This is a genomic window from Pseudomonas piscis, assembly GCF_009380155.1.
Classification (GTDB): domain Bacteria; phylum Pseudomonadota; class Gammaproteobacteria; order Pseudomonadales; family Pseudomonadaceae; genus Aquipseudomonas; species Aquipseudomonas piscis.
This window is the reverse complement of the sequence record NZ_WHUV01000004.1, coordinates 403,112-460,782: the sequence shown is the minus strand read 5'-3', so window position 1 is coordinate 460,782 and position 57,671 is coordinate 403,112. Positions and strand designations below refer to the sequence as shown.

Annotated in this window: 46 protein-coding genes and 1 riboswitch (2 of these 47 running past the window's edge); of the genes, 13 read left to right on the top strand and 33 right to left on the bottom strand. The window is 64.2% G+C overall.

The window, feature by feature from the left end:
* Positions 1–734, top strand: the final stretch of a protein-coding gene (locus GDH07_RS23955) for an AhpA/YtjB family protein (RefSeq protein WP_343038328.1). The gene continues 799 nt to the left of window position 1, outside the view; the window shows 734 of its 1,533 coding nt (coding positions 800–1,533); the start codon falls outside the window, past its left edge; its stop codon occupies positions 732–734.
* A 280-nt stretch (positions 735–1,014) separates the two neighbouring features.
* Here GDH07_RS23955 and GDH07_RS23950 read toward each other — a convergent pair whose 3' ends face one another.
* The 9 genes from GDH07_RS23950 to GDH07_RS23910 all read right to left on the bottom strand — a co-directional run bounded on the left by GDH07_RS23950 (position 1,015) and on the right by GDH07_RS23910 (position 10,276).
* A complete protein-coding gene (locus GDH07_RS23950; protein ID WP_022641351.1) occupies positions 1,015–1,725 on the bottom strand; it encodes a PqiC family protein in 711 nt (236 codons plus the stop codon).
* A gap of 167 nt (positions 1,726–1,892) precedes the next feature.
* Positions 1,893–4,151 carry a DNA topoisomerase IV subunit A gene (gene parC, locus GDH07_RS23945; protein WP_022641350.1) on the bottom strand — a complete coding sequence of 753 codons (2,259 nt, stop codon included), beginning with the start codon at positions 4,149–4,151 and terminating at the stop codon, positions 1,893–1,895.
* 7 nt (positions 4,152–4,158) lie between these two features.
* On the bottom strand, positions 4,159–4,680 hold the full coding sequence (locus GDH07_RS23940; RefSeq protein WP_022641349.1) for a retropepsin-like aspartic protease family protein: 522 nt from the start codon (positions 4,678–4,680) through the stop codon (positions 4,159–4,161).
* Complete coding sequence (locus tag GDH07_RS23935; protein ID WP_152899101.1) at positions 4,677–5,660, bottom strand: esterase-like activity of phytase family protein; 984 nt, start codon at positions 5,658–5,660, stop codon at positions 4,677–4,679. The genes GDH07_RS23940 and GDH07_RS23935 overlap by 4 nt, the downstream gene beginning before the upstream one ends.
* Positions 5,660–7,564, bottom strand: coding sequence for a DNA topoisomerase IV subunit B (parE, locus tag GDH07_RS23930; RefSeq protein WP_022641347.1), 1,905 nt, complete (start codon positions 7,562–7,564; stop codon positions 5,660–5,662). Before parE ends, GDH07_RS23935 begins: the two co-directional genes overlap by 1 nt.
* Positions 7,565–7,606: 42 nt before the next feature.
* Complete coding sequence (locus GDH07_RS23925) at positions 7,607–8,215, bottom strand: YqiA/YcfP family alpha/beta fold hydrolase (RefSeq protein WP_152899100.1); 609 nt, start codon at positions 8,213–8,215, stop codon at positions 7,607–7,609.
* Positions 8,216–8,280: 65 nt separating this feature from the next.
* Positions 8,281–9,096 carry a 3',5'-cyclic-AMP phosphodiesterase gene (cpdA, locus tag GDH07_RS23920; RefSeq protein ID WP_152899099.1) on the bottom strand — a complete coding sequence of 272 codons (816 nt, stop codon included), beginning with the start codon at positions 9,094–9,096 and terminating at the stop codon, positions 8,281–8,283.
* Positions 9,097–9,215: 119 nt separating this feature from the next.
* Positions 9,216–9,668 (bottom strand): DUF1249 domain-containing protein, encoded by a 453-nt coding sequence (locus tag GDH07_RS23915; RefSeq protein ID WP_022641344.1) that lies wholly within the window; start codon positions 9,666–9,668, stop codon positions 9,216–9,218.
* On the bottom strand, positions 9,659–10,276 hold the full coding sequence (locus tag GDH07_RS23910) for an NUDIX domain-containing protein (RefSeq protein ID WP_022641343.1): 618 nt from the start codon (positions 10,274–10,276) through the stop codon (positions 9,659–9,661). The genes GDH07_RS23915 and GDH07_RS23910 overlap by 10 nt, the downstream gene beginning before the upstream one ends.
* Before the next feature lie 224 nt (positions 10,277–10,500).
* Here GDH07_RS23910 and GDH07_RS23905 point away from each other — a divergent pair, with 224 nt between their 5' ends.
* Positions 10,501–11,247 carry a DUF3298 domain-containing protein gene (locus GDH07_RS23905; protein WP_152899098.1) on the top strand — a complete coding sequence of 249 codons (747 nt, stop codon included), beginning with the start codon at positions 10,501–10,503 and terminating at the stop codon, positions 11,245–11,247.
* Here GDH07_RS23905 and cytX read toward each other — a convergent pair.
* Positions 11,216–12,502: a putative hydroxymethylpyrimidine transporter CytX gene (gene cytX / locus GDH07_RS23900; RefSeq protein WP_152899097.1), complete on the bottom strand. Its 1,287-nt coding sequence runs from the start codon at positions 12,500–12,502 to the stop codon at positions 11,216–11,218. The two genes, GDH07_RS23905 and cytX, sit on opposite strands and share 32 nt — an antisense overlap.
* A gap of 118 nt (positions 12,503–12,620) precedes the next feature.
* Positions 12,621–14,510, bottom strand: a complete 1,890-nt coding sequence (gene thiC, locus GDH07_RS23895) for a phosphomethylpyrimidine synthase ThiC (protein WP_022641340.1) — start codon at positions 14,508–14,510, stop codon at positions 12,621–12,623.
* Between the two features lie 165 nt (positions 14,511–14,675).
* A riboswitch (TPP riboswitch) is annotated at positions 14,676–14,780 on the bottom strand.
* A gap of 196 nt (positions 14,781–14,976) precedes the next feature.
* On the opposite strand from thiC, the gene GDH07_RS23890 reads away from it, so the two are divergent.
* A complete protein-coding gene (locus tag GDH07_RS23890; RefSeq protein WP_152899096.1) occupies positions 14,977–16,419 on the top strand; it encodes a TolC family outer membrane protein in 1,443 nt (480 codons plus the stop codon).
* A 64-nt stretch (positions 16,420–16,483) separates the two neighbouring features.
* On the opposite strand, the gene waaA is transcribed toward GDH07_RS23890, so the two are convergent.
* Positions 16,484–17,767, bottom strand: a complete 1,284-nt coding sequence (waaA, locus tag GDH07_RS23885) for a lipid IV(A) 3-deoxy-D-manno-octulosonic acid transferase (protein ID WP_152899095.1) — start codon at positions 17,765–17,767, stop codon at positions 16,484–16,486.
* A 22-nt stretch (positions 17,768–17,789) separates the two neighbouring features.
* Positions 17,790–18,680 (bottom strand): LysR family transcriptional regulator, encoded by an 891-nt coding sequence (locus GDH07_RS23880; protein ID WP_022641337.1) that lies wholly within the window; start codon positions 18,678–18,680, stop codon positions 17,790–17,792.
* Between the two features lie 104 nt (positions 18,681–18,784).
* Between GDH07_RS23880 and GDH07_RS23875 the strand changes: the two genes are divergently transcribed.
* The 4 genes from GDH07_RS23875 to GDH07_RS23860 all read left to right on the top strand — a co-directional run bounded on the left by GDH07_RS23875 (position 18,785) and on the right by GDH07_RS23860 (position 22,227).
* The gene (locus tag GDH07_RS23875) at positions 18,785–19,117 is read left to right on the top strand and encodes a DMT family transporter (protein ID WP_022641336.1); all 333 of its coding nucleotides are present in this window, start codon (positions 18,785–18,787) and stop codon (positions 19,115–19,117) included.
* Between the two features lie 112 nt (positions 19,118–19,229).
* Complete coding sequence (locus GDH07_RS23870) at positions 19,230–20,405, top strand: NAD(P)/FAD-dependent oxidoreductase (RefSeq protein WP_152899094.1); 1,176 nt, start codon at positions 19,230–19,232, stop codon at positions 20,403–20,405.
* Entirely contained in the window at positions 20,402–21,214 is an 813-nt protein-coding gene (locus GDH07_RS23865; RefSeq protein WP_053132369.1) for an aldo/keto reductase, read from the top strand. Before GDH07_RS23870 ends, GDH07_RS23865 begins: the two co-directional genes overlap by 4 nt.
* A 41-nt stretch (positions 21,215–21,255) precedes the next feature.
* Positions 21,256–22,227, top strand: coding sequence for a hypothetical protein (locus GDH07_RS23860; protein WP_053132372.1), 972 nt, complete (start codon positions 21,256–21,258; stop codon positions 22,225–22,227).
* Between the two features lie 44 nt (positions 22,228–22,271).
* Here the strand turns inward: GDH07_RS23860 and hldE are convergent, their stop codons facing one another.
* The 4 genes from hldE to msbA form a co-directional block, all read right to left on the bottom strand.
* Complete coding sequence (hldE, locus tag GDH07_RS23855) at positions 22,272–23,705, bottom strand: bifunctional D-glycero-beta-D-manno-heptose-7-phosphate kinase/D-glycero-beta-D-manno-heptose 1-phosphate adenylyltransferase HldE (RefSeq protein ID WP_031320616.1); 1,434 nt, start codon at positions 23,703–23,705, stop codon at positions 22,272–22,274.
* Positions 23,706–23,807: 102 nt separating this feature from the next.
* The gene (cysC, locus tag GDH07_RS23845) at positions 23,808–24,419 is read right to left on the bottom strand and encodes an adenylyl-sulfate kinase (RefSeq protein ID WP_152899093.1); all 612 of its coding nucleotides are present in this window, start codon (positions 24,417–24,419) and stop codon (positions 23,808–23,810) included.
* Positions 24,412–25,116, bottom strand: a complete 705-nt coding sequence (locus GDH07_RS23840) for a sulfotransferase family 2 domain-containing protein (protein ID WP_152899092.1) — start codon at positions 25,114–25,116, stop codon at positions 24,412–24,414. Before GDH07_RS23840 ends, cysC begins: the two co-directional genes overlap by 8 nt.
* Before the next feature lie 187 nt (positions 25,117–25,303).
* A complete protein-coding gene (gene msbA, locus GDH07_RS23835; RefSeq protein WP_152899091.1) occupies positions 25,304–27,109 on the bottom strand; it encodes a lipid A export permease/ATP-binding protein MsbA in 1,806 nt (601 codons plus the stop codon).
* 156 nt (positions 27,110–27,265) lie between these two features.
* Between msbA and GDH07_RS23830 the strand changes: the two genes are divergently transcribed.
* Complete coding sequence (locus GDH07_RS23830; RefSeq protein WP_152899090.1) at positions 27,266–29,098, top strand: bifunctional O-antigen ligase/aminoglycoside phosphotransferase family protein; 1,833 nt, start codon at positions 27,266–27,268, stop codon at positions 29,096–29,098.
* A 64-nt stretch (positions 29,099–29,162) separates the two neighbouring features.
* Here the strand turns inward: GDH07_RS23830 and GDH07_RS23825 are convergent, their stop codons facing one another.
* The 15 genes from GDH07_RS23825 to glnE form a co-directional block, all read right to left on the bottom strand.
* Positions 29,163–30,047: a glycosyltransferase gene (locus tag GDH07_RS23825; protein WP_152899089.1), complete on the bottom strand. Its 885-nt coding sequence runs from the start codon at positions 30,045–30,047 to the stop codon at positions 29,163–29,165.
* Positions 30,047–31,198, bottom strand: coding sequence for a glycosyltransferase (locus GDH07_RS23820; protein ID WP_152899088.1), 1,152 nt, complete (start codon positions 31,196–31,198; stop codon positions 30,047–30,049). The genes GDH07_RS23825 and GDH07_RS23820 overlap by 1 nt, the downstream gene beginning before the upstream one ends.
* A 2-nt stretch (positions 31,199–31,200) precedes the next feature.
* Positions 31,201–32,079, bottom strand: a complete 879-nt coding sequence (locus GDH07_RS23815) for a DUF6625 family protein (protein WP_343038327.1) — start codon at positions 32,077–32,079, stop codon at positions 31,201–31,203.
* 52 nt (positions 32,080–32,131) lie between these two features.
* Positions 32,132–33,544 carry a PIG-L deacetylase family protein gene (locus tag GDH07_RS23810; protein ID WP_152899087.1) on the bottom strand — a complete coding sequence of 471 codons (1,413 nt, stop codon included), beginning with the start codon at positions 33,542–33,544 and terminating at the stop codon, positions 32,132–32,134.
* A gap of 8 nt (positions 33,545–33,552) precedes the next feature.
* Positions 33,553–34,449 carry an antimicrobial resistance protein Mig-14 gene (locus tag GDH07_RS23805; protein ID WP_152899086.1) on the bottom strand — a complete coding sequence of 299 codons (897 nt, stop codon included), beginning with the start codon at positions 34,447–34,449 and terminating at the stop codon, positions 33,553–33,555.
* Complete coding sequence (locus tag GDH07_RS23800) at positions 34,449–35,579, bottom strand: glycosyltransferase (protein ID WP_152899085.1); 1,131 nt, start codon at positions 35,577–35,579, stop codon at positions 34,449–34,451. The genes GDH07_RS23805 and GDH07_RS23800 overlap by 1 nt, the downstream gene beginning before the upstream one ends.
* Positions 35,563–37,320: a carbamoyltransferase family protein gene (locus GDH07_RS23795; protein ID WP_343038326.1), complete on the bottom strand. Its 1,758-nt coding sequence runs from the start codon at positions 37,318–37,320 to the stop codon at positions 35,563–35,565. The genes GDH07_RS23800 and GDH07_RS23795 overlap by 17 nt, the downstream gene beginning before the upstream one ends.
* A gap of 236 nt (positions 37,321–37,556) precedes the next feature.
* Positions 37,557–39,011, bottom strand: a complete 1,455-nt coding sequence (locus tag GDH07_RS23790) for a lipopolysaccharide kinase InaA family protein (RefSeq protein WP_152899084.1) — start codon at positions 39,009–39,011, stop codon at positions 37,557–37,559.
* The gene (locus GDH07_RS23785) at positions 39,011–39,763 is read right to left on the bottom strand and encodes a lipopolysaccharide kinase InaA family protein (protein ID WP_152899083.1); all 753 of its coding nucleotides are present in this window, start codon (positions 39,761–39,763) and stop codon (positions 39,011–39,013) included. The genes GDH07_RS23790 and GDH07_RS23785 overlap by 1 nt, the downstream gene beginning before the upstream one ends.
* Positions 39,760–40,494 carry a lipopolysaccharide kinase InaA family protein gene (locus GDH07_RS23780; protein ID WP_022641022.1) on the bottom strand — a complete coding sequence of 245 codons (735 nt, stop codon included), beginning with the start codon at positions 40,492–40,494 and terminating at the stop codon, positions 39,760–39,762. The genes GDH07_RS23785 and GDH07_RS23780 overlap by 4 nt, the downstream gene beginning before the upstream one ends.
* The gene (gene rfaP / locus GDH07_RS23775) at positions 40,494–41,300 is read right to left on the bottom strand and encodes a lipopolysaccharide core heptose(I) kinase RfaP (RefSeq protein ID WP_152899082.1); all 807 of its coding nucleotides are present in this window, start codon (positions 41,298–41,300) and stop codon (positions 40,494–40,496) included. Before rfaP ends, GDH07_RS23780 begins: the two co-directional genes overlap by 1 nt.
* The gene (locus GDH07_RS23770; RefSeq protein WP_152899081.1) at positions 41,297–42,421 is read right to left on the bottom strand and encodes a glycosyltransferase family 4 protein; all 1,125 of its coding nucleotides are present in this window, start codon (positions 42,419–42,421) and stop codon (positions 41,297–41,299) included. Before GDH07_RS23770 ends, rfaP begins: the two co-directional genes overlap by 4 nt.
* Complete coding sequence (waaC, locus tag GDH07_RS23765) at positions 42,421–43,482, bottom strand: lipopolysaccharide heptosyltransferase I (protein ID WP_103325736.1); 1,062 nt, start codon at positions 43,480–43,482, stop codon at positions 42,421–42,423. Before waaC ends, GDH07_RS23770 begins: the two co-directional genes overlap by 1 nt.
* A gap of 1 nt (position 43,483) precedes the next feature.
* Positions 43,484–44,518 (bottom strand): lipopolysaccharide heptosyltransferase II, encoded by a 1,035-nt coding sequence (gene waaF, locus GDH07_RS23760; protein ID WP_022641018.1) that lies wholly within the window; start codon positions 44,516–44,518, stop codon positions 43,484–43,486.
* Between the two features lie 133 nt (positions 44,519–44,651).
* Positions 44,652–47,591: a bifunctional [glutamate--ammonia ligase]-adenylyl-L-tyrosine phosphorylase/[glutamate--ammonia-ligase] adenylyltransferase gene (gene glnE, locus GDH07_RS23755; RefSeq protein WP_022641017.1), complete on the bottom strand. Its 2,940-nt coding sequence runs from the start codon at positions 47,589–47,591 to the stop codon at positions 44,652–44,654.
* Between the two features lie 380 nt (positions 47,592–47,971).
* On the opposite strand from glnE, the gene aceE reads away from it, so the two are divergent.
* The 4 genes from aceE to msrA all read left to right on the top strand — a co-directional run bounded on the left by aceE (position 47,972) and on the right by msrA (position 56,312).
* Positions 47,972–50,617: a pyruvate dehydrogenase (acetyl-transferring), homodimeric type gene (gene aceE / locus GDH07_RS23750; RefSeq protein WP_053132405.1), complete on the top strand. Its 2,646-nt coding sequence runs from the start codon at positions 47,972–47,974 to the stop codon at positions 50,615–50,617.
* 11 nt (positions 50,618–50,628) lie between these two features.
* Positions 50,629–52,587, top strand: coding sequence for a dihydrolipoyllysine-residue acetyltransferase (aceF, locus tag GDH07_RS23745; RefSeq protein WP_343038325.1), 1,959 nt, complete (start codon positions 50,629–50,631; stop codon positions 52,585–52,587).
* Positions 52,588–52,901: 314 nt separating this feature from the next.
* On the top strand, positions 52,902–55,595 hold the full coding sequence (locus GDH07_RS23740; RefSeq protein WP_152899079.1) for a sensor domain-containing phosphodiesterase: 2,694 nt from the start codon (positions 52,902–52,904) through the stop codon (positions 55,593–55,595).
* A 69-nt stretch (positions 55,596–55,664) separates the two neighbouring features.
* The gene (gene msrA, locus GDH07_RS23735) at positions 55,665–56,312 is read left to right on the top strand and encodes a peptide-methionine (S)-S-oxide reductase MsrA (protein WP_022640794.1); all 648 of its coding nucleotides are present in this window, start codon (positions 55,665–55,667) and stop codon (positions 56,310–56,312) included.
* Positions 56,313–56,383: 71 nt separating this feature from the next.
* Here the strand turns inward: msrA and GDH07_RS23730 are convergent, their stop codons facing one another.
* On the bottom strand, positions 56,384–57,220 hold the full coding sequence (locus tag GDH07_RS23730; protein ID WP_022640793.1) for a 23S rRNA (adenine(2030)-N(6))-methyltransferase RlmJ: 837 nt from the start codon (positions 57,218–57,220) through the stop codon (positions 56,384–56,386).
* Between the two features lie 256 nt (positions 57,221–57,476).
* Here GDH07_RS23730 and GDH07_RS23725 point away from each other — a divergent pair, with 256 nt between their 5' ends.
* A protein-coding gene (locus tag GDH07_RS23725; RefSeq protein WP_053132415.1) for an O-acetylhomoserine aminocarboxypropyltransferase/cysteine synthase family protein crosses the window boundary here: on the top strand, positions 57,477–57,671 show its start. It continues 1,077 nt past the right edge of the window; only the first 195 of its 1,272 coding nucleotides appear in the window; the start codon lies at positions 57,477–57,479; its stop codon lies beyond the right edge, outside the window.

Sequence of the window (57,671 nt, the reverse complement as noted above, 5' to 3'; positions counted from 1 at the left end):
CCCCGGTGGCCGGCTTGAAACCTGCGCCACGGCACCTGGTCAGTGCCGAGGAAGACGAACTGGACGAAGAAGACCCGTTCGCCGACCTGCGCGATCATTCCTCGCCCTCGGCGCCACTGGCCAAGCCCCAGGCGCAGCCCGAGGTCCCCGCCGAACCCCAGCACAGCGCCGTGCTGGCGGTGCAACTGGGCGCCCAGGAACAGCTGCGGCGCCTGCCCCGGGCGCGCCTGACGGAATTGCTCGAACGCTATCGTGATTGCCTCGACCAGGCGGCCTCGTTGTACCAGAGCGAGCTGCACACCCTGAACGATGGCAGCACGCTGATGCTGTTCCACAGCGAAGACAGCGGCGATGACTACCTGACCAACGCCATCTGCTGCGGCGAGCTCTTGCGCGCCCTGGGGCACGCCCTGCAGATCGAGGTGGCGGACAGCGGCATCACCCTGCAACTGCAACTGGGCCTGACCCTGGGCGAAGGACTGTTCGGCCTGAGTCAGATCGACCTGCTGCTGACCGAAACCGCCCAGGACGCCCTGGCGCTGTCCCAGCACAGCCGCAACCTGCTGCTGGTGGAACGCAAGGTCAACGACGATGTACTACTGCGCCAACGGGCCCGTATCCGCCCGATCGCCAGCCCGGAAGGTGCCTGCTGCGTCGAACGCCTGATGGAACCCTACCCGTCGATGCTGGAACGCCAGCTGGCGCGCATGCACGAGACCCGGGCCAAGCTGTAACGCCTGCCCTGTTCAACGAAGCCCGCCCGGCGCGTGATGCCGATCAGTTAAGCGAGGCGATCCCCTGCAGGAGCAGCCGGTCGATGCTCGATTGCTCGCAATGCTCGTTAACGGTCGCACGTGTCGACCGGATACACGCAGCACCCTGCAGTCATCGCGGGCAAGCCTCGCGCCTACAGCGTCCTTAGCTGATCGGCTTACCCTGCACAGGCTTTTTGTGCCTGCACCCCAGAAACCACAAGGCCCGCCAATGGCGGGCCTTGTCTTGCTGCGGATCACATCAGAAGCGGAACACTTCCATATCCGTACGGATCGGCGTGGCCATCGGCATCTTCGGCCGCTTTTCCGGCTCAGCCGGCTTGGGTGCCGGCGCCGCTGGCGCCTTGCGCGGCACCTCGGCCACCGCAGGCTGGTTGGCCAGGGGCTTTAGGGCACCGGACAGCTGTTCGGCCAGGCGCTGCAACAGCACGCCTTGCGCCTGCACCTGGGACGCGGTGGTCCCCGCATGCTGTTCCTGCAGGTGAACGATGCGGTTGTCGCGTACCTGGCCGCGCCGGTCGATCAGGCGCCACTGGGCATCCAGTACCGCCGGCTGGGTCTTGCCGGAATCCAGGCGGGTGATCGACAGCAGGACCTGCACATCCGGAGTGAAGCCGTTGGTGGCCGGGGCCAGCACCACTCGCTGGCTGTCCAGGTGACCGGCTACCTGGCGCAGCAGCAACTGGTCGATATCCGAAGAGAGGCTGCCGGCCCAACGGCCGTCGGTCGCGGCCTGCAGGCTGCCATCATCCTGGCGCTGCAGCAGGGTTTCACGTTGCAGGTAATCGGCAATCAGGACCGGACCCAGCAATACCGACATGCCGGTGCTGGCCGGCTGGGCTGGACTTCCGCTGTCCAGCTGATACAGCGACACCGGCTGGTGAACGCTGCAACCCGCCAGGCCGAGAACGCCCGCGAGCAGGAAAATAAAAGGAAGGCGCAGAACAGTCATCATCCCATCCAGGTGGCGGCCAACAGGCCAGCCACAGTGAAAATACTCAAAAAAACAGAATAACGCCGGACCAGGCCGGCGTTTGAAAGCGCATATCATCCGTGAATATGCGCCATGACTCCAGTGTTCCAACAACGATCGACCAGTTAAATGGCTGATCGTGCCTCTCAACTGAGAGGCTCTACCAACAACGCATCCACTCGCTGGAAACCCCGCGGCAGCTTGTTGCCGCGGCGCCCGCGCTCGCCCTTGTAATGCTCCAGGTCGTCGGCCTTGAGCGACAGGGTGCGCTTGCCCGCCTGCAGCACCAGGGTCGCGCCTTCCGGCAGCACTGCGATATCGGTCACATACTCCTCGCGACTGGCGACCCGCTCACCGGGAATACCGATGATCTTGTTGCCCTTGCCCTTGCCCAGCTGCGGCAGGTCGCTGATCTTGAACACCAGCAGGCGACCCTCGGTGGTCACCGAAGCCAGCCAGTTCTGCTCGCGATCGGCCACCGGCCTTGGCGCCAGGACCTTGGCATTGTTCGGCAGGCTCAACAGCGCCTTGCCCGCCTTGTTCTTGGCCTGCAAGTCCTCGCCCTTGACCACGAAGCCGTAGCCGGCATCGGAGGCGATCACATACAGCGCCTCGTCGTCCGGCAGCAGCACGCACTCGAAAGTTGCGCCCGGCGGCGGCGTCAAGCGGCCGGTCAGTGGCTCGCCCTGGCCACGGGCCGATGGCAGCGTGTGGGCCGCCACCGAATAACTGCGGCCGGTGGAGTCGATGAACACCGCGAACTGGTTGGAGCGCCCGGCAGCGGCGGTTTTGTAGCCATCGCCAGCCTTGTAGGACAGGCCAGTAGCGTCGATATCATGCCCCTTGGCGCAGCGGACCCAGCCTTTTTCCGACAGAACGATAGTCACCGGCTCGGTCGGCATCAGCTCGTTTTCCGACAGGGCCTTGGCTTCGGCACGCTCGACGATCGGCGAACGGCGGTCGTCGCCATAGGTCTCGGCATCCTGCAGCAGCTCGGTGCGCACCAGCTTCTTGAGCTTGGCCTCGCTGTTGAGCAGCGCCAGCAGCTTGGCCTGTTCCTTGAGCAACTCGTCCTGCTCGGCCCGCAGCTTCATCTCTTCCAGTCGCGCCAGTTGCCGCAGGCGGGTGTCGAGGATGTAGTCGGCCTGGATCTCGCTGAGGGCGAAACGCTCGATCAGCCTGGCCCGTGGCTGGTCCTCGGTACGGATGATGTGGATCACTTCATCCAGGTTGAGGTAGGCAATCAGCAAGCCGTCCAACAGGTGCAGGCGGCGCTCGACCTTGTCCAGGCGGAACTGCAAGCGGCGGCGCACGGTGGCGACCCGGAATTCCAGCCATTCCACCAGCAGCGCGCGCAGGTTCTTCAGTTGCGGCTTGCCGTCCAGGCCGATGATGTTGACGTTGACCCGATAGGTGGATTCCAGATCGGTGGTAGCGAACAAGTGCTGCATCAGCTCGCCCGGATCGACCCGGTTGGAGCGCGGGATGATCACGATGCGGCACGGGTTCTCATGGTCCGACTCGTCCCGCAGGTCAGCCACCATCGGCAGCTTCTTGGCTTGCATCTGGGCAGCGATCTGCTCCAGCACTTTGGCTCCGGAGACCTGGTGCGGCAACGCGGAAACCACGATGTCGCCATCTTCGACCCGGTACACGGCGCGCATGCGCACCGAGCCACGGCCAGTCTCGTAGATCTTCAGCAGGTCGGCACGCGGGGTGATGATCTCCGCCTCGGTGGGATAGTCCGGCCCCTGGATGTGCTCGCACAGCTGTTCCACCGTGGCCTTGGGCTCGTCCAGCAGGCGTACGCAGGCCGAAGCCACTTCCCGCAGGTTGTGCGGCGGTACGTCGGTGGCCATGCCCACGGCGATGCCGGTGGTGCCGTTGAGCAGGATGTTCGGCAGGCGCGCCGGCAGTACCAGCGGCTCCTGCAGCGTGCCGTCGAAGTTCGGCCCCCAGTCCGCGGTGCCCTGGCCCAGCTCGCTGAGCAGCACCTCGGAGTAGCGCGACAGGCGCGCCTCGGTGTAGCGCATGGCCGCGAAGGACTTGGGATCGTCCGGCGCACCCCAGTTGCCCTGGCCGTCCACCAGTGTGTAGCGGTAGCTGAACGGCTGGGCCATCAGCACCATGGCTTCGTAGCAGGCGGAGTCGCCGTGCGGGTGGAACTTGCCGAGCACGTCACCCACGGTACGGGCGGACTTCTTGTGCTTGGAATCGGCATCCAGCCCCAGCTCACTCATGGCGTAGACGATACGCCGCTGTACCGGTTTCAGGCCGTCGCCGATATGCGGCAGCGCACGGTCCATGATCACGTACATGGAGTAGTTGAGGTAGGCATTTTCGGTGAAGTCAGCCAGTGACCGGCGTTCTACGCCATCCAGGCTGAGATCAAGGGAGTCGCTCATGCGGGCCTCATTGGTTCGTGGTCTGGCGCAGCAGCATGGTGCCGCCGCGCTGAGTAAATTCAAGTTTCTTCAAAGCGCTCATGCCCAGCAGGACCTGGTCCCCGTCGAGCCCTGGAGCCACCAGGGCCCGGACATCGTGCAGGGTGATATCGCCCAGCTGCAGGCGCTCGATACGGGTCCGGTAGCCCTCGCTGCGACCGTTGGCAGTGCTCAGGGTCACCGGCAGTCCTCGCTCCAGGCCCAGGCGCTCGGCCAGCCCGGAGGGGATCGAGACTTCGGTGGCGCCGGTATCGAGCATGAACTGTACCGGCTGGCCGTCGATATGGCCGCTGGCGACGAAATGCCCCTGGCCGTTGCCGACCAGCTTCACTTCGATGTAACCCTCATGTTGTTGCGAACTGACGACAGTGTTGGGGTTCTCCTGGCGCGCTTCCCAATCGGCGAAGAACCGCGTGGCCAGGAACAGTCCCGCCGCCCAGGCCAGGATCAGCAACACTCGGCCGGCACTGCGCCCCGGTTGCTGGCTCACGGCTTGGCACTCCAGCCGCCTTGCGGCGCGGCAAAGCGCCAGACGATCGGCCGGCTTTCACCATCGGCGCGGGCACCATTGTTGTTGTCCAGGCCGATCCAGGCGCCTTCGGCATCCACCACCAGGGCTTCGGCCAGGCCGTAGGGCTGTGGATAACGCCGTGACTCCACCAGGGCTTCGGCAGCGAAGGACCAGCACTGCTCGACCTTGGCGCTCTGCGCATCGCGGCGGCAGATCTGGTAGGCGTTGCGTTCCAGGGTGAACAGCTTGCCGTCGAACAGCGAAAGATCGGCGAAGTCACGGGTCACGGCCTTGGCATGGGGCACCTGCTCGGGCTGCATCTGCAGGCCGGCTTCGCTGAGCAGCACGCAACCGCCATCGCAATCCCAGGTGCTCTGCCCGCGCTTGATCAGCAACAGGCCACGCCGCTCACGCTCCGCCGCCAGCCAGATACGATCTCCGGCCGGGTTCACCGCCAGCCCCTCGAACAATGCGTTGAAGTGCAGCAGCATGCCACTGGCCCGTGCTTCGCGGACCATCAGCGGGGAAATCTTCAACCACTCGGGCGCGCCCTGGGCCGGTACCTGCAACACCGAGGCATGGGCCTCGCTGACCACATACTTGTTGCCGGCGGCATCGCAGGAGATGCCTTCGAAGTCCAGGTCCCCGCCACGCACGAAGGACGCCGCCCAGGTCCGTGACTTCAGCCCCCAGGGCAAACCGATATCGGGTACCGGTGGCACTTCCAGCTTGACCTTCTCGGCCTGCCAGACGCTGTCGCGGGTATCGAGCCGGTAGATCTGGTCGTCGTCGCGATCCGACACGGTCCACAGCTGCTGGCCGCACAGCGCCAGCCCCGAGAGGTTGCCGCCGCGCATGCCTTCTACCGGATGCTCGGACAGCAGGGTCAGCTCGGGGGCCGGCGCGGCCACCGCCGAGGTTGCCGATAGCGCCAGGGCCAGGACCAGGCCTTTGTGCATCAGGCCAGCACCTCGGCCAGGTTGCCCTTGGACTCCAGCCAGGACTTGCGGTCGCCGGCGCGTTTCTTGGCCAGCAGCATGTCCATGATTTCCGCGGTGGCCTCGACGTCGTCCAGGGTCAACTGCACCAGGCGCCGGGTATTGGGGTCCATGGTGGTCTCGCGCAGTTGCGGCGGGTTCATTTCGCCCAGGCCCTTGAATCGGGTGACTTGCGGCTTGCCACGCTTCTTCTCGGCCACCAGACGATCGAGGATGCCGTCACGCTCGGCGTCGTCCAGGGCGTAGAAGATCTCCTTGCCCAGGTCGATCCGGTACAGCGGCGGCATGGCTACGTAGACGTGGCCGGCATCCACCAACGGGCGGAAATGCTGCACGAACAGGGCGCAGAGCAAGGTGGCGATGTGCAGGCCGTCGGAGTCGGCGTCGGCGAGGATGCAGATCTTGCCGTAGCGCAGCTGGCTCATGTCCTCGGCGCCTGGGTCGACACCGATGGCCACGGCGATGTTATGCACTTCCTGACTGGCCAGGACCTCGCTGCCGTCCACTTCCCAGGTGTTGAGGATCTTCCCGCGCAGCGGCAGGATCGCCTGGAACTCCTTGTCCCGCGCCTGCTTGGCCGAACCACCGGCGGAATCACCTTCCACCAGGAACAGCTCGGAACGCATCGGGTCCTGGCCGGCACAATCGGCCAGCTTGCCCGGCAATGCCGGGCCCTGGGTGATGCGCTTGCGCTCGACCTTCTTGCTGGCCTTGAGGCGTCGGCCGGCGTTGCTGATGGCCAACTCCGCCAGTTGCATCCCCAGTTCGGGGTTGGCGTTGAGCCACAGGCTGAAGGCATCCTTGACCACCCCGGAAACGAACGCCGCAGCCTCTCGGGACGACAGGCGCTCCTTGGTCTGGCCGGAGAACTGCGCGTCCTGCATTTTCATCGACAGGACGAAGGCGATCCGCTCCCAGACGTCCTCCGGTGCCAGCTTGAGGCCGCGCGGCAACAGGTTGCGGAACTCGCAGAACTCGCGCATGGCGTCCAGCAGGCCCTGGCGCAAGCCGTTGACGTGGGTACCGCCCTGGGCGGTAGGAATCAGGTTGACGTAGCTTTCCTGGACACTGTCGCCGCCCTCGGGCAGCCACAGCAGGGCCCAGTCCACCGCCTCCTTGTTACCCGCCAGGCTGCCGCAGAACGGCTCGGCCGGCAGGCGCTCGAACTCGCTGACAGCATCCACCAGGTAGGAACGCAGGCCATCTTCGTAATGCCACTCGACCTTCTCGCCGGTGCCCTTGTCCTCGAAGCTGACCAGCAGCCCCGGGCACAGCACGGCCTTGGCCTTGAGCACGTGCTTGAGGCGGCTGACCGAGAATTTCGGCGAATCGAAGTATTTCGGGTCCGGGGCGAAGAATACGGAGGTACCGGTATTGCGCTTGCCAACGCTGCCGACCACTTCCAGCTCGGAAGCCTTGTAGCCGTCGGCGAAGGTCATCTGGTACTCGCTGCCATCGCGCTTGACCCGCACCCGTACCTGGCTGGACAGGGCGTTGACCACGGAAATGCCCACCCCGTGCAAGCCGCCGGAGAACTGGTAGTTCTTGTTGGAGAACTTGCCGCCGGCGTGGAGCTTGGTGAGGATCAGCTCGATACCGGATACGCCCTCTTCCGGGTGGATGTCCACCGGCATGCCACGACCGTCGTCGGACACTTCCAGGGAATGATCGGCGTGCAGGATGACCTGTATCGACTTCGCATGGCCGGCCAGGGCTTCGTCGACACTGTTGTCGATGACTTCCTGGGCCAGGTGGTTGGGCCGCGTGGTGTCGGTGTACATGCCCGGGCGTTTGCGCACCGGGTCGAGTCCCGAGAGGACTTCGATGGCGTCTGCGTTATAGGAGCTAGCGCTGGGAGTGGCCATGGGTTCTCGTCGTTAGTCGTTCAATGAATATGGGGCGCGGCTTCACAGTGCGGTGAAGTCGAACGCCTGGTACTGATCGGCGGTAATGCCGGCAAAATTCAACATCGCCGGCAATTGGCCGGTAAAACCTTGGAAACTATGGTCGCCACCCGCCTGGATGCGCAAGGCGCAAGCGCGGTAATACGCCTGGGCGTGGCGATAGTCCAGCGTCTCGTCCCCGGTCTGCAACCATACCTGGTAACGCTCCGGATCCTGGAGCGGCGGGACCTCCAATGCCTCCAGGGCCGCCACGTGATCGAGGGTCAGCTCCCAGGTTTCATCGGTATACAGGTTCTGCTGCGGGCCCAGGTAACCGTCGAACAGGCGATGCGGGTTGACGGCGGGGTTGATCAGCAAGGCTTTCAGACCGTGGCGCTCGGCAAGGTGTGTCGCATAGTAGCCGCCGAGCGAGCTGCCGACCAGCAATGGACGGCCCAGCTCGACGATCGCCTGCTCCAGCTGGCCGATGGCCTGGCGCGGATGATGGTGCAAGGCCGGTACCCGCAACTGGTGGCCCAGGCCGATCTGCTCCATGACCCGGCGCAACTGGGAGGCCTTGGTCGAGGCCGGGGCGCTATTGAAGCCGTGGATATAAAGGATGGAAGCGGACATGCAGACTCCCTGTGCCTGGGCAAAAGCCGCAGTTTACAGGGATGGCGCCGGGTTACGAAGCGGCTTCAGTAACCGTCGCTGCCGTAGTCCACGGTGAAGGCATAACCCTCGACCCGCTGCACGCCGGTTTCCAGCCGTCCGTCGGCCAGCAGCCGCAGCCAGCGATAACCCGGCGCCCGCTCCTCGACCTTGAAGTCGTCGCTGCGGGGCTCGAACTGGATGCAGGTCGAGGGTGAGGCCAAGAGTCGCAGGCCGCCGCGCCGGCGGTCGATTTCCTGGTGGACATGACCCCACAAGAGGGCCCTGACCTGCGGCCGCCCCTCGATCACTTCGAACAACGCCTCGGCATTGCGCAGGCCGATGGGCTCCATCCACGCGCAATCGATGGACACCGGATGATGGTGCAGGCAGACCAGGTGATGACGCCCTGGCGCCTCATCCAGGGAACGGGCCAGCAGTTGCAACTGCTCGTCCTGGAGAAACCCCGGCACCGAACCTGGTACGGACGAATCCAGCAGGGTGATGCGCCAGTTGCCGATGTCCACCACAGGTTGCAGCAATTCGCTACCTTGGGCGGCCAATTGCATGATGCCTGGTTCGTCGTGGTTGCCAGGCAGCCAGCGAGCGGGTGCCGGGATCTGCGCACTCAACTGGTGAAAGCGCTGGTAGGACTGCAGGCTGCCGTCCTGGGACAAGTCGCCGGTGGCCAGCACCAGGTCGACCTTGGGTTGTTGCGCCAGCACCAGGTCGATGACCCGTTGCAGGCTGTCGGCGGTGTTCATGCCCAGCAGCGTGCCGTGCGTCTCGGCAAACAGGTGGCTGTCCGACAGTTGCACCAGCAGCACGGAATCATCGGTGGGCGAAGCGGATACGCTTGGCAAGGGGTTCTCCCAGGGCAGGACCAAGGCATGAGGAATGGGGCAATTATGCTGGGGAAGTCGCCAGGGGGAAACCGCGGAACCGGACCCAGTTCACATCTTCATCCTGTCCGCTTGCCGGCCTAGCGCACGGCCTCGAACTCGTGCCCGCAGGCCAGGCAATGGCTCAACCACTCCCCGAGGAAGATGTTCAGCTGGGCCTTCTCGTCCGGTTGGTGCATGAAGGCGTTGGGATAGGGATAGATGCTGCGAAAGCGCCGGGCGTGCTCGGCGCTGATCACCTCGGCCATGCGCGCGTCATGGTAGACCTGCACCTCCAGCTGCGGGACCGGCAGCCAGGGCAGGCTGTGCTCCTGGCGCACCTGCAAGGTGGTGGTATAGGGACAGGCCAGCACCACCTCCAGGGCCAGCACGCCGAGCATCTGCTCGCCCTGGGTCACGGCGATGCGTCGCGCCTCCGGCTGGTTGCGCATGTCGGGCAACAGGCGCATCAACCGGGCGTAGTTGGCCTCGCAGGAAGCTTGCAGCCCCGCGAGGTCCACCCGATAGCGATCACGCACCTTGTTTACGACCATAACCCCCTCACTTCCGCGCGGTTGAGCGCCAGCCACTGCAAGGCAATGATGCTGGCCGCATTGCAGATCCGCCCGTCACGCATGGCCTGCTGGGCATCCTCGTAGGCCATCACCGAAACCCGGATATCCTCCGCTTCCTCCTCCAGCCCGTACAGCCCGCCGGCGGCACTGCTGTCGCAGCGTCCCAGGTACAGATGGACGAGCTCGGTACTGCCGCCGGGCGACGGGAAATACCGGGTCATGGGCCACAGCGCCGAGATGTCCAGGCCCGCCTCTTCCTGCGCCTCGCGACGGGCGACCTGCTCGGGCTGCTCGTCCTTGTCGATCAGGCCGGCCACCAGTTCCACCAGCCAGGGCGAGGCGGCCTTGCCCATGGCACCGATGCGGAACTGCTCGATCAGCACCACCTCGTCGCGCTGCGGATCGTACGGCAGTACGCAGACCGCATCGTGACGGACGAAGACTTCACGATTGATTTCAGGCCCCATGCCGCCGGCGAACAGTTCGTGGCGCAAGTGCAGGCGTTCGAGCCGATAGAAACCCTGGAAACAGTTTTCGCGCCGGATGATCTCGACGGCACTCGGCGTGGAGTGGGCAAAGTCAGTCATAACAATCCTCGTGTACTACATGTTCGATCCGAGGATCCTCCTCGACTTCGCGCAATCCTAACGCGCTCGCGCCTGTCGATGCAGCCCCTTTGCCCTCAGCGGGATAGACGGCGAGGGGCTAAACCTACTCTAATTGCCTCCATTGAGCTTAGTGGCGAACCGACTGCCCCGCAGGTAGTCGAAGCCGGTAGCTTTCGCCTCCCCCTGGTTTATGAAGGACGCCCATGTCGCTTGTCAAAATCGCCTCCGTGGCCTGCATCGCCCTGACCCTGGGCGCCTGCCAGAGCCTGTTCCAGCCAAGCTACAAGGCTCCCCTGGAGGTCACCCGAGATAAATCCGAACAACTCAAGTCCGGCTGCAGCGGCGCCGACTGTCCGCTGGTCAACCTCGACCTCGTACACTTCCCCGCCGAGCCGCAGCTGGATGCCATCGTCGAGAAACGCCTGTTGCAGATGACTCGTACCAGCCCCGATGCGCCAATGCCGGCCAGCCTGGTGGCCTACCGCGAGCAGTTCCTGCGCAGCGCCGCGGACCGCCACGGCATGTACCTGCAGTCCAAGCTACGCGACCAGCATGACGGCCTGGTGATCGTCGAACTGGCCAGCTACCTGGACACCGGCACCGCCAACGGCACGCCGGGCCGCGGCTTCGTCAACTACTCGCGCCAGCAGCACAAGGCCCTGGGCCTGGCCGACATGCTGCTGCCAGGCCAGGAAGAGATGTTCTGGAAGGCCGCCCGGGTCGCCCACAACAACTGGCTGATCAGCACCCACCTGGATCGCGAGGCGGAGTTCATCAGGGCCTGGCCTTTCCAGAAGACCCCGAACGTCGCCCTGACCCGCAACGTGGTGACCCTCAAGTACGACGTCAGCAGCATCGCCCCAGCCCCCCTGGGCCACGTCGAGCTGCAGATCCCCTACTCGCGCCTGCGCGGCATACTCAAGCCCGAGCTGCTTCCCGACGCCGACTGAAGCCCAGCACTCCGTGCAGCAGCCCTGCCAGCAACAGCGACGGCAGGGTTGCCCCCACATCCGGATAGAAATTGGCCAGCAGGTGGTAGGTGCTCACCCCACCGAGCCAGGCCAGCAGTGCCGGCCCGTGCCAGGCCGCCAGCGACGCCTGGGCACCGCGCCGGCGCAGGATGAAGTGATCCACCAGCACCACGCCGAACAGCGGCGCGAACACCGAGCCGATCAGCAGCAGGAAGTTCTGGTACTGGGCCAACGGCGCCAGGCAGGCGATCAGGGTGCAGAACACGCCAATGCCCAGGGCCAGGTGCTCGACCTTCAGCCGCAGCAGGATGCCGGTGGAGACCGCCGCCGAATGGATGTCGGCGAAAGCGTTTTCCGACTCGTCCAGCAGGATCAACAGCAGCGGGATTCCCAACCCGGCCCCGGCCAGCGCCAGCAACAAGGCATTGGCCTCGCCGTCTGGCGCGAAGGCCAGGGCATAGGCCACTCCCAGGGTCATCAGCCAGGCATTGCCGATAAAGAACCCCAGGGCGGTGCCGCCGAACACATTCCGCGCGCTCTTGCCGAAGCGCGAGTAGTCGGCGATCAACGGCAACCAGGACAGCGGCATGGCGATGGCGATATCGAAGCCCACGGCGAACGGCATCGAGCCATCCCCGGCCCGTTTCCACAACGCCGCCAGGTCGGCCCGGGCGAACAGGTTCCAGGTCAGCCACAGGCAGGCTGCCAGCAGCAGCCAGATCCCCCACTTGCGCAGGATCCGCCGGACGAAGGTCAAGGGTCCGCTGACCGCCAGCAAGGTGGCCAGCGCCCCGAACAACAGGGTCCAGAGCACGGGGCTGGTCCAGGTGCTGCCTTCGCCGAAGGCCCGGGCTCCCAGGAGGCTGGCGGCATCGCGCATGACGATGATCTCGAACGACCCCCAACCCACCAGTTGCAACAGGTTGAGCACCGCCGGCAACCGGGCGCCGTGGCGTCCCAGGCTGAGCTTGAGGGCGGCCATGGCGGACAACCCCGTATCGCTGCCGATCACCCCCACGGCAGCCAGCAACAGCACCCCCACCGCACTGCCCAGCAGGATCGCCAGCACCCCATGGGCCAGCCCCAGCCCCGGCGCCAGCAGCGCGCCGGTCTGCAACACCATCAGGCCGATACCGAGGGAGAACCACAGGGAAAACAGGTCGCGGGCGCCGAATACGCGTTTGTCGGCAGGTACCGCAAGGTCGGGAGAGTAGGTACTGATTGGACTGCTCAAGGCGGTGATCTCGAAAGAAAAAGGGACAGAGGCAAGGAGCAGCTGCAAACCGCAAGCGGCAAGCAAGAACCCTGGGGCCCTTGCTTGCCGCTTGCAGTCAGGCGCTTACCGGTGCCTCTCAGACTTTCTTGTACAGCTGGCTGCCTTCCTGCTTGAAGCGCTCGGCCTGCTCGGCCATGCCCTTGGCCACATCGACATCCACCGCCTCGATACGCTGGTTGGCGGCGTACTCGCGCACTTCCTGGGTGATCTTCATCGAGCAGAACTTCGGCCCGCACATGGAGCAGAAATGCGCCACCTTGGCCGAATCCTTGGGCAGGGTCTCGTCGTGGAACGCACGCGCGGTGTCCGGGTCCAGGCCGAGGTTGAACTGGTCTTCCCAACGGAACTCGAAGCGCGCCTTGCTCAAGGCGTTGTCGCGGATCTGCGCCCCCGGGTGACCTTTCGCAAGATCCGCAGCATGCGCGGCGATCTTGTAGGTGATGATCCCGGTCTTGACGTCATCCTTGTTCGGCAGACCCAGGTGTTCCTTGGGCGTGACGTAGCAGAGCATGGCGCACCCGAACCAGCCGATCATCGCCGCGCCGATGCCCGAGGTGATGTGGTCGTAGCCCGGGGCGATGTCGGTGGTCAGTGGGCCGAGGGTGTAGAACGGCGCCTCGTCGCAGCATTCCAGCTGCTTGTCCATGTTCTCCTTGATCAGCTGCATCGGCACGTGGCCAGGGCCTTCGATCATGCACTGCACGTCGTGCTTCCAGGCGATCTTGGTCAGTTCACCGAGGGTTTCCAACTCGCCGAACTGGGCTTCGTCGTTGGCGTCGGCCACCGAGCCCGGACGCAGGCCGTCTCCCAGGGAGAAGCTGACGTCGTAGGCCTTCATGATTTCGCAGATTTCCTCGAAGTGGGTATAGAGGAAGTTCTCCTTGTGGTGGGCCAGGCACCACTTGGCCATGATCGAGCCGCCACGGCTGACGATGCCGGTGACCCGCTTGGCAGTCAGCGGCACATAGCGCAGCAGCACGCCGGCGTGGATGGTGAAGTAGTCCACGCCCTGCTCGGCCTGCTCGATCAGGGTGTCGCGGAACAGCTCCCAGGTCAGGTCCTCGGCCACGCCGTTGACCTTCTCCAGGGCCTGGTAGATCGGTACGGTGCCAATCGGTACCGGCGAGTTGCGGATGATCCACTCGCGGGTTTCATGGATGTGCTTGCCGGTGGACAGGTCCATGACCGTGTCCGAACCCCAGCGGATGCCCCAGGTCAGCTTGGCCACTTCTTCTTCGATGGACGAGCCCAGGGCGCTGTTGCCGATGTTGCCGTTGATCTTCACCAGGAAGTTGCGGCCGATGATCATCGGCTCCAGCTCCACGTGGTTGATGTTGGCCGGGATGATCGCGCGGCCGCGGGCGATTTCCTCGCGCACGAACTCGGGGGTGATCTCCTTGGGGATGCTGGCGCCAAAGCTGTGGCCAGCGTGCTGCTGCTTGAGCAGGCCGGCGGCGCGGGCTTCCTGCAGCTTCATGTTCTCGCGGATGGCGACGTATTCCATCTCGGCGGTGATGATGCCCTTGCGCGCATAGTGCATCTGGCTGACGTTGGCCCCGGCCTTGGCCCGGCGCGGGTTGCGCACATGGGCGAAACGCAGCTTGGTCAGCTCGGCGTCGGCCAGGCGCTGCTGGCCGAAGTCGGACGACAAGCCGGCCAGGCGCTCGGTGTCGGCACGGTCGTCGATCCAGGCCGAACGTACGTCGCCCAGGCCCTTGCGCACATCGATCAGCACGTTGGGGTCGGTGTAGGGACCGGAAGTGTCGTAGACGGTCACCGGGGCGTTGATTTCACCGCCGAAGTCGGTGGGAGTCACATCCAGGCTGATTTCCCGCATTGGCACGCGGATATCCGGGCGCGAACCCTGGACGTAGATCTTTTGCGAGCGGGCAAAGGGCTGGACCGATTGCTGGTCGACTTGGGCCGACTCACTGAGGTTGCTAGCGTTTTTTAGTTTTGTCGTCATCACGGGCTCTCCAGACAGCATCCAGGCAGTGGAAGTTTGTCGGAGCGAACCTGTAGCGGACGGACGCACCCTGTCTAGGCGACTAGTGAGTGCAGTGCTTGGTACTCAAGAGGAATGTTCGATTGTCGAACAACATCCCGGACGAAGCACAAGAGGACTCGCCGGGTGACGAGAAATCTTGTTCCCTACGCAGGCCTTAACCTGATCAGGTTCAACGGGATCCGGATTATCCGATCTCAGCCTCATAGCAAGGCACCCCGACAAGAACCGGGCCAGTCTAGACAAAGCCGGGACAGAACGCCAACACCCGAGCGATAAGCGTGATGAATGGCGCAATCGACGGATTGTTGCGCCAGGGCCACGCCTCTACACTCGTTGCCCAGTGTCGAGCCTTGACGCTCTGTAGGGTGCGCCTTAGCCTTGGCGCCTGGATTATCTCCGTAATATCAACACTAGGGATCGCCGAATGCTGCGCAAACTCTCACTGGCTGTTGCCGTGTCTTGTGCGTCCAATGGAATGGCATGGGCAGCCGAAGCGCCTTTGTCCCCCACCCGTACCGACCTGGTCAGCGTCTACCAGGAAGCGGTGGACAACAACGCCGACCTGGCCGCCGCACGCGCCCAATACGGCGCCCAGAAAGAAATCGTGCCCCAGGCCCGGGCCGGGCTGCTGCCGAACCTGTCGGCCGGCGCGGACATGAACAACACCCGCACCAAGTTCGACGAACCGTCGATGACCTCTACCCGCAGTGGCAATGTCTACCGCGCGACCCTGGCCCAGCCGCTGTTCCGCGCCGACCGCTGGTTCCAACTGCAAGCCGCCAAGGACGTCAACGAACAAGCCGCGCTGCAACTCTCGGCCACCGAGCAGAACCTGATCCTGCAAAGCGCCGAGACCTACTTCGCGGTACTGCGCGCCCAGGACAACCTGGCCTCGACCAAGGCCGAGGAAGCCGCCTTCAAGCGCCAGCTCGACCAGTCCAACGAGCGCTTCGACGTGGGCCTGTCGGACAAGACCGACGTGCTGCAATCCCAGGCCAGCTACGACACCGCCCGGGCCAACCGGATCGTCGCCCAGCGCCAGGTGGAAGATGCCTTCGAGGCCCTGATTACCCTGACCAATCGCGAATACCAAGCGATCCAGGGCGTCGTCCATACCCTGCCGGTACTGACGCCGACCCCGAACGACGCCAAGGCCTGGGTCGACACCGCCGCCAAGCAGAACCTCAACCTGCTGGCCAGCAACTACGCGGTCAGCGCCGCCGAGGAAACCCTCAAGCAGCGCAAGGCCGGCCACGCCCCGACCCTGGACGCCGTGGTGCAATACAAGAAGGGCGACAACGATGCCCTGGGCTTCAGCAACCCCAATCCGAACCCTATAGCCCCGCCGTACCACGGCGACGTCGAGCAGCGCTCCATCGGCCTGCAACTGAACATCCCGATCTACAGCGGCGGCCTGACCAGCTCCCAGGTCCGCGAGTCCTATTCGCGCCTGAGCCAGTCCGAGCAGCAGCGCGAATCCCTGCGGCGCCAGGTGGTGGAGAACACCCGCAACCTGCACCGGGCGGTGAACACCGACGTCGAGCAGGTCCAGGCCCGGCGCCAGTCGATCATCTCCAACCAGAGCGCCGTGGACGCCACGGAAATCGGCTACCAGGTAGGTACACGCAACATCGTCGACGTGCTCGACGCCCAGCGCCAGCTGTACAGCTCGGTACGCAACTACAACAACAGCCGCTACGACTACATCCTCGACAACCTGCGCCTGAAGCAGGCCGCGGGCACCCTGAACCCCGGGGACCTGCAAGACCTGGCCCGCTACCTCAAGGCCGACTACAACCCGGACCGCGACTTCCTGCCGCCGGACCTGGCCAAGGCCGCCGCCGAGCAGCTCAAGGCTCGCCCCTGAGGGCAGCGGACCGGAAAAGACGAAGGCCACCGTTCAGGTGGCCTTTGTCATTCGACGCCAAGCGTTATGGGCGCTGTTGCAACAGGCGATCCAGTCCGTCGAGCAAGCGCTGCAAGGCGCCCTGGTTGGCGCGCATGACCGCCAGGCCCGCCTCGCCCATCTTGCGTGCGTCCTGGGGCAGCTCGAACAGGCTCTGCACCGCCACCGCCAGGCCCTGGGCGTCGTCCACTTCCTGCAAGGCCCCGGCCTCACGCAGCATCGCAGCGATCTCCAGGAAGTTGAACAGGTGCGGGCCACTGATCACCGGCTTGGCCAGGGCAGCGGGCTCCAGCAGGTTGTGCCCGCCGTTGGCCACCAGGCTGCCGCCGACGAAGGCGCTGTCGGCCAGGGCATAGAGGAACAGCAACTCCCCCATGGTGTCCCCCAGCAGCACCGAGGTAGCGGGCGTCACCAACTCGCCACTGGAGCGCCGCACCGTTGCCAGTTCCTGCTGCCGGCACAGCTCGAACACCGAGTCGAAACGCTCCGGATGCCGCGGCACCAGGATCAGCAAGGCATTCGGATAACTGGCCAGCAATTGCCGATGGGCTTCGAGCACCACTGCATCCTCGCCTTCGTGGGTGCTGGCGGCGATCCATACCGGACGCTCCATGGCCTGCCATTGTCGACGCAACTCGGCGGCGCGCTCTGGCAGTTGCGGGTCGATGTTCAGGTCGAACTTGATCGAGCCGGTCACCTGCACCGTCTCCGCACGCGCGCCCAATTGGCGGAAACGTTCGGCTTCGGCCCGGGTCTGCACCGCAAACAGGCTCATCTGCGCCAGCATCGGCGCGGTCAGGCCGGCAAAACGCCCATAGCCCTTGGCCGAGCGTGCCGACAACCGGGCGTTGGCCAGGGCCACCGGGATCCCCCGGCGAGCGCACTGGTCGATGTGGTTGGGCCACAGTTCGGTTTCCATGATTACCGCGAGCCGGGGCTGTACCCGCTCGAGAAAGCGCGCAGCGGCGCACGGCAGGTCGTAGGGCAGGTAGCAGTGCTGGATCCGCGGCTCATCGGCGAACAGCGCGCGAATCCGCTCGGAGCCGGTGGGAGTCATGCAGGTCACGGTGATCGGCAACTGCGGATGGCGCGTCAGCAACCCGCGAATCATCGGTGCTGCGGCGATGCTTTCGCCCACCGACACCGCATGCACCCAGATACCGCCAGGCTGCATGGCCGGCAGGCCGAGGGAAAAACGCTCGCCGATACGCTTGGCATAGGCCGGCGCCTTGCGCGAGCGCAGCCACAGCCGAATCGCCACCAAAGGCAGCCCCAGGTAAAACAGTGCGGTGTAGAGAGTTCTATTCATGGCGGCGGAGTTTATCGGTTTTTTAGCCGATCGCCTTCAGGTGCACGGCAAAACGTTCAGCCAGCCAACGCGCCGCCAACCCCAGGGGTTCGTCGCGGCGCCAGGCCAGTTCCACCACCAGCGCCGGCGGAGTCCACTCGCTGGTCAATTCCACCATCTGGTGCTGGTAGGCCGAGTACTGCACCACATGCCGTGGCAGCCAGGCCCAGCCCAGGCCGCGCATCAGCCATTCGGCCAGGACGTAGAAGCTGTCGGCCCGCCACACCTGGGGGCTGAACTGCTCGCCTCCGGGGTAGCCGCTCTGCTGCGGCGCCATGAGCAATTGCCGGTGCAGGGCGAGGATCTGCCGGTCGACCCGCCCCTGGCGGGCCAGGGGGTGGCCCACGCCACATACGGTGACCATCTCGACGCTGCCCAGGGCCTGGCGCTCCAGGGTCTCGGGCATCTGCTCATGGTGGAACAGCAGGCCCAGGTCGGCCCGGCGCTCCACCAGCCGGCGCGCCACGTCGCCCTGGGCACTGCTGGCCAACTGCACTTCGAGGCTGGGAAAACGCTCGGCCAGGGCTTCCAGGCTGTCGAGCACCGGCTGGTAGGGCATCGCCTCATCCTGGGCCAGGCGCAACCGGGCCTCCTGGCCTCGCATCAGGGCCAGCGCCCGGCCATTGAGGCGATCGCACTGGCGAAGGATTTCCCGGGCTTCCTGCAACAAGGCGCTACCCGCCTCGGTCAGCTTCGGCTGGCGGCCGCTGCTACGCTCGAACAGGCTCACACCCAGGTCGTCCTCCAGCAGCGAGATGGCACTGCTGACCGCGGACTGGGCCTTGCGTTGCTGACGAGCCACCGCCGAGAACGAGCGCAATTCGGCCACGCCGACGAACATCCGCAACTGTTCCAGGTTCCATTGGGTATTCATGGAGCGACCCTATCTATTATTCAGATAGGAAATGACTTTACCCCATCTGGGCAAGCACTAGAATGCCGACCCCAGAAAGCAGCCCCTGTCACGAGGACCCTCCCATGAACGCTTACTACTACCTGGCCATCGCCATCTGCGCGGAAGTGATCGCCACTGTTTCTCTCAAAGCGGTCAAGGGCCTGAGTACCCCGCAGCCGCTGCTGTTGGTCATCGCCGGCTACGGCGTGGCCTTCTGGATGCTGACCCTGGTGATGCGCACGGTCCCGGTGGGCGTGGCCTATGCCGTGTGGTCAGGCCTGGGAATCGTCATGGTCAGCATCGCCGCGCTGGTGCTCTACGGCCAGAAGCTGGATGTCCCGGCCATGCTGGGCATGGCGTTGATCGTCCTTGGCGTGGCGGTGATCCAGCTGTTCTCCAAGACCGCCGGCCACTGAAAGACAACGGCAAGCCGCGAGCGACAAGAAGGCGCAAGCGCCGGTTGTTGCTTGCAGCTTGAGGCTTGAAGCTAGAAACTTGCGGCTTCGATTGGTTCTCCGAGGTTGCTGCATGCCATCCGCTATTTCCACCGATGTGCTGATCGTCGGCGCAGGCGTCGCCGGTCTCTGGCTCAACGCTCGCCTGCGACGCCAGGGCTTTTCCACTGTCCTGGTGGAGAACGCCAGCCTCGGCGGCGGACAGAGCGTCAAGTCCCAGGGGATCATCCACGGTGGCGCCAAGTACGCCCTGCATGGAGCCCTCACCGGCGCCTCGGAGGCCATCGCCGACATGCCGCGGCGCTGGCGCGAGGCCCTGGCCGGCAATGGCGAGCTGGACCTGGCCGGCGTGCGCCTGTTGTCCGAGGCCCACTATCTCTGGTCCCCCGGCACCCTGGCCGGCAACCTCACCAGCTTCTTCGCCAGCAAGGCCGTGCGTGGCCGGGTCGACCAGGTCAAGGGCGAGCAACTGCCGCCAGCCCTGCAGGACAAGCGCTTCAAGGGCAAGGTCTACCGCCTGGCCGAACTGGTAGTGGATGTCCCCAGCCTCATCGAGCGCCTGGCCCAGCTGGCCGGCGACAGCCTGCTGGCCGGCCAGCGAATCCAGCCCCTGGTGGAAAACGGCCAGCTGGCGGGACTGCGGGTCGATGAGCGCGAGATCCGCGCCCAGCGCATCGTCCTCAGTGCCGGCGCCGGCACCGCCGACCTGCTCCAGGCCCTGGGTCTGGAACAACCGGCCATGCAGCGCCGGCCGCTGCACATGGTGCTGGTCAAGGGCACGACCCTCAAGCCGCTGTACGCCCACTGCCTGGGCGGTGGCCCCAAGCCGCGGATCACTGTCACTACTCACCCGGCCGCCGATGGCCAGTGGGTCTGGTACCTGGGCGGCGATCTCGCCGAGGCCGAGGGCGTGGCCCGGGAACCGGCGGCGCAGATCGCCGCCGCCCAGAAGGAACTGGCCCAACTGCTGCCCTGGGTCGACCTCAGCCAGGCGCAATGGGCCACCTTGCGGGTGGATCGCGCCGAACCGGCACAGTCCGGCCTGGTCCGCCCGGACAACGCCTTTCTCGCCGAACAGGATCGCCTGCTGGTGGGCTGGCCGACCAAGCTGGCCCTGGCCCCGGACTTCGCCGACCGGGTCCTGGCGGCCCTGGAACGTGATGGTATCCGCCCGGCCCACGGCGATCCGCTGCCGGAACTGCCGCGCCCGCCGCTCGGCCAACCGGCCTGGGAGCAACTGCTGCCATGAGCCAACTCACCCTGCACGATCTGCATCGCCCGCTGGGCAGCACCGGCCTGCTGGTTTCGCCCCTGGGCCTGGGCACGGTCAAGCTGGGCCGCGACCAGGGAGTCAAGTACCCCAACGGCTTCCAGATCCCGGACGACCAACAGGCACGGATGCTGCTCAAGCTGACCCGCGACCTGGGCATCAACCTGATCGACACCGCCCCGGCCTATGGCCGCAGCGAAGAGCGCCTGGGCCCACTGTTGCGCGGCCAGCGCCATGAGTGGGTGATCGTCAGCAAGGTCGGCGAGGAGTTCGCCGATGGCGTCTCCCGCCACGATTTCAGCGCCGCCCATACCCGGCTCTCGGTGGAGCGCAGCCTGCAGCGCCTGGAAACCGACTTCATCGACCTGGTGCTGGTGCACTCCGACGGCAACGACCTGGAAATCCTCGAGCACAGCGCGGCCTACCAGGTCCTCGCCCAGCTCAAGCAAGAGGGCAAGATCCGCGGCTTCGGCTTCTCCGGCAAGACCGTCGACGGCGGCCTGAAGGCCCTGGAGCAAGGCGATTGCGCCATGGTTACCTACAATCTGAACGAACAGGCGGAGAAGGCGGTCATTGACTATGCCGCCGCCCACCACAAGGGCATCCTGGTGAAGAAGGCCCTGGCCAGCGGCCACGTCTGCCTGAGCCCGGGCACCGATCCGGTACGGGCCAGTTTCGAGCTGCTGTTTGACCAGCCCGGTGTCGCCAGTGCTATCGTCGGGACCATCAATCCACTGCACCTGGCCCACAACGTGACAACCGTGGCACAGGTCCTGGGCAAGAACTGACGCCGCCGAGGCGGCCGCCCCCGACGCAGGAAGGAGCCGAGATGTCGCGACCGCTGATCAGAAAGAACCCCAGCAACTTCAAGACCTTGCCCCTGTTCGTCGAAGCGACTCCCGAAGGGCTCTGCTACCAGAGCGTCGGCATGCCGCTGAACTTCGCCCAGACCCTGCAACGCCGGCGCCCGGTGAGCGTTGCCGACAACGAGCGCTTCGCCCTGGAACTGGCGAACCTCGGGGTCTCGGTACGCCTGACCCTGCACTGGCAGAATCGCGACTATTGGGTGCTGGTGCGCCAGCGCCGCCAGGACCGTGGCGATGTGGTCCTGAAGCTGATCTCCGGCTACGTGCCGGCCCACGAGCTGAACCTGCCGCTGCACACCGCTATCCAGGAAATCGCCGAGGAATGCCTGCTGGAAACCCCGGAAGGCTGGCTGGCCGGGCGCTTCAACGATACCTGGCTGCCGGCGCCCTATGCCGGGGCCCTGCATTACCGCGAGACGCCACACTTTCGCCTGACCCCGCTGTCCGGCGCGGCGCGCCCGGTTCGCTGCGCCAACCTGCACTTGCTGGAACGCCCCCGGGCCTACGTGCACCTGCCCACCGCCTCGCTGCAACTGATCTACGACCTGCGCCTGGATGTCCCCAAGGAAGCCAAGTCCCTGAGCCTGTTCCATGTCGACGAACGCCTGGAGGGCGACCAACTGGTGGCCCGCCTGGATCGCAAGCGTCCCGACCTGTACCTGATGCCCCTGGAAAACGGCCAGCCCTGCGCCGAGCTGTACACCCTGAAGAAGGATCAACTGCATCCGGCCAGCACCCGCGGCCTGTACCTGGCGGAGAGCTTCGCCCAGCAGGAAGGCTGGGTGGTCGGCGATGAGCGGATTCGCTGGAAGGACTGGCTCAGGCAGCGCGGCCTGAGCGAGGCGGAAAAGGACACCCAGCTGGCACGCCTGACCGGCAAGGCACGGCAGATCCTGCGCAAGATGGTGCCCGCCAAGAACCGGCGCCAGGGCTAAAAAAAACGGCGCCCCAAGGGGCGCCGTGATTCAGCACAGGAGCCTCACTGGGCCTTGTCGGTCTTGCGGATCTTTTCGACGATGGCGGTGGTCGAGCTGTTCTCCACCAGCCCCAACACCTTCACCGTACCGCCATAGGCCTTGACGATATCGGCCCCGACCACCTGGTCGATGCCGTAGTCGCCGCCCTTGACCAGAACGTCCGGACGCACCTGGGCCAGCAGGTTTTCCGGGGTGCCCTCGGGGAAGCTGATCACCCAGTCCACCGCACCCAGCCCAGCCAGGACCGCCATGCGCCGGTCGACGCTATTGATCGGCCGGCCCGGGCCCTTGAGCCGGCTGACCGAAGCGTCGTCGTTGATCGCCACGATCAGGCGATCGCCCTGGGCCCGGGCCTGCTCGAGGTAGGTCACGTGTCCGGCATGGAGAATGTCGAAGCAGCCATTGGTGAACACGATCTTCTCGTTGTGCGCCCGCGCGTCGTCGATGGCCAGCAGCAACTGGTCGAGGCTCAGCACGCCGCGCTCGGAGCCTTCTTCGCGCTGGATCGCCCGACGCAGCTCGGGAGCGCTGATGGCCGCGGTCCCCAGCTTACCGACCACGATACCCGCTGCCAGGTTGGCCAGGCCCACCGCATGGGGCAATTCCTCGCCAGCAGCGATCGCCGCCGCCAGGGTGGAAATCACGGTATCCCCGGCACCGGTGACATCGAACACTTCGCGGGCTCGGGCCGGCAGGTGCAGGGGCGGATGATCCGGGCGCAGCAGGGTCATGCCGTGCTCGCCACGGGTCACCAGCAGCGCACCCAGCTCCAGGTCGTGCATGAGCTTGGCACCCTTGCTGACCAGCTCATGCTCGTCGGCGCAGCCGCCAACGATGGTTTCGAACTCACTGAGGTTCGGCGTGATCAGGCTGGCGCCACGGTAGATGGAGAAATCCTTGCCCTTGGGGTCGGCCAGCACCGGGATGCCGCGGGCCCGGGCGGCGGCGATCAGCACCTGGTGATTACGCAGCGCACCTTTGCCATAGTCGGACAGCACCAGCACCTTGATGCCGTCCAGCAAGGTGTCGACCTCGGCTGCCAGGGCCAGGGCGTCGGTGGCGAAGGGTTCTTCGAAATCGATACGCAGCAACTGCTGGTGACGGCTCATGACCCGCAGCTTGACGATGGTCGGCTGGTGCTTGATGCGCTGGAACAAGGCCCGCACGCCAGCACCCTGCAGGCTGTTGGCCAGGCTGTCGGCAGCCTCGTCGTCGCCGGTCACCCCGACCAGCGAGGCCGGCGCGCCAAGGGCGGCGATGTTCAGGGCAACGTTGGCGGCACCGCCCGGGCGGTCCTCGATCTGCTCGACCTTGACTACCGGCACCGGCGCCTCAGGGGAAATCCGTGAGGTACCACCATGCCAGTAACGGTCGAGCATGACATCGCCGACCACCAAGACGGGGGCTTGATCGAATCGCGGCATGGACAACTTCATGGAGCATCCCACATACAAAATGAACAGGGGCGCGATATTAGCACAGGGTTGGCGCCGCCTAGTTCTATGGCTTGCGTGGCTCCGACGAAGAATTGACCTTGCTCATTTGCGCTGCAAAAGCTGCAGCAGGCAACGGATCGCCTCGGGCAACGCCATGCTTGCGGTATCGATCCGGCAATCGGCTTCGAGCGGCTCCTCATAGGGACTGTCGAGCCCGGTGAAGTCCTTGATCCGTCCTTCCCGCGCGGCCCGGTAAAGGCCCTTGGGATCGCGCAGAGCACAGGCATCGAATGGCGTGCTCACATGAACTTCCAGGAACTGCCCGGGGGCGAACAGCGCCCGAGCGGCATCGCGCTCGGCGCGAAACGGCGAGATCGCCGCGACGATCACCACCAGCCCGGCCTCCACCATCAGCCGTGCCACCTCGGCCATGCGCCGAATATTTTCCTTGCGCGCCTCGACACCCATTCCCAGATCCCGGCACAGGCCACTGCGTACATTGTCGCCATCAAGGACGAAGGTATGCATGCCCAGTTCGTTTAGCCGCAGCTCCAGCAGGTTGGCCAGGGTCGACTTGCCGGCTCCGGATAGGCCGGTCAACCACAGGCAGCGGGGCTGCTGGTGCTTGAGTTCGGCCCGGGCAGCGGCCGACAGTGTCAGGTTGTAGGGACGGATCTGCGGTTGCTGCAAAGACATGCTGGCAGGTTCATTCATAACCGAGCATCTCGTAGTCACGTTGATAGACCCGACGTACCAACCTTCGGGTGCGGACCGAACACAACTCCCGGACGGGAGTGCTATGACGGTGCACGGTTCCGTTGACATGGGGCAGTTGCGCCTGGATACCCAACCGCTCGCACAACAGCTGGAAATCCCGTTGCAAATGCTCCTGGTAGCCGATGAAGTCCAGGGACATGCGCCCCAGGGAGTCCACCAGGAAATCGCTCTGGGCAGCGAAGTGCATCTGCCGGGTGATGGTTTCCGGGTGCAGCCAGCGACCGATGAAGTCATCGAAGTCGCGGTAGTGCGCGACCAGCTCCTGGGCCGCCCGGTCCCGACGCCCCAGCGAGTTGCCACGCAGGAAGGCGTAGGCCGAATAGGCACGCTCCAAGGGGTCGCGGACGAAGGCGAACTTGAAGCTGCTGGCATACATCCTGGGGAACTGGTGCTCGTACCAGTACAACGGCAAGTGACCGGGCATCCAGCCATCGAACAGGGCTGAACAGATGCTGCTTCCGGCGCACTTGGGAACGTGGATGAACAAACAGGAACGGCGGGAGAACTGGGCAGGGAAACACACATTGGCGGACATGGACTTGTTCACTACCTGACGGTCCACCACCGACAAGCGCCCAAGCAGGAAATGTCGCTGGGTCTTGGGCAATAACTTCCACACAAAGCGCTGCAACATTCCGCCTCTCATACGAGAAGGTTGACCTTCCCGATCTGTTCGAAGATTCAGGGCGGAACCATAACAAGCGGCAAACGCGAAATTATTTAGCCTTGGTCAAGACTGTAAGGGAGACGCTACAAATGCTGCCAAAGTGCTAGTCACCTGGCGAGGGGACGGGGGCGACGCGAGCCACCCCCGGAGCGGATCAGGCGATTCCGCTAGGCGCGGGTTCTTCCTGGCCCATGGCATGCAGCCTGGAGTAGTAGCCGTTCTTTGCCAGCAACTCGGCGTGGGTACCACGCTCGACGATGCGTCCCTGGTCCATGACCAGGATCAGGTCGGCTTTCTCGATGGTCGACAGGCGGTGGGCGATCACCAGGGTCGTACGCCCTTTCATGACCTTGTCCAGCGCCGCCTGGATATGTCGCTCGGACTCGGTGTCCAGGGCCGAGGTGGCCTCATCGAGGATCAGCAGCGGCGCGTTCTTGAGCAGCGCCCGGGCAATCGCCAGCCGCTGGCGCTGACCACCGGAAAGCAGCACGCCGTTCTCTCCGACCTGGGTATCCAGGCCTTCCGGGAGCTGGGAGATGAAGTCCATGGCATAGGCGTCGGCGGCGGCCTTTTCGATATCCGCCCGGGGCGCTCCCGCCAGGTCGCCATAGGCGATGTTGTTGGCCACGCTGTCGCTGAACAGCGTTACGTGCTGGGTGACCTGGGCGATATGACGGCGCAGGTTCAGCAGGCGGTACTCCTCGATCTCGGTGCCATCCAGGAGAATCTGGCCCTTGTCATGGTGATAGAACCGCGGGATCAGGTTGGCCAGGGTCGACTTGCCACTGCCGGAACGCCCAACCAATGCCACCATCTTCCCGGGCTCCACGCTGAAGCTGATGTCGTCGAGCACCTGACGCTCGGTTCCCGGGTAGGTAAAGCTCAGGTTGCGAACTTCCAGGTGCCCGCTGATGCTGGCGTGCTCGACGGTGCCGTGGTCGACTTCCGGCTCGACGTCCAGTTGCTCGAAGATGCTTTCCGCACCGGCGACACCACGCTGGATCGTGGAGCTGACTTCGGAGAGCTGGCGGATCGGTTTGGGCAGCAAGCCTGCCATGGTGATGTAGGCGACCATCTCACCGGCCGAGGCATCGCCACGCAGGTACAGGACCAGGAACATCAGGATCGCCATGGCGCTGTAGATCACCAGTTGCAGCAGCGGGGTGTAGATCGCTCCGGTGCGGGTCATGCGCAGTTGCTTGTCGGTGTTGCCCTGGCTGGCCGCGAGGAAACGCTGCTGCTCGTAGGTCTCGCCGCCGAAGCTGCGCACCACGCGATAGCCCTGGATGGTTTCCGATGCCACATGGGTCACATCGCCCATGGCCACCTGGATCTTTTTGCTCTGCTTGCGGAATTTCTTGCTGGCGGTGCGCACCATGATGGCGATCAGCGGCAAGATGGCGATCATCACCAGGGTCAGCAACCAGTTCATCCAAAGCAGCGAAGCGAACAGGAACACCACCGTCATGCCTTCACGGATCACCACCTTGATCGCATCCGTCGCCGCCCCCGTGACCATGGTCACGTTGAAGGTGATGCGCGAGATCAAATGCCCGGAGTTGTGCTTGTCGAAGTAGCGGTTGGGCAGGATCAGCAGGTTATTGAACAACTCGACCCGCAGGTCATGCACCAGCCCCAGGGAAACCTTGGCCAGGAAGTAGTTGCCCAGGTACGAACCCAGCCCTTGCCAGGCGGCGATCAGCACGATCAGCAGTGGCACCGCCTGCAGCAGTTGCATGTCACGCAGGTAGGGCACGCTGGGGAACAGCACGGCCTGGGGATTGGACAACCCATCGACGAAATACTTCAGGATGTAGCCGAGCATCGGCTGGGTCGAGGCGAAGATCAAAAACCCGATGATGCTGATGAGGAACAGACCAATGTAGGGCCGTACATAGCCGAGCAGGCGGAAATAGATTTTCAAGCTTGAAGGGCTTGCGCCAGGACTGGAATCGGTCATATCACGCGAACGTCGTTAATAAAGGAGGGAGACTTTAGCACAGCTTGCATTACGCTCCGAGAACCGCCGGCCACCCCGGCCTTCAACAGACAAACGACACCATCGGACATTAGCCGTTATGATGCCGCACTTAATTTCTGGGATGAACGTCTAAGCATGCAACTCAATGCTCTTCGCATTACGTCCAATCGAGTATTCGATTTCATTTGCCTGTGGATCTTGCCCCTCGGGTATCTGCTGCTGCTTTGCGCACTGTTCTTCATCCCTGGTCGCAGCGTGTTGCACAAGCTGTACTACGGGCTGTTCAGCATCCCGACCCTGATTGCACTGTGCCTGCGGCCGGGCGAGTTGAAGAACCTGGTGCGCGAACCAATATTCATCGCCGTGGCGCTGTTCTGTGGCTGGGCACTGGTCAGCCTGGCCTGGAGCCCACCGGTCGATAGCGTGGCCGGCGAGTTCAAGACGCCAATGCACCTGCTCATGCTCTTCGCCGGCTGCAGCCTACTGGTCAGCTATCGGCGGGACGTCCTGCAGCCCCTGCTGTTCTGCGCAGCCGTCATCGCCTTGCTGGCTTCGGTCCTCAATCTGTACCTGTTCAGCAAGGTCTATGTACCCGGAACACGCATGATAGGTAGCGGGGCCTTCGACAATCCGCTGTTGAGCTCCCATGTCTTCGGCTTCTTCCTCGTGTACTGGCTATGGCTGAGCATGACCTGCCAACGCATGCGGCTCTTGTTCCTGAGCGTCCCGGCGATGCTCATCATGTTCGCCACGGTCATCGCCACCGGCTCGCGAACCCCGCTGGTGGCCCTGACGCTGGCAACAGCATGGATCTGCTTCGTCTGCTGGAACCGCCGCTCGCTGCTGCTGCTCGCAGCGATGCTGGTTGGCGGTACCACGGTGCTGATCCTGTTCTCGCATATGCTGGGAGAGCGCGGTAACTCCTATCGTTTTGAAATCTGGACGCTGGTACTGGGCTATATCGCCAACCATCCCTGGATCGGCCATGGCTACAACGCCGAGCTGAGCGTGGATGTCAATATCGGCTACATCCTGGCCGAACCCCATAACTTCGCCCTCGGCGTGCTGTACTACGTGGGCCTCATCGGCTTGCTGCCCTGGCTGTTCATGCAGGGCTGGGCCTTGTTCAAGAGCTGGCAGTTGCGCAGCGCCCCACTGCTGATCCTGGCGTCGACCTGGCTGATGTTCGGTATCGGCGCCGGCCTCACCGAAGGCGGCGGGATCATCTCGCGCCCCAGGGAGCACTGGTTCCTGCTATGGATCCCCCTGGCCCTGATCGCTGCCCTGTGCATTGCCCACCGGGCCCGGCGCTCGCCGCCCCTGGCAAGCCAGGTACTGACCCCGGCCAGCAGCGAACAGCTCACCACCAATGCCCATGTGATCGAGTCCGATGGTCTTGGGCCCAAGGTCCTGCGCCTGGAGGATGGCAGCTTCCTCAAGCTGTTCCGCCCCCGTCGCTGGTACACCTCAGGGGGGTTCAACCCCTATTCGGAACGCTTTGCCAGCAACAGCGAGCGACTGCGTGAACTGGGCATCGTCACACCGGCCATCATGGGTTTGTACCGCCTGACCGACGGTAGCGGCGCCGTACGCTATCGCCCGCTGCCAGGGCAGACCCTGCGCCAGAGCCTGCAATACGCCCACAGCGCAGAGGAGCGTGCTGCCCTGATCGAGCGTTTCGGAGCATTCATGGCCGACCTGCATGAAAGTGGCGTGTACTTCCGTTCCTTGCACCTGGCCAACGTGCTGGTCCTGGAGGATGGTGGGTTCGGCCTGATCGATCTGGCCGACCTGCGGGTCTACCCCTCCCCGCTGAGGGCTGCCCTGCGCCAGCGCAACCTGCGCCATATGCAGCGCTACGCCGAGGATAGCCAATGGCTGTTCCACGAACACCTGGATGCATTGCGAGCAGGCTATGCCCTGTCGACCTCACCTGGCCAGGCCCAGGGGCTGCTCAAGGCGCCCTAGGCCACCCACCGACCCTCCAGGCAAGGCACAAAAAAAGACAGCCCGAAGGCTGTCTTTTTTGTGCTCAGTCCTTTTCCGCTGGGACAAAGAGCAACCGACCCAGACCGCGCCAGGTCTTCTTGTTCCAGGCCTTGAGCGGGATCTGTGCCAGCAGCTCGCGCGCCAGCCCCCGGTCCCGATTGGAGACCTTGAGAAACATCGAGTTCAGGGCCTTGTAGCGCACCTCGTCGTACAGCGGATGATCGCTGAACAAGGCGTAGGTACGCAGGATGTTGTCGATCATGAACCGATGGTTCTTGTAGGAGTTGGTGGCGTGCTTGCGATAGCGCGCCATCACCACGTTCAGGCCATCGATGAAGTAGCCGGCATGGGTGACCTTCAACTCGATCAGCAGGTCTTCGAGGCGGATGCTCGGATCGAAGCCACCGACCTTATCCAGCGCTTCGCGGCGAATCATCAAGGTTGGCGCCGGCGGATAGGGCTTGCGCTCCAGAAACATGTCCTCGAAGTCCAGGCGCCGGAACGGTACGTCACGGCGCTGGCGTTTCTCGGGGAACAGGTTGCCATCGCTGTCGATCAGCTCGATGTTGCCCGCACAGATGCCCACTTCAGGCTTGCCATCCATGTAGGCCACCTGAATGGCGATACGCTCGGGCACCATGATGTCGTCCGAGCCGAACGGCACGATCAAACTGCCCCGGGCCCGGGCTATCGCGCCATTGAGTGTGTTGGTCAACCCCTGGTTCTGCTGGACTCGGAAGTCGAAGCCGTGTTGCTCTTGCAGACGCTGGATGCGCTGGACGCTGTCGTCCTTGGAACCATCGTCCACCACCAGCAACTCAATGTTCGGGTAAGTCTGCTCGATGACACTGAGGATGCTCTGTTCTATATAGGGCGCATGGTTGTACGAGGCGATGATCACCGTCACCACAGGTTGCTGGTCTGTCATTACTGCCTCTTGCCCGCCTGATTCAAACCCGAGTCGATCAACTGCAGGTATTGCGCGCGGAAGACCTCGATATCATGTTCTTTCTGCAAATAACGATAGGCTTGCTGCCCCTTGGCGACCAGTTCCTCGTCGGAAAGTCCCAGGTAGGCATCCAGCGCCGCCACCAGCGACGGTACATTGGCCGGCTCCACCGCCAGGCCGCCGGCCCCTTCGATCAAGGGCAACATGGCCGGCACATTGGAGGCGATCACCGGCAGCCGCCCGCTCATGCCCTCCAGCAAGGCCAGGCCGAGACCTTCGGCCAACGATGGCATGGTCCAGATGTCGAAGGCCCGCACGTATTGCAAGGCATTTTCCTTGAAGCCCAGCAGGTGGGCACGACCCTCCAGGCCCAGGCGCTGGATCTCCGCGCGCAGGCTGGCTTCCTCGCGGCCGGCGCCGATGATCGCCAACTGGGTCTGTGGATATTTGTCCTTGAGCTGGGCGAAAGCCTGCAACAGGTAGGTATGCCCCTTGACTGGCACCAGCCGCCCCAAGGCGCCGACCAGGCGTACTGCCGGGTCCAGCCCCAGCAACTCCCGGGAGCGCTCGCGGGAATGCTGCAGAGCCTCGGCCTGCTCGATATCGATGGCGTTGGTGATGGCCCAGGTGTTCTGGTCGGTAAAGCCGCACTGGCAATCGAGAAGGTACTGCTTGACCGCTGGCGATACGCCGACGAAGCGCCAGTGCCGATCGATCAGGCGCTGGGTCTGGCGCCGCCGGTAGAACCGATCGTACTCGCCGAAACCGTGGGAAATGCCGATGCACAACGGCACCTTCAGCCAGCGGTTGAGCGCCAGCATCATGTTCACCGGCTTGAAGCGGTTGCAGATCACCACATCGAACTTTTCCTTGCGGCAGAACTGGTACAACCGCCACATGGCCCGCAGGCGCATACCCTTGAGGGACTTGTCGGAAAACTCGAAATACACCGAGTGGTCGGCCCGGCTCACCGGGTCGTTTGGCCCGGGGCGGCCACGCAGGAACGCCGCGGTGACCTCATAACGCTCGCCGGGCAAGGCCTTGACGATCTGTTCGGCCAGGTCGGCAAAATCATGGGATTTGACGTTGTAGTCCGGCTGCAATTGCAGGACCTTGAAGCGCTGGCTCATAACTATCCCCGGTGGAAACCTGTGGCATCGATGAGCCAGGACGACTCGCTGGCCAGGGCCTGGACCGCCTGTGCACCAGGTTCCGGCAGCTCCGACCATTCGTTGCGCTTCCAGCACACGAAGTGAAAATAAGGAAAGGTACGAGCGCCATCGCGATCGTTGGTCAGGCGCCCATCCTTCCAATACCAGCATGTCGGGAAGTCGCGGCTGCCGTCATGCCACTTGATGACTCCGCCCGGGGTGCTGAACGCCTCGGTGAACTCGCTGCGACGACGCTCCGGGTTGAACTTGCCCACCAGCTTGAACAACGGCTCAGGGAAGTTCTTGCGCCAGAGGAAGATCCGCGTGAATGCTCCCTCGTCCAGGGCATGATGCTGCTGATCGACAAAGCGCTCCTGCCAGTTCTTGATCTTGCGGAACAGCTCACGCTGGCGGGCATTGTTGCGAACCAGGCACAAGTGCCCGGCGACCCGTCGCTCGTGGGTGGAGAACAGGTCGTGCTTGGCCAGGCGCTCTGCCGTGAAATAGGCCCGCAGATCGCCATAGACCAGGTCGATATCGCCAAAGCCCCAGAAATCGTAGCCTTCCAGTCGGTCAGCATGGATGAGCCCGAATGCCGGTCGGATATCACAGATCTTGTAGGCAGCCTTGGGCGCGAAATCGATGCCCAGGCGCTGGGACACCAGCGCGCAGTAGTCAGCGAAGCTCATGCTTTCATGCCTGACATTCGGCGGCAGATTGTCCGGGACCCCGCAGTCGCTGAAGAACAGCCAGTCGATATCCGGATTGCGTCGGCAGCTCTCCAGGAAAAACGGCATCCAGAAAGGCCAGCGCCCAAAGTAGGGCATGAGGAACAAGATTCGCGGGCGAGGATTGATCACAAAGGACTCACTGTCGATTCGGGCTGTAAAGCGCCCCTATGGTTATGTCTGTTTATCGCTGCCGCAACAGCCAGAACAGCTCATGCCGCCTGACCGCCTTGCGGAAAAACTCGTTCTCGCCCAAGGCCGAAGGCACCCTGCCGGCCATGAGACGTTGTATCGACCTGCGCAGGCGCCGCTTGAGCGGCATTCTCGGTTGCAGGTCATGCATCATGCCCAGGGCCATGGCCTTGTCATACTGCTCGGCCTGGGAAAGCGCCAGGCACCAGGGCCGTAGCACGCTGCTCGAATCGAACACCGGCGGCAAGGCGATACCAGCCCCCGAGTCGCCCATCGGCCAGCGATCATTGTCGTGCAGGTGATTGGCATAGCCGAGCACGGTGACCGGCTGCCACTCCAGCCCCTCCAGCGCCTGCATCACCGCCGCCTGGGCGCAGATATGGTCGGGGTGCGGATCCAGCGAAGGATGGGGCAGCACTATGACTTCGGGACGGGCCTTGAGCAGCAACTCGCGCAGGTCGGCCAGCAGATTGTTCCAGGTCGGCAAGCCATCGCGATCGGCAGGCAACGGGAACGGATTGAACTGGCGGAACAGGCGGATATCGCTCAGTTGCGCCTCGCGGGAAGCCACTGGCTGCTCTGGAGCCGCCTGCATCGCGGAAAGTTGCAGGCAGAAGTATCCCAATTGCACGCAATGGGCCTCGGGAACCCCGGCCCAGCGAGGCACGGCGATACTGTCCCAAGCCCGCAGGCGTCCCTTGAGCCGCGCCGCTGCCGATGGCTCCAGGCCCATGGCCTGATAGTGCTCGGCCTCGATCTCCCCTGCCGTCAGGGTCACGATCCAGGCTTCGTCCGCCTGGCTGTACAGGCCGAACGCCGCCAGCTCGGCATCGTCGGCATGGGGAGCGACAACCATGACCCGCTGGCAGCGATAGTCGGGATCACGCCAAGCCAACAACTGCGGCTGGATACGGATTCGACAGTGACGCCCGCGCAACTGCAGCTCGCCACTGGCCAAAGAATCGGCCAAGCCGCTCAGGTTGAGATAGCGCAAGCCATCGACCCCGCGCTCGAAGCCTTGGCGATCGAGGCCCTGGCCACCCGCGACCTCGATGACCGGATCGAAGAACCGACCCAGCCAGGAACTCTTGACCTGCACCCCGAGGACCAGGGTTTCGCCAGGAGCCAGCTCCAGCGGCGACTCCGGCACCAGGCGTCCGGAGTCCAGGCGTACAGGGATCTGCCGGGCCTGATCGCCGAAATCGTAGAGATAGTCATCCTTGGGTGAGTAGAACAGGTGGTCGGCGAACCAGGCCTCATGGGCCAGCCAGGCAGCCACCGCCAGCAACAACGGCAACCACCAGGCCACCAGGACGCCAGCCAGCAGCAACAGCACCAGGCCGATCAGCAAGGCGATTCGTTTATTGCGCCGGTGGCGCTTGAGCAGTTGCTGCTTGCGGCTCATGGGCTGACTCACACCTGGAAAACCGGCACAGGATTGCACCAACGATCCTTGTATTCACGGTCGGCACGACCGAAGGAAAACCGTAGCGGCTTGTCCAGCGCCCGAGCCTGTTCCCAGGCGCTCTGGGTATTGAGGAAACTCAACACGCTGCCTGGACTGAACTCCCGGGTTTCGGGGTCGACACCACCATTCACGTACTCGACGCTGATCCACTGCGGGGCTTCGACCCGGTAGATCAACTGCACGGCAATCGGCGCATCGTTGAGGAAGATCACCGAGCCGATCAGCAGCTCGCGCAGACGCTCCAGCACCTCGGCCATGCGTTCGGCACCGGTGGCGGCGAATCCCCAGCGCCGCTGGAACAGATCGCAGTAGATAGCCGCCAGTTCAGCGCTGCTGAACTCGCTCACCGGACGCACCACGCCGCCCGCCTCCTCCAGCAAGCGCAGTTCACGGCGCTGGTTGTAGCGGAACTTCTTCGACAGTTCTTCCGGGGTGCGAGCCATGGCCAACTGCTCGGCCTGGGGCCGCAGGCCGGCGAAACGCCCCTCGTTGAGGGCCGAAAGGTAGCGGCCACGATGACGCAACCGAGCCTCGGCGTCCGCCGCTGCCGGCAAGATCAGCTCGGCATTGCCGATATCGAACAGTCCTTTCTTGCCCGCGCGCTTGAGCACATCCTTGGACAGTGCCAGGTCCCGGCCCCAGGTAGCGATGGCCGCCTGTAGCTGGCCGTCACGCTCCCAGGCTAGGTAACGCACGGGAATCTGCGCCAGGTCCGCCAGTTGCTCGACCACCAGTGGATGGGTTGCCACGCTGCCACCAAAACGCTGCCAGGCCTGGGCATAGGTCGATGCGTCAATGACTGACCAGCCGCGTTCGCGCCAGCCTTGGAATCGATTGAGCATCAGCCCCTCGCGGTCAGTTCGGTGACTTGTGGCAAGCGCCAGAATACGTCGCGTACGGCCCGATCGGAGAAACGCTCGCGCAAGCGATCGAGCATCAACTCGGCGCAGACCCGGCGCTGGTGTTCGTCCATCGCCGCCAGGTGCTGCAGACCCTGGGACAGGTGTTCGACATCCCCCAGGGGAAACAGGATGCCCACACCCTCGACTACTTCCTTGGCCCCGCCGCACGCGGTGGCCAGCAAGGGCACGCCGGCGGCCATGGCCTCCAGCAGGACCATGCCGAAAGGCTCGTGGTCGGAGCTCAGGGCGAATACATCGAACGCCCGGAAATAGCGCCGGGCCTCTGGGACCTGGCCGAGGAACAGCACGCGATCGGCGATCCCCAGCTCGCGAGCCAGGGACTTGAGGTCCTTGTCCAGGCGGCCGGTACCCAGGATCGCCAACTGGCTGCCTTGGGGTAGCTGCGGCACTGCCGCGGCGAAACCACGCAACAGGGTGGCCTGGTCCTTGTCCGGATGCAGGCGCCCGACGTTACCGACGATCCACGCATCGGCGGGCAGGCCCAGTTCGGCACGGGCTGCGGCCCGGTTCAACTGGCTGGCCTGCAAGGCCTCCAGGTCGATCCGGTTGTACAGGGTCTGGATCCGCTGCGCCGGCCACTTGGGCAGGCAGGCACGCATATCGTCGCGCACCGCGTCGGAGACCCCGAGCAGGCTCAGGCGCTTGCCGAACAGCCCGGCGAACAGCTTGCGGCTGCCGCGCTTGTAGTCGCTGAACGCATGGTGGACGCCGATCACCGGCAGGCGTGTCCCCAGCAGGGCGATGTAGATCGGTTTGAAGCGATGGGCGATGCAGAAGCTGAAGTTGCGTGATGCGGCGATCTTGCGCAGGTCACGGATAGCGCCCAGCTTCAGGCCACGAATGGCCTTGGAGCTGTACTCCATGAACAGCACTTCGTCGGACGCGCAACCCGCGGCGACTTCGGCATCGGCGACCCCGGTCAGAAAGACCGTGGTCACCCGATAGCCGCTGCCCGCGAACAGGTTGGCATATTGCCGCGCGCAGTCCAGGAACGGCCCGTCATAGCCGTGGCAGAACTGCAGCACATGGCGTTCAGCCGACCGTGTCATAAGGATCCACGCCGTCTTTGACCACCAGGATGTCTTCCATGATCAGGTACTGCAGGTCAGACCCGTAGAACATGTTCAAGGCGTCGGTCGGCGAGCAGATCATCGGTTCGCCACGGCGGTTCAGCGAAGTGTTCAGCGAAACACCGTTGCCAGTCAGGACTTCCAGAGCCTTCATCATGTCGTAGTAGCGCGGGTTGTATTCGCGCTTGAGCACCTGGGCCCGGGACGTGCCGTCTTCGTGGACCACTTCCGGCACCCGGGTCTTCCACTCTTCAGCCACTTCGAAGGTGAAGGTCATGAACGGTGCCGGATGGTCGACCTTGATCATTTGCGGAGCGACAGTGTCGAGCATCGACGGGCAGAAAGGCCTCCAGCGCTCGCGGAACTTGATCTGCTCGTTGATCCGGTCGGCCACGCCCGAGGCGCTTGGGCAACCGATGATCGAACGGCCGCCCAGGGCGCGCGGGCCGAACTCCATGCGGCCCTGGAACCAGGCCACCGGGTTGCCATCGACCATGATCTTGGCGATGCGCTCGGGGGTGTTGTCGATCTGGCGCCAGGCCGGCTGGTTCGGGTGCCGGGCACAGGCAGCGATCACGTCTTCGTTGGAGTACGCCGGGCCGAGGTAGACGTGCTCCATCTTCTCCACCGGTACGCCACGGGCGTGGGAGACGTAGGCCGCGGCACCGACTGCGGTACCGGCGTCGCCGGAGGCCGGCTGGACGAACAGTTCCTTCACGTCCGCACGGGCGATGATCTTCTGGTTCAGCTTGACGTTCAGCGCACAGCCGCCGGCGAAGGCCAGCTTGCCGGTTTCCTTCAGGGTGTCGCCCAGGTAATGGTCGATCATCTGCAGGGCCAGCTTCTCGAACAGTGCCTGCATGCTGGCGGCGTAGTGGATGTACGGCTCGTCGGCGATATCGCCTTCGCGCTTGGGACCCAGCCACTCGATCAGCTTCGGCGAGAAGTAGAAACCCTTGCCCTTCTCTTTATAGCGACGCAGGCCGATGACGTTGGCGTAGTCGGTGTTGATCACCAACTCGCCGTTTTCAAAGCTGGCCAGGCGCGAGAAGTCGTATTTGCTGGCATCGCCGTAAGGCGCCATGCCCATGACCTTGAACTCGCCGTCGAGCATCTCGAAGCCGAGGAACTCGGTGATCGCGCCGTACAGGCCGCCCAGGGAGTCCGGGTCGTAGAATTCCTTGATCTTGTGGATCTTGCCGTTCTCGCCATAACCGAAGAAGGTGGTGGCGTACTCGCCCTTGCCGTCGATCCCGAGGATCGCGGTCTTCTCCTTGAAGCCGGAACAGTGGTAGGCGCTGGAAGCGTGGGCCAGGTGGTGCTCGACCGGTTCGATCTTGATCTTCTTCGGATCGAAGCCCAGTTGTTCCAGGCACCAGACGATCTTCTTGCGATAGCGCTTGTAGCGACGGTTGCCCATCAGGATCGCGTCCAGGGCACGGTCCGGGGCATACCAGTAACGCTTGGCGTAGTGCCAGCGCGCCTTGCCGAACAGGCTGATCGGGGCGAATGGAATCGCTACCACATCGACGTCGGAAGGCTTGATCCCGGCCTGCTCCAGGCAGAACTTCGCCGACTCGTAGGGCATGCGGTTCTTTGCATGCTTGTCGCGCACGAAACGCTCTTCTTCAGCAGCGGCAATCAGCTTGCCGTCGATGTACAGGGCTGCCGAAGGATCATGGCTAAGGGCGCCGGACAGGCCAAGAATCGTCAATGCCACAGGGGTCTAGCCTCGTTTAGTCTGCATGCGGGCGCAAAGCGCCTTGAAAAGAAAGTGTGCTCGCAAGAGGGCGAGAAACAACGAAAGGGCGGGATTATAGCGTAAAAGCAGGGGCAAGCCTCTAGCGACAAACCACAAGCCGGGGGATGCTCGGCGCGCCCGTGCCATCGTCGGCCATGCCCCTGGAGGGCCCTCCAGGGCTTGCTGCGACAATGGCAGCGACCACAGGTCGCAGGTCAGGCCTCAGGCGTGTTGGGAGCCTTGGGCAAACGCTGATCAATCATTTGATACAACTTGCTGCTTTCAGGCCAGTTGCGCATGAAACGTGCGCGATCGCGGGCATAAGCCGCAGCGAAACTCCCCACGCTGGAATGCTGGCGCATGGAATCCAGGTCGATCAGGGACCAGCGATCCTCCTGCCAGAACAGGTTATGGCCCTTCAGATCGCCATGGCTGATGCGCTCCCTCAGCAAACTGGCGAAGAGCAGGTCCAGGGCCCGCAGCTCCGGCTCAGGTGCCTCGCCACTGTCGACGAACGGCGCGAAGCGCTCGATGATGTCCGGCCCCGGCAGGTGCTCGGTCACCAGGTAGGCCCGCCGGCGCAGCCAGAGGAAGCGCCGCTCCAGCACAGCCAGGGGCTTGGGCGTGGCGATGCCGAGGAAGGCCAGGCGATTGCCTTCGCGCCATGAGTGCCAGGCTCGGCTGGGACGCCAGAAACGCTTGAGCCAGTGGGCGAAACCCTTGATGTTGTAGCGCTTGAGCACCAGGGTGCGCCCCGCGGACTCGATCCGTCCGACACTGGCCGCGCCACCGGTCTTGTACAGATGCCCCTGGTCCAGCAGGGCGTCGGCCTGCTCCAACACCGGCAGCATCGCCGCCTCTTCCTCGCGCCGGATCGCCCTCAGGGCGAAGGGTCCGCGATGTACGCTGAACAGCGTGCACTCGCGGCCGACCTTGCTCAGGAAATCCCGCAGGCGCCAGCCTCGCACCTTGTCCACCTGCTTCTGCAATGCCTCCAGGGGCAGCGCATGCTCGGCATTGGCCAGCAGGTAATGCACCAGCAATTCCTCGGTGAAGGGCTCGAGGTTCTTGGGCAACTGGGCGAAGAACACCCCGAGATTCTCCAGGACTTTCTGCCGCGACAGGGGCTTGCCCGCCTCTTCGACGCAGATGCCCGCACCATCGATCAAGTACAACTGGCCATCGTGGCGCAACAGGTTGTCCAGGTGCAGGTCTTCCTGCCACAGGCCCTTGGCATGCAACCGGGCAATCGCCCCCAACGCCTCGGCCAGCACCTCGACCTGCTCATCGGCCAGCACTGGCAAGGCCTGCACCTGGCTCCAGGCGTCGCCCAGGCCCTGGGCACCCTCCAGGAACTCGAAGAGCAGCCAGCCGCCCTCGCCTTCCTGCAAGCCATCGGCCAGCAGCAATGGCGTGGTCAGCCCCTGCTCCGCCAGCAGGCGCACACCTTGCAGCTCCCGCTGGAAATGCCGTGCCGCCTTGGGACCGACCAGCAACTTGGCCAGCACCATACGCCCACGCCAGACCCCGGCACCGACATAACGCTGCCCCGGCAGCACGCGCAGCAGGCTCAACAACTGCAACTGCGCCGCACCGGCGGCGTCCGCCAACTCCAGGCTCAGGGGCAGGGCCGGATTGCGCCCTGCGTGCTTCAGCTCGGACAAACGCATCAGCGAGATTCCTTGTGGCTGCTGCGGGCACTGAGTCGAGCGACCCAGGCGTCCAGCAGGGAGCTGTCCAGGGGCTGGTCGAGGTAGGCCGCCAACAGGCAGCGCACATCCTCGACACTCCACACCGAAGCCCGGCGCAACAAGGGCTCGAGATCCTTGACCCGATCGCGCTGGCCGAACAGCAATGGCCGGGTTTTCTCCAGGTCGATCAGTTGCGCCTGGTAACCCGCGCCTTCCGGGCGCAGGAAAATATGCTTGGGGTAGAAGCAGCCATGTACCTGGCGCAGGCCGTGCAGCTGCCGGGCCAATTGACCACAGGCCTCGAGCACGGCCTGGCGCTGGGACTCGGGCATCTGCGCCCATTGCGCCAGCAGTGCATCCAGGTCGTCCCAACCATCCAGGGCCCGGGTCATGAGGATCGCCCGGGTCTCGCCGGCGACCTTGCGCATGCCGAAGAACACCGCCTGCAAGGCCGGGATACCCAGCTCCTGGTAGCGCCGGATATTGCGAAACTCGCGGGAGAAGCTCGGCTCGCCGAACGGATGGCGCAGGGTCCGGGTCAGGTAGTTGGTTTGCCGCTTGAGGTAGAACCCATGCCCCTCCACGTCCAGGCGATAGACACTGCTATGGCCGCCACGGCCGGTATTGGGTTCGTCCACCGCATCCAGTTGCCTGGCCCACAGATGATCGAAAGTGCCAAGGCCGTTGCGCTCCAGCAGCGCACGCTCCTCGGACGCCAGGAAATCAGTCATTCACGTCCCTCGAAAAATCTCACCACGTGGCGAATGCGCTCCTTGTCGGAGGCACTCAAGCGATCGCGCTGGCGATACTGCAGGTAGAAGCGCAAGCGCTGGGTGGCGGAAAGATGGTACTTGGCCACCTTGTCCAGGCAGGCCAGGTCCTTGGTGATCCGGTACTTGAGCCAGAACCCACGCCAGAAATCGCCGTTCGGACAGTCGATCAGGTACAGGCGGTCCTGGTCATCGACCAGCAGGTTGCGCCATTTCAAATCGTTATGGGTGAAGCGATGGTCATGCATGATCCGGGTATAGGCGGCCAGCTGGCGGCTGATCCCGTCGACCCAGCGCCGGTCCTTGAGCTTGGGATCGTTGCGCTCGGCCAGCACCGACAAGTCTTCGGTGCGCGGCAGCTCGCGGGTGATCATCGCGCCCCTGGAATAGGCCAGGCAGCGTCGCTCCAGGCCCCAGGCCACCACCTCGGCAGTGGGAATGCCCCACTTGGCGAAACGCTTGAGGTTCTGCCATTCGAACTTGACCCGGGGCTTGCCCAGGTAGCGCCGCAGGTTCTTGCCGGCACCGGTATAGCGCTTGACGTAATAGTTGACCCCATCACGCTCGACACGCACGACATCGGACAGCGGGTCGCGGGTCAGATGTTCGCCCTCGAGGGTGAACACCGCCTCCAGGCTGCCGAAATCTTGTGCCAATGCCTGGTAGGCAGGGTCCAGGTTCCAGCTAGCCATCAGAGCGCATCTCCGTACCTTTGCTTGCGTGCGTAGAGTTTTTCGGCCTTGCCCTCGAGCCAGGCCAGCAGCGGCGCTTCCTCGGCGAGGATCCGCCGCAGCGGTTGCTGGAAGTACCCCGTGAGGAAGCGCAGCTTGTCGCGGCGCGTCAGGCCGATATCCAGGGCCGAGAAGTACAGGGCCGCCAGGTCCTTGTTACGCCAGCGCTGGGTGATCTTCGCGCGGGTCTGGGCCCGGTGCAGGTCGATCAGCGACAACTTCAATGTCCCCGGAGTGATCGGCCGGTCGGTGTGCAGCAGGAAGTGGCAGATGTAGCAGTCACGATGGTTGACCCCGGCGCGATGCATGGTGCCGGTCATGCGCGCCACCTCGGCGATCAGCGCCCGCTTGAGCGCAGGCGCCGGCGGCTGCTTGACCCAATCGATACTGAAGTCCTCGAGGCTGATGGTCGGCGCCAGCTCCTCGGTGACGATGAACGAATGCTGGTTCGCCGGGTTGGCACCGCGCTCACCATAGGCCACGGCGGTCATGGTGGGCACGCCGGCCTGGTGCAGGCGCTCCAGGGCCAGCCATTCCTGACCGGCACCCAGCACCGGCAGCTTGGCGGTCACCAGGTTCTTGGCGATCTCGCCCCAGCCGATCCCCCGGTGGATCTTCACGAAATACCCACGGCCGGCGACTTCCGTACGCAAGGTACGGCGCGCCTCCAGCTCGCGATAGACCTGGCCCTTGAGCTCCTCGACGGCGGTGAACGCATCGCGTCCAGCCCAGAGGCTCTTGAAGGGCTCGGCAAGCATCAACTTCATCGGTCTTGCTCCGCCAGAATCACATCCGCAGCGTGCTGCGGCATGCTGTAGAGGTCGGCCGTCTCGGCGAACGCCAGGCCGTTTCGGCTCCAGGTCGCGCGTGCAGCATCGTCGGTCAACATGGTGGTGAGGTATTGGTTGAGCTGCGCCTGCTCCAGCGGTTCATCCAGCACCAGGCCGCTTTCGGCCTCGGCAATGTAGTGGGCATAACCACAAACCGCGCTGACCAGCACCGGCAGGCCGGCTACCAGGGCCTCCAGCAGCACGGTCCCGGTATTTTCGTTGTAGGCCGGGTGGATCAGCAGGTCGGCGCCCAACAGGAAACGCGGGATATCGCTGCGCCCTTTCATGAACTGCACCTGGTCACTCAACCCCAGGGCGGCGCTCTGCACCTGGAATACCTTGGGGTCGTCCTGGCCGATTACAAATAGCCGTGTGCGTTTCTTCAGCGCCGCAGGCAAGGCCGCCAGGGCCTTGAGGCTGCGATCCACGCCCTTGGTCTTGAACCCGGAACCGATCTGCACCAGCAGCAGGTCGTCGTCCTTAAGGTCGAACTCGCGGCGAAACTCGGCACGGATCTCGGCCGCGTTGGCCGGTGCCCGACGGTCCTGGGCAATGCCGGGTGGCAGCAGGTGGAAACGCGACAGCGGGGTGTCGTAATGCTTGATGAACAGCGGCTGCTGGACTTCGGAGATCATCAGGATCTCGGTCTTGGCATCCTTGGCGAACACCGCCCGCTCATACTCGGCGAAATGCCGGTAGCGACCCCAGCGCCGGTACAGGGAGTGCCGCAGGTTCTGCGCCTTGTCCTCGAAACAGCCATCGGCCGCGTAGTAGACATCCAGCCCGGGCATCTTGTTGAAGCCCACCAGCCGGTCCACCGGGCGCTTGGCCAGGTCGGCCGCCATCCAGGCACTGAGTTTTTCGTTGCGATGATGGTTGAACAGCGCCTTGACCGGCGCCACCAGCACTTCGAAGCCAGGGGGTACGTCACCTTCCCAGATCAGGGTGTAGACGCGAATCTGGTGGCCGCGCCGCTGGCACTCCAGGGCAATGCGCATGAAATCGCGCTGCAGGCCGCCAAAGGGAAAATACTTATAAAGGACAAAAGCCAATTGCATCAGCGTGGCTCCTCAGCCAGTAACAAGGCGCTCAGTCGGCTGGCGACACGCTCGGGGTTGAGGCGGGTAAAGCACAGGGGCCACTCGCGCTTGAGATCGAACCGCTGCCGGTCCACGGCAGTCGGCTGGTAGGTGCACTGCTTCTGCAGGCACGGGGCGCAGGGGAAGTTGCTCCCCAGGTGGATCTGCACCCGGCCATAGGCACCGGTCAGCCCCGGATTGGTCGGGCCGAACAGCGAGATGGTGGGTACATCCAGGGCGGCGGCAAGGTGCCCCAGCCCGGTATCCACGGCGACGCAGGCCTGGGCGTCGACCAGCACCCGGGCCACGCCGGCCAGGTTCAGCCTGGGCAGTACCGTGGCGTTCTTCAGGCCGCTGGCGATACGCTCGGCCCGGGCCTTCTCGGCGGCATTGCCCCAGGGCAACTTGACCTCGACCCCGAGCATGCCCATGCGCTCGGCCAGCTCGCGCCAGTAAGCCTCGGGCCAATGCTTGGTGTCCCAGGTGGTGCCATGCAGGAACAGCACGAAAGGATTCTTGCGTGGCAGCTCCACCAGCTTTTCGGCATCCAGGCCGTAGTCGCCCATCCCCTGGGGCAGGTCATAACCCAGGGCCAAGGCGAACAGCTGGCGCACCCGCTCCACGGCATGCTGTCCACGGGCCACCGCCAGGCGCCGGGAATAGAAGCGCGAAGCCAGCGGTTCGCGGGCCGAGTCCTTGTCCAACCCGGCCACTGGCGCACGCACGTAGCGGGTCAGCCAGGCGCTCTTGAGCAGGCCCTGGGCATCGATCACCAGGTCGTACTTGGTCGAGCGCACGCTCTGCTTGAAGCGCCGCCACTCGCCGCTCTTGATGGTCTGCCAGATATTCTTGCGCCAACGGCGGATCGCCACCGGGATCACCTTGCCCACAGCCGGGTGCCAGGTGGGAATTTCGGCGAAACCCTCTTCCACCACCCAGTCGAACTTGATCCCCGGGATCGCCCGCGCGGCATCGGTGACGGCCGGCAAGGCGTGAATCACGTCACCCAGGGAAGAGGTCTTGATCAACAGTACCCGCAACTTATCGAACCTCGACCGCAGTGCCCTGCAACCGCTGCAGGGCCTCGTTCACCGACTGCGGCATCAGCTGGCGCAGGCAGTTGTAATGGCCGAAGCGGCAGGTGCGGTCAAAGCACGGACTGCATTCGATACCCAGGCGCACCACTTCGACCTGATCGGCCAGGGGCGGAGTGAAACCCGGCGAGGTGGAGCCGTACACCGCCACTAGCGGGCGGTTCAGCGCGGCGGCCACGTGCATCAGCCCGGAGTCGTTGGACACCACGGAATCGGCACAGGACAGCAGGTCGATGGCCTCGGCCAGGGAGGTCTCGCCACTGAGGTTGACCGACTCCTCGCGCAGGCCGGGAATCAGCCGGCTGCGGATTTCCTCGCCCACGGCGTGATCGTTCTTCGAGCCGAACAGCCAGACCTGCCAACCATCGCGGATCCTGGCCTCGGCCACCTGGGCGTAGTGTTCCGACGGCCAGCGCTTGGCCTCACCGAACTCAGCTCCCGGACACAGCGCCAGGACCGGACGGTCCAGGGCCAGGCCGAACTTGGCCAGGGCCGCGTCACGGCTCTGCGGATCGATCTGCAGGCTGGGCCGCGGATAGGGCGCAGGCAAGTCGGCGCCAGGCTCATAGGCCAGGGCCATGAAGCGCTCGATCATCAACGGATAACGCTCTTTATCGAGCTTGCGCACATCGTTGAGCAGGCCGTAGCGGAACTCGCCACGCCAGCCGGTGCGCTTGGGAATGCCGGCGAAGAACGGCACCAGTGCCGACTTCAGCGAATTGGGCAGAAGGATGGCCTGATCGTACTGGCCGGCCAGGGACTTGCCGATGCCGCGCCGGGTCGCCAGCTCCAGGGCCCCGTGGCCCAGGGGGAAACTCAGGGCCCGGCGCACCTGGGGCATGCGCTCGAGGATCGGCCGGCTCCATTCGGGGGCCAGCACGTCGATCTCGCATTGAGGATGGCGCTGCTTCAGGCACTCGAAGAGTGTCTGCGCCATCACCATGTCACCGACCCAACTGGGCCCAACGATCAGAATATTCATGTGGTTTCCATAAACGAGCCGGGGAGGCATACGCCTCCCCGCCTCGAGAATCCAGCACCGCGGCCTCAGCCGCCGGTTCAGTTTTGGCGAGCCGCAAGGCCCGCCGAGTACATGACGGCCCCTGTCAGGCCGCCTAGCTTAGCCCCAGCTCGCGCCAAATCCGCAACACTTCCCGCCGCTCGGTCACGAATTGATCACCAGTGATGATCCCGGCCTCATTCTGCAACGCCTGTCGATGAGCGGCGGAACGGTAGGCCTTGTAGACCTCGCGCAGCAGGCTGGCATCGCTCGCCGACATCAGCCCGACTTCTTCCAGACCTTCCAGGATGCGGATGTTATCGGTATAGCGCAGCAATGACGGGTGCTCTTCGGACCACGCCAGGGCCGCGTATTGCACCATAAATTCGATATCGACGATACCTCCGGCGTCCTGCTTGAGGTCGAAGGGCACCGTGGCTTCGAAGGCATTGGCGGCCGTACCGGCGGCGGTCAGGCGACTACCCAGGTTGTCGCGCATCTTGGCGCGCATTTCGCTGACCTCCTGGCGCAGCTTGGCCAGGTCGCGATGCTTGCCCAACACCGCGGCCCGGACCTTTTCGAAAGCCTGGCCGACATCCTGGCTGCCCACCAGCACCCGGGCCCGCACCAGCGCCTGATGCTCCCAGGTCCAGGCCTCGTTCTCCTGGTAACGGCCGAAGGCCCCCAGGGAACTGACCAGCAGGCCCGAAGCGCCGGATGGCCGCAGGCGCATGTCCACCTCATAGAGCTGGCCGGAGTTGGTCTGGGTGGTCAGCAGGTGGATGATGCGCTGGCCGAGCCGGGTGAAGAATTGCGCGCCATCGATGGGCTTGGGCCCATCGGTCTCGGCCTGGGGGTCGCCATCATGGATGAACACCAGGTCCAGGTCGGACCCGTGGCCCAGTTCGATACCGCCGACCTTGCCATAGCCGACGATAATGAACCCCGGATCGCACAGGGTGCCGTCGGTACGCAGCGGCGCACCATGGCGGGCCACGGTCTGGCGCCAGGCCAGGGCCAGCACCTGCTCGAGGATCGCCTCGGCCAACCAGGTCAGGTAGTCGCTGACCTTCATCAAGGGCAGGCTGCCGGCGATCTCCGACGCTGCCACTCGCAGGCGATGGGCCAGCTTGAAATGGCGCAAGGCCTCCATCTGCTGTTCCAGGTCGTCCTCGGGAATCCGCGTCAGGCGCTCACGCAACTCGGCCGCCAACTCCGGCGCCAGGGGCGGCTTGAACAGTCGACCTTCATTGAGCAACTCATCCAGCAACAGCGGGAAGCGAGTGATCTGCTCGGCAATCCATGGGCTGGCCGCGCACAAGGTCAGCAGGCGGCGCAACGCCCCGGGGTTCTCGGTGAGCAATACCAGGTAGGCCGAACGCCGAGCCACCGCTTCAACCAGGGGCAGCACCCGCTCCAGCACCAGGTCCGGACTGGCATGCTCCACCGCCTGGGCCAGCAGGCGTGGAATGAAGGCATCCAGCCGTTCACGCCCCAGGCGCTGCATGGCTCGCAACTGCGGACTGCTGCGCAGGCTGGCCAGGGCCCGCAAGGCCTTGGGCGCATCGACGAAACCACCTTCCTGCAACTGGCGGCAAGCTGCCTCTTCATCCTGGGCTTCTTCCCACAACGGCAACCACTCGCCACCCACGACGACCTCGCTCTGGGCCCCTTCGTCCTCATCGGGATCGGCGATCACCTGGCGGAAGTGCCATTCCACCCGGGCCCGCCAATGCATCAGCCGTTCATGGAAGGCCTCCCAGTCGGCGAACCCCAGCATGAAGGCGATCCGCGCCTGGTCCTGGGGATTGTCCGGCAGCATCTGGGTCTGGCGGTCGGCGATGGCCTGGATCGCATGCTCGGTGTAGCGCAGGAATTCATAACCCTCGCGCAACTCGCTGACCACCGCCGGCGGCAGGTAGCCCTGCCCTTCCAGGGTTCCCAGTACCTTTAATAGAGGACGCTGCTGCAAGCTCAGGTCGCGACCGCCATGGATCAACTGGAAGGCCTGGGCGATGAACTCCACTTCACGGATACCGCCCGAGCCCAGCTTGATGTTGTCGGCCATGCCCTTGCGCCGCACTTCCTGCTGGATCAGCTGCTTCATGGTGCGCAGCGCCTCGATGGCGGAGAAGTCCAGGTAACGGCGATAGACGAAGGGCCGCAGCAATTCCAGCAATTGGGCGCCGGATGCCTGGTCGCCGGCCACCACCCGTGCCTTGATCATCGCGTAGCGCTCCCAGTCGCGCCCCTGGTCCTGGTAGTACTGCTCCAGGGCATTGAAGCTCAGGACCAGGGCCCCCGAGGAGCCATAGGGACGCAAGCGCATATCGACACGAAACACGAAGCCGTCGACGGTCATCGGGTCCAGGGCCTTGATCAGGCGCTGCCCCAGGCGGATGAAGAACTCCTGGTTGTCCAGCCCCCGCTTGGCCCCGACGGTCTCGCCGCCTTCGGGGTAGGCGAAGATCAGGTCGATGTCCGACGACAGGTTGAGCTCCACGGCCCCCAGCTTGCCCATGCCCAGGATGACCATCTGCTGCGGCTCGCCGCTGCGGTGGCCGGTGGGCACGCCGAACTGTTGGCAATGGCGCAGGTACAACCATTGGTAGGCCTGGTCGATGCAGGCATCGGCCAGGTCGGAAAGATCGCGGCAGGTCTGCACCAGGTCCGCCTGGCGGGTCAGGTCGCGCCAGATGATCCGCACCTGCTGCCGGGTACGCTGGCGACGCAGCACTCGCCCCAGTTGATCTTCGGTCTCGGCCGCCTGCACCGCCGCGGCGATCTGCGCACATAGCTCGCCCGGGGCGAAACCGCGATCCAGCTCGCCGGAACGGACCAGCTCCAGCAGCATCGAAGGATCACGCAGGCTCTGATCGATGACGAAGTCGCTGGCAGCACAAACCCGGGCGAACTCACCCCAGCGCTCGGTGCTCCAGTGCGCCACTGCGGGGTCATTTTCCAGGGCGGCCACCGCACTGCGAAATGATTGCTCCGCACGGCTGACCAGCGGCAGGAGAATCGCGGGGACTTGGGCAAGCGGGGGCAGGCTCATGGGCTATCCTTGATGGGCGTGGAACGTGCAGGCTGAGGGAGAGGTAGAGGACAAGCAGCGGCGGACTGTCGAACAAAAGTTAGAAATAGCTGAAAATAGATTTTTTTTAGCAGCCAGCATCAACCCACCATCTATCCGCGTCACTCATTGACCAAGAGTAACGATTATTCTCACAACACAGCAGGAGGCCACGAGCCACTCTTCTGTAGTTTTACTACTCGTCTATACATTCGAAAGGCTGAAACGGCCGATGATTTGTAGTAAAACTACACATCGCTGGAGCAACCTCCGGCAATCCAAGAATTCATAACGTCTGCCCACAAGGCCAGTCGCAAACTCAGGCAACCGATTCTGGAAGCCTTTCCGCCCTGGAGCAAGCCATGCAAGACCTCGATCCCGTCGAAACCCAGGAATGGCTGGACGCCCTGGAATCGGTTCTCGACAAAGAAGGCGAAGACCGTGCTCACTACCTGATGACCCGCATGGGTGAACTCGCGACCCGCAGCGGCTCGCAACTGCCCTACGCCATCACCACTCCCTATCGCAACACTATCCCCGTCACCCACGAAGCACGCATGCCTGGCGACCTGTTCATGGAACGCCGCATTCGCTCGCTGGTGCGCTGGAACGCGATGGCCATGGTGATGCGCACGAACCTGAGGGATTCCGACCTGGGCGGTCACATCTCCAGCTTCGCCTCCAGCGCCACCCTGTACGACATCGGCTTCAACTACTTCTTCCAGGCCCCGACCGACGAGCACGGCGGCGACCTGATCTACTTCCAGGGCCACACCTCCCCTGGCGTCTACGCTCGCGCCTTCATGGAAGGCCGCATCAGCGAAGAACAGATGAACAACTTCCGCCAGGAAGTGGATGGCAAGGGCCTATCGTCCTATCCACACCCATGGCTGATGCCTGACTTCTGGCAGTTCCCGACCGTTTCCATGGGCCTGGGCCCGATCCAGGCGATCTACCAGGCACGCTTCATGAAGTACCTGGAAGCCCGTGGCTTCATCCCTGCCGGCAAGCAGAAGGTCTGGTGCTTCCTGGGCGACGGCGAGTGCGACGAGCCGGAAGCCCTGGGCGCCATTTCCCTGGCCGGCCGCGAGAAGCTGGACAACCTGATCTTCGTCATCAACTGCAACCTGCAGCGCCTCGACGGCCCGGTTCGCGGCAACGGCAAGATCATCCAGGAACTCGAAGGCGTGTTCCGTGGTGCCCAGTGGAATGTCACCAAGGTCATCTGGGGCCGTTTCTGGGACCCACTGCTGGCCAAGGACGTCGACGGCATCCTGCAACGCCGCATGGACGAAGTCATCGACGGCGAGTACCAGAACTACAAGGCCAAGGACGGCGCGTTCGTCCGTGAGCACTTCTTCAACACCCCTGAACTCAAGGCGATGGTTGCCGATCTGTCCGACGACGAGATCTGGAAACTCAACCGCGGTGGCCACGACCCGTACAAGGTCTATGCGGCCTACCACCAGGCGGTCAACCACAAAGAGCAGCCGACCGTCATCCTGGCCAAGACCATCAAGGGTTATGGCACCGGCGCCGGCGAAGCGAAGAACACCGCGCACAACACCAAGAAGGTCGACGTCGAGAGCCTGAAGCTGTTCCGCGACCGCTTCGACATCCCGGTCAAGGACGAAGACCTGGAACACCTGCCGTTCTTCAAGCCGGAGACCGGCAGCGCCGAAGCCCGCTACCTGAGCGAGCGCCGCACCGCGCTGGGTGGCTTCGTGCCGCAGCGCCGCGCCATGAGCTTCAGCGTGCCGACGCCACCACTGGATACCCTCAAGGCGATCCTCGATGGTTCCGGCGACCGTGAAATCTCCACCACCATGGCCTTCGTGCGCATCCTGGCGCAGCTGGTCAAGGACAAGGAAATCGGCCCGCGCATCGTGCCGATCATCCCGGACGAAGCCCGTACCTTCGGTATGGAAGGCATGTTCCGCCAGTTGGGCATCTACTCCTCGGTCGGCCAGCTCTACGAGCCAGTCGATAAAGATCAGGTGATGTTCTACAAGGAAGACAAGAAGGGCCAGATCCTCGAGGAAGGCATCAACGAAGCGGGCGCCATGAGCTCCTTCATCGCTGCCGGCACTTCGTACTCCAGCCACAACCAGCCGATGCTGCCGTTCTACATCTTCTACTCGATGTTCGGTTTCCAGCGGATCGGCGACCTGGCCTGGGCCGCTGGCGACAGCCGTACCCGTGGTTTCCTGATCGGCGGCACCGCCGGCCGTACCACCCTCAACGGTGAAGGCCTGCAGCACGAAGACGGCCACAGCCACATGCTGGCCGGCACCATCCCGAACTGCCGCACCTACGATCCGACCTACGGCTACGAGCTGGCGGTGATCATCCAGGACGGCATGAAGAAGATGACCGAAGAGCAGCAGGACGTCTTCTACTACATCACCGTGATGAACGAGTCGTACCAGCAGCCAGCCATGCCCGAAGGTGTCGAGGAAGGCATCATCAAGGGCATGTACCTGCTCGAGGAAGACACCCGCGATGCCGCGCACCACGTACAGCTGATGGGCTCCGGCACCATCCTGCGCGAAGTCCGCGAAGCGGCGAAGATCCTGCGTGACGAATTCAACGTCGCCGCCGACGTGTGGAGCGTGACCAGCTTCAACGAACTGCGCCGCAACGGCCTGGCCGTGGAACGCAGCAACCGCCTGCACCCGGGCCAGAAGCCACAGCAGAGCTACGTCGAAGAGTGCCTGAACGGCCGCAAGGGGCCGGTCATCGCCTCCACCGACTACATGAAGCTGTTCGCCGAACAAATCCGCCAGTGGGTCCCATCCAAGGAATTCAAGGTCCTGGGCACCGACGGTTTCGGCCGCAGCGACAGCCGCAAGAAACTGCGTCACTTCTTCGAAGTCGACCGTCACTTCGTGGTGCTGGCAGCCCTGGAAGCCCTGGCTGACCGTGGCGACATCGAACCCAAGGTCGTGGCCGAGGCCATCGCCAAGTTCGGTATCGACCCGGAAAAACGCAACCCACTGGACTGCTGAGGAGACTTTCTGTGAGCGAACTCATTCGCGTACCTGACATCGGCAGCGGTGAAGGTGAAGTAATCGAACTGATGGTGAAAGTCGGCGATCGCATCGAAGCCGACCAGAGCATCCTGACCCTGGAGTCGGACAAGGCGAGCATGGAAATCCCTGCCCCGAGCGCCGGCGTGGTCAAGAGCGTGAAAGTGAAGCTGGGCGACCGCCTGAAAGAAGGCGACGAACTGCTGGAACTGGAAGTCGAGGGCGCCGCCGCTGCGGCCCCTGCGCCGGCCGCCGAAGCGCCGAAAGCCGAGGCCGCGCCGGCCCCGGCAGCGCCTGCCGCTGCGCCGAGCGCCGCCCCTGCCGGTACTTCGGTACAGCAGGTGCACGTGCCGGACATCGGCTCCTCGGGCAAGGCCCAGATCATCGAGCTCCAGGTCAAGGTCGGCGACAGTGTCGAGGCCGACCAGTCGCTGATCACCCTCGAGTCCGACAAGGCCAGCATGGAGATCCCATCGCCAGCCGCCGGCGTGGTCAAGGCCATCAGCGTCAAGCTCAACGATGAAGTCGGTACCGGCGACCTGATCCTGGACCTGGAAGTGGCCGGTGCCGCGGCCCCTGCCGCCGCTCCAGCCCAGGCCCCTGCGGCAGCGCCCGCTGCAGCCGCTGCCCCTGCCCCGGCTGCCGCTCCTGCGCCAGCAGCGGCCGACAGCGTGCAGGATATCCACGTTCCGGACATCGGCTCGGCCGGCAAGGCCAAGATCATCGAAGTCATGGTCAAGGCCGGCGACAGCGTCGAAGCCGACCAGTCGCTGATCACCCTCGAATCCGACAAGGCCAGCATGGAAATCCCATCGCCAGCCGCCGGCATCGTGGAAAGCGTATTGATCAAGCTGGACGACGAAGTCGGTACCGGCGACCTGATCCTCAAGCTCAAGGTCAAGGGCGCGGCTCCTGCAGTCGCTCCGGCCCCTGCCGCGCCTGCCCCGGCTGCCGCCCCTGCGCCAGCCAAGGCCGAAGCCGCACCAGCCGCTCCAGCACCAGTCGCCGCAGCAGCTGCGCCTGCCAAGCCAGGTGCCAAGGTGCACGCCGGCCCGGCCGTGCGCCAGCTGGCCCGCGAGTTCGGCGTCGAACTGAACGCCGTGAGCGCCAGTGGCCCCCATGGCCGGATCCTCAAGGAAGACGTGCAGGTCTACGTCAAGGCCATGATGCAGAAGGCCAAGGAAGCGCCAGCCGCTGGCGCGACCGGCGGCGCAGGCATCCCGCCGATCCCGGCCGTGGACTTCAGCAAGTTCGGTGAAGTCGAAGAAGTGGCCATGACCCGCCTGATGCAGGTCGGCGCTTCCAACCTGCACCGCAGCTGGCTGAACGTGCCGCACGTGACCCAGTTCGACTCCGCCGACATCACCGAGTTGGAGGCCTTCCGCGTTGCCCAGAAGGCCGTGGCCGAGAAAGCCGGCGTCAAGCTGACCGTCCTGCCGCTGCTGCTCAAGTCCTGCGCCCACCTGCTCAAGGAACTGCCGGACTTCAACAGCTCGCTGGCTCCGAGCGGCAAGGCGATCATCCGCAAGAAGTACGTGCACATCGGCTTCGCCGTGGACACCCCGGATGGCCTGCTGGTACCAGTGATCAAGAACGTCGACCAGAAGAGCCTGCTGCAACTGGCGGCCGAAGCCGCTTCCCTGGCGGAAAAGGCCCGGACCAAGAAACTCTCCGCGGACGAGATGCAAGGCGCTTGCTTCACCATCTCCAGCCTCGGCCACATTGGCGGCACCGGCTTCACGCCGATCGTCAACGCGCCAGAAGTGGCCATCCTCGGTGTTTCCAAGGCCACCATCCAGCCGGTCTGGGACGGCAAGGCCTTCCAGCCGAAGCTGATGCTGCCGCTGTCGCTGTCCTACGATCACCGTGTGATCAACGGCGCAGCCGCCGCGCGCTTCACCAAGCGCCTGAGCGACCTGCTGGCGGACATCCGCACCATCCTGCTGTAACTCGCGAGCCGGCCCTCCTGTCATGGGAGGGCCGGCACCGCAGCCTTTTTCGAGCGCCACGCTCGTACCTCAACCCCGTCAATCTGGCGGGGCTTTTTTTTCCGGAAAAACAACCTGGATCCCGCTGTGGACCGAGCCATGCAAGTGGCGCAAAGTAACTTTGCAGAAATCCCCTTACCTGCCGATATAAAGGTTTATAGCACTTGGCCTTCATCTCTCTTGTCAGTCGATGCGCCATGATGCAACCTTGCCGCAGGCAACAGTGAAGAGGGCGTGAGCCCGGCGCGATCAGCAATTTCGAAGCGAGTTTCCCCATGAAAAGCCAACCCGATGCCGCCAGCCGTATGGTGGCCGAGGTAGTGACGCAGTTGCCTGTGCCTTCGCGGCTCGGCATGTTGCGTTTCGAACGGCTGAATGAAGCGAGCTGGGCGCTACTGTTTCTCGATCCCAACTGCGAACGCCAGTTCGGCCTGCCCGCCGTGGAGCTCTGCGCCCTGGTCGGCTCGCCCTACGCCAGCCTGATGGAGCCTGAAGCGCGCTATCAACTGCATGACAACATCCAGCAGCAACTGGCCAGCGCTTCCCATTATCTGATCCGCTATACCCTGCACACCGCCCAAGGCCCCCTGAGCATCCTGGAACTGGGCGAAGCCTACAAACAGCACAACCGACACCTGCTGCGTGGCTACCTGCTGGTGGTCGAAGGCCTGTTCGGCAATAGCCCAACGGCACCGACCCTGGACCTTGAAACCCAGAACAGCCGCCTGCAGATCGCCCTGGAACTCAACCAGCGGGCCCAGCAGGAACAGCTGCAACACCTGGAGCGGGTACGGGCCCAGCAGGACCTGATCCTGCTGCTGACCCGCCAGCGCTACAGCAGCGGCAACTCCCTGAAGGAAGCCGCCGAGCTGATCACCCGCAGTGCCTGCGACATCTACCAGATCGACTGCGCCAGCATCTGGAACCTGGAGGGCCAGCGCCTGGAGCCGATCGCGGCCTACCATCGCGCCACCCAGGAGTACCACCTGCCCGACGCCATCGACGCCAGCAGCTTCCCGGACTACATGGAAGCCCTGCACAGCTGCCGCGCCATCGATGCCCAGAACGCCATGCGCGACCCACGTACCCGGGAAATGGCCGAGAGCCTGCGCCCCCGGGACGTGAATGCCATGCTCGATGCCAGCATCCGCATCGACGGCCAGGTGGTCGGGGTGCTGTGCCTGGAACAGACCGGCACCACCCGCGCCTGGCAGTCGGACGAGATCGCCTTCGCCGGCGAGCTGGCCGACCAGTTCGCCCAGGTCATCAACAACCACAATCGCCGGGCCGCCACCAGCGCCCTGCACCTGTTCCAGCGGGCCGTGGAACAAAGCGCCAACGCCTTCCTGCTGGTCAACTGCGACGGCGTGGTGGAATACGTCAACCCCAGCTTCACGGCGATCACCCAATACAGCACCGAGGAAGTCCACGGTCACCGCCTGTCGGAATTACCGGCCCTGGAGAACCTCAGCGAACTGCTGTTCGACGCCCCTTCCAGCCTGGCCAAGAGCAATAGCTGGCAGGGCGAGTTCAAGAGCCGGCGCAAGAACCTCGAGCCCTACTGGGGCCAGTTGTCGATTTCCAAGGTCTATGGCGACAACCGCGAGCTGACCCACTACATCGGCATCTACGAAGACATCACCCAGACCAAGCTGGCCCAGCAGCGCATCGAGCGCCTGGCCTACACCGACAACCTGACCAACCTGGGCAACCGCCCTGCATTCATCCGCAACCTGGACGAACGCTTCGCCCGGGATAGCGATACCCCGATCAGCCTGCTGCTGGTGGACATCGACAACTTCAAGCGGATCAACGACAGCCTCGGCCACCAGACCGGCGACAAGCTGCTGATCAGCCTGGCCCGGCGCCTGCGCAACAGCCTGAGCCCCAGCGGCAGCCTGGCGCGCTTCGCCAGCAACGAGTTCGCCGTGCTGCTGGACAACACCGACCTGGAAGCCGGCCAGCAGATCGCCAGCCAGCTGCTGATGACCCTGGACAAGCCGATGTTCGTCGACAACCAGTTGATCAGCGTCACCGGCTCCGTGGGCCTGGCCAGCGCGCCGCTGCACGGCCGCGACCCACAGACCTTGATGCGCAACGCCGGCCTGGCGCTGCACAAGGCCAAGGCCAACGGCAAGCACCAGGTGCAAGTATTCACCGAGGCCCTGAACGCCGAGGCCAGCTACAAGCTGTTCGTCGAGAACAACCTGCGTCGGGCCCTGACCCAGAACGAACTGGACGTGTTCTACCAGCCCAAGCTGTGCCTGCGCAGCGGCCGGCTGCTGGGCATGGAGGCGCTGCTGCGCTGGAACCACCCGGAGAAGGGCATGATCCGCCCGGACCAGTTCATCAGCGTGGCGGAAGAGACCGGGCTGATCATTCCCATCGGCAAGTGGATCGCCCGCCAGGCCTGCCGCATGAGCAAGCAACTGACCGCCGCCGGCATGGGCAACCTGCACGTGGCCATCAACCTGTCGCCCAAGCAGTTCTCCGACCCGGACCTGGTGGCCTCCATCGCCGGCATCCTCAAGGAGGAGCAACTGCCCTCCTCGCTGCTGGAGCTGGAACTGACCGAAGGCCTGCTGCTGGAAGCCACCGACGACACCCACCAGCAACTCGAACAGCTGAAAAAGCTCGGCCTGACCCTGGCCATGGACGACTTCGGCACCGGTTATTCGTCCCTGAGCTACCTGAAGAAATTCCCTATCGATATCATCAAGATCGATCGCAGCTTCATCCACGACATCCCGGACAACCAGGACGACATGGAGATCACCTCGGCGGTGATCGCCATGGCCCACAACCTGAAGATCAAGGTGGTCGCCGAAGGTATCGAAACCGCCGAGCAGCTGGCCTTCCTGCGCCGCCATCGCTGCGACGTCGGCCAGGGCTACCTGTTCGACCGGCCGATTCCCGGCACCGAGCTGATCGCCAGGCTCAAGCGCTATCCGCGCGGACCAATCGCCTGACAGCGTCGCGACACTCGGGCAAACTGCAGGTCTGAATAACGACAATCCAACTGACTGGAGGACTGCTACATGGTCTTGCGCTCGGAAATTCTGGTGAACAAAAACGTGCTCCCAACCAAAGAACAAGCTCTGCCTGGCCGTGAAACTCCAATGACCGTCCCGGAGGAGCACTTCGTCAACGGCAATCCGCTGCTGGGCCCGTTCCCCGGCAACGTGGACTTCGCCATTTTCGGCCTGGGTTGCTTCTGGGGCGCGGAACGGCGCTTCTGGCAGCGCGAGGGCGTGTTCAGCACCTGCGTGGGTTATGCCGGCGGCTTTACCCCGAACCCGACCTATGAGGAAGTCTGCTCGGGCCTGACCGGACATACCGAAGTGGTACTGGTGGTGTACGAGCCGGAGAAGGTCAGCTACCAGCAACTGCTGGCGATGTTCTGGGAACTGCACAACCCGACCCAGGGCATGCGCCAGGGCAACGATATCGGCACCCAGTACCGCTCGGTGATCTACACCACCAACCCGACCCAGCTGCAGCAGGCGCTGCACAGCAAGGAGGTGTTCCAGGCCGAGCTGACCAAGGCAGGTCTGGGCACCATCACCACCGAGATCGAAGAGGCGCCGACCGTCTACTTCGCCGAGGCTTATCACCAGCAGTACCTGGCGAAGAACCCGGAAGGTTATTGCGGTATCGGCGGTACCGGGGTGACCTGCCCAATCTAAAGCAGCTACAAGCGGCAAGTGGTTCGCCGTCGGCTTGCCGCTTGCCGCTTGCCGCTTATAGCTCGTGGCTGTTATTCCGCGATCAGCCAGTCCATCTGCCAGCCGCCCTGGGTCTGGCCGAGCTTTTGCGACAGCCAGGGCAGCAGCTCGCGCAATTCCTCCTCCAGGCCCCACGGCGGGTTGGCGATGGCCAGGCCCGAACCGTTGAGGCTGTTGGGCGTATCCAGCGGATGCACCAGCAATTCCACCCGCAGCAGCTTCGGCGCACCAGTGCCGGCCAGGTCCTGGTAGAAACGGCGCAGGGCGCGCTGGTCCTTGACCGGATACCAGATGGCCGCCACGGTCTGGCGCATGCGACCGATGGCCTCCTTCATCGACGCGGCGCAACGCTGCATCTCGTCGAGTTTCTCGAACGGCGGGTCGATCAACATCACCGCCCGCTTCTCCGCCACCGGCAGCAGCGCCCGGGCCACGTGCCAACCCTCGCCCAGGTGTACCGCCACCCGCCGATCGCCCTTCATGTTGTCCTTGAGCAGCAGGCCATCCTCGGGATGCTTCTCGTTGAGCAGCGCCCGATCCTGGTTGCGCATCAGGCGCCGGGCCAGCTCCGGGGAACCGGGGTAGTAGCGCAGCTCGCCATCCGGGTTCAGCCGGCGCAGCACGCGCATGTAGTCGGCGGTCAGCTCTGGCAGGTCGTCCGCGCCCCACAGCCGGGCGATACCTTCCAGGTACTCGCCGGTGCGTGTCGCCTGGTCGCCCTTGAGGTCGTACAAGCCGATGCCGGCATGGCTGTCGATATAGGCGAACGGCTGCTCCTTGCGCGACATCAGGGCGATGAGGCGGGTCAGGGTCAGGTGTTTGAAGACGTCGGCGTGATTGCCGGCATGGAAGGCGTGACGATAGTTCATGGTTGCTCCTGCGCAGGAGCGCAAGTTTACCCTGTGCCATGGACCGCGTCAGGACAGGCCATCGCATTTGCCCGGCACGGCGCGCCAGCTTGCCCATCCGCCACGCCTGATGGACACTGACGCGCCTGCCCGTGGCCAAGGGGCAGGTACACCAAGCGGTTGCTGGCGACTCAGACACAAGGGACCACTGACTGCTGTACGGGCACGACCCTGCCTGGCTGTGCTCATTAATGGACTGCTACTGAGTTGAGAATTTATGAAAGACGCAACGATTGCGCTGCACCATGGATTCAAGTCGGACCCCGCCACCAAGGCCGTGGCCGTGCCCATCTACCAGAACGTCGCCTTCGAGTTCGACAACGCCCAGCACGGTGCCGACCTGTTCAATCTCGATGTGCCGGGCAACATCTATACCCGGATCATGAACCCCACCAACGATGTGCTGGAACAG

What these genes read in the sequence shown, in the direction of transcription:
- hldE (WP_031320616.1), bottom strand. Translation starts at nt 23,705, where the DNA reads ATGAAGTTGTCCATGCCGCGATTCGATCAAGCCCCCGTCTTGGTGGTC.
- aceE (WP_053132405.1), top strand. Translation starts at nt 47,972, where the DNA reads ATGCAAGACCTCGATCCCGTCGAAACCCAGGAATGGCTGGACGCCCTG.
- GDH07_RS23875 (WP_022641336.1), top strand. Translation starts at nt 18,785, where the DNA reads ATGAACGCTTACTACTACCTGGCCATCGCCATCTGCGCGGAAGTGATC.
- GDH07_RS23810 (WP_152899087.1), bottom strand. Translation starts at nt 33,544, where the DNA reads ATGAGCCGCAAGCAGCAACTGCTCAAGCGCCACCGGCGCAATAAACGA.
- GDH07_RS23830 (WP_152899090.1), top strand. Translation starts at nt 27,266, where the DNA reads ATGCAACTCAATGCTCTTCGCATTACGTCCAATCGAGTATTCGATTTC.
- GDH07_RS23865 (WP_053132369.1), top strand. Translation starts at nt 20,402, where the DNA reads ATGAGCCAACTCACCCTGCACGATCTGCATCGCCCGCTGGGCAGCACC.
- GDH07_RS23740 (WP_152899079.1), top strand. Translation starts at nt 52,902, where the DNA reads ATGAAAAGCCAACCCGATGCCGCCAGCCGTATGGTGGCCGAGGTAGTG.
- cysC (WP_152899093.1), bottom strand. Translation starts at nt 24,419, where the DNA reads ATGAATGAACCTGCCAGCATGTCTTTGCAGCAACCGCAGATCCGTCCC.
- parC (WP_022641350.1), bottom strand. Translation starts at nt 4,151, where the DNA reads ATGAGCGACTCCCTTGATCTCAGCCTGGATGGCGTAGAACGCCGGTCA.
- GDH07_RS23840 (WP_152899092.1), bottom strand. Translation starts at nt 25,116, where the DNA reads ATGTTGCAGCGCTTTGTGTGGAAGTTATTGCCCAAGACCCAGCGACAT.
- GDH07_RS23825 (WP_152899089.1), bottom strand. Translation starts at nt 30,047, where the DNA reads ATGACAGACCAGCAACCTGTGGTGACGGTGATCATCGCCTCGTACAAC.
- waaA (WP_152899095.1), bottom strand. Translation starts at nt 17,767, where the DNA reads ATGAATAGAACTCTCTACACCGCACTGTTTTACCTGGGGCTGCCTTTG.
- waaF (WP_022641018.1), bottom strand. Translation starts at nt 44,518, where the DNA reads ATGAATATTCTGATCGTTGGGCCCAGTTGGGTCGGTGACATGGTGATG.
- GDH07_RS23805 (WP_152899086.1), bottom strand. Translation starts at nt 34,449, where the DNA reads ATGCTCAATCGATTCCAAGGCTGGCGCGAACGCGGCTGGTCAGTCATT.
- GDH07_RS23950 (WP_022641351.1), bottom strand. Translation starts at nt 1,725, where the DNA reads ATGACTGTTCTGCGCCTTCCTTTTATTTTCCTGCTCGCGGGCGTTCTC.
- GDH07_RS23780 (WP_022641022.1), bottom strand. Translation starts at nt 40,494, where the DNA reads ATGGCTAGCTGGAACCTGGACCCTGCCTACCAGGCATTGGCACAAGAT.
- GDH07_RS23905 (WP_152899098.1), top strand. Translation starts at nt 10,501, where the DNA reads ATGTCGCTTGTCAAAATCGCCTCCGTGGCCTGCATCGCCCTGACCCTG.
- GDH07_RS23785 (WP_152899083.1), bottom strand. Translation starts at nt 39,763, where the DNA reads ATGACTGATTTCCTGGCGTCCGAGGAGCGTGCGCTGCTGGAGCGCAAC.
- GDH07_RS23820 (WP_152899088.1), bottom strand. Translation starts at nt 31,198, where the DNA reads ATGAGCCAGCGCTTCAAGGTCCTGCAATTGCAGCCGGACTACAACGTC.
- GDH07_RS23925 (WP_152899100.1), bottom strand. Translation starts at nt 8,215, where the DNA reads ATGTCCGCTTCCATCCTTTATATCCACGGCTTCAATAGCGCCCCGGCC.
- GDH07_RS23790 (WP_152899084.1), bottom strand. Translation starts at nt 39,011, where the DNA reads ATGCGTTTGTCCGAGCTGAAGCACGCAGGGCGCAATCCGGCCCTGCCC.
- msrA (WP_022640794.1), top strand. Translation starts at nt 55,665, where the DNA reads ATGGTCTTGCGCTCGGAAATTCTGGTGAACAAAAACGTGCTCCCAACC.
- GDH07_RS23915 (WP_022641344.1), bottom strand. Translation starts at nt 9,668, where the DNA reads ATGGTCGTAAACAAGGTGCGTGATCGCTATCGGGTGGACCTCGCGGGG.
- thiC (WP_022641340.1), bottom strand. Translation starts at nt 14,510, where the DNA reads ATGACGACAAAACTAAAAAACGCTAGCAACCTCAGTGAGTCGGCCCAA.
- GDH07_RS23770 (WP_152899081.1), bottom strand. Translation starts at nt 42,421, where the DNA reads ATGCAATTGGCTTTTGTCCTTTATAAGTATTTTCCCTTTGGCGGCCTG.
- GDH07_RS23860 (WP_053132372.1), top strand. Translation starts at nt 21,256, where the DNA reads ATGTCGCGACCGCTGATCAGAAAGAACCCCAGCAACTTCAAGACCTTG.
- glnE (WP_022641017.1), bottom strand. Translation starts at nt 47,591, where the DNA reads ATGAGCCTGCCCCCGCTTGCCCAAGTCCCCGCGATTCTCCTGCCGCTG.
- GDH07_RS23800 (WP_152899085.1), bottom strand. Translation starts at nt 35,579, where the DNA reads ATGACACGGTCGGCTGAACGCCATGTGCTGCAGTTCTGCCACGGCTAT.
- GDH07_RS23935 (WP_152899101.1), bottom strand. Translation starts at nt 5,660, where the DNA reads ATGCACAAAGGCCTGGTCCTGGCCCTGGCGCTATCGGCAACCTCGGCG.
- GDH07_RS23890 (WP_152899096.1), top strand. Translation starts at nt 14,977, where the DNA reads ATGCTGCGCAAACTCTCACTGGCTGTTGCCGTGTCTTGTGCGTCCAAT.
- GDH07_RS23910 (WP_022641343.1), bottom strand. Translation starts at nt 10,276, where the DNA reads ATGACTGACTTTGCCCACTCCACGCCGAGTGCCGTCGAGATCATCCGG.
- rfaP (WP_152899082.1), bottom strand. Translation starts at nt 41,300, where the DNA reads ATGAAGTTGATGCTTGCCGAGCCCTTCAAGAGCCTCTGGGCTGGACGC.
- msbA (WP_152899091.1), bottom strand. Translation starts at nt 27,109, where the DNA reads ATGACCGATTCCAGTCCTGGCGCAAGCCCTTCAAGCTTGAAAATCTAT.
- GDH07_RS23870 (WP_152899094.1), top strand. Translation starts at nt 19,230, where the DNA reads ATGCCATCCGCTATTTCCACCGATGTGCTGATCGTCGGCGCAGGCGTC.
- parE (WP_022641347.1), bottom strand. Translation starts at nt 7,564, where the DNA reads ATGGCCACTCCCAGCGCTAGCTCCTATAACGCAGACGCCATCGAAGTC.
- GDH07_RS23730 (WP_022640793.1), bottom strand. Translation starts at nt 57,220, where the DNA reads ATGAACTATCGTCACGCCTTCCATGCCGGCAATCACGCCGACGTCTTC.
- GDH07_RS23880 (WP_022641337.1), bottom strand. Translation starts at nt 18,680, where the DNA reads ATGAATACCCAATGGAACCTGGAACAGTTGCGGATGTTCGTCGGCGTG.